This is a genomic window from Rahnella sp. ChDrAdgB13, from assembly GCF_017655185.1.
GTDB lineage: Bacteria > Pseudomonadota > Gammaproteobacteria > Enterobacterales > Enterobacteriaceae > Rahnella > Rahnella contaminans.
On sequence record NZ_JAEMGT010000034.1, the window covers coordinates 1 to 57,671 of the forward strand.

The 57,671-nt window shown below is 53.7% G+C and carries 51 protein-coding genes, 1 tRNA gene and 1 riboswitch; of the genes, 21 read left to right on the forward strand and 31 right to left on the reverse strand.

Features of this window, described 5'->3' with window-relative positions; translation table 11 throughout:
- Positions 1-57: 57 nt before the first annotated feature.
- From ftsP to parC, 3 genes are all read right to left on the reverse strand, one after another.
- On the reverse strand, positions 58-1,473 hold the full coding sequence (ftsP, locus tag J8X26_RS11715; RefSeq protein WP_152324043.1) for a cell division protein FtsP: 1,416 nt from the start codon (positions 1,471-1,473) through the stop codon (positions 58-60).
- Between the two features lie 145 nt (positions 1,474-1,618).
- The gene (locus J8X26_RS11720; RefSeq protein ID WP_165061495.1) at positions 1,619-2,356 is read right to left on the reverse strand and encodes a 1-acylglycerol-3-phosphate O-acyltransferase; all 738 of its coding nucleotides are present in this window, start codon (positions 2,354-2,356) and stop codon (positions 1,619-1,621) included.
- Positions 2,357-2,574: 218 nt separating this feature from the next.
- The gene (parC, locus tag J8X26_RS11725) at positions 2,575-4,848 is read right to left on the reverse strand and encodes a DNA topoisomerase IV subunit A (protein ID WP_208950962.1); all 2,274 of its coding nucleotides are present in this window, start codon (positions 4,846-4,848) and stop codon (positions 2,575-2,577) included.
- Between the two features lie 324 nt (positions 4,849-5,172).
- On the opposite strand from parC, the gene J8X26_RS11730 reads away from it, so the two are divergent.
- Both J8X26_RS11730 and J8X26_RS11735 read left to right on the forward strand, forming a co-directional pair.
- Positions 5,173-5,760, forward strand: coding sequence for an NAD(P)H-dependent oxidoreductase (locus tag J8X26_RS11730; protein WP_152324046.1), 588 nt, complete (start codon positions 5,173-5,175; stop codon positions 5,758-5,760).
- Positions 5,761-5,790: 30 nt separating this feature from the next.
- Positions 5,791-6,096, forward strand: coding sequence for a putative quinol monooxygenase (locus J8X26_RS11735; protein WP_152324047.1), 306 nt, complete (start codon positions 5,791-5,793; stop codon positions 6,094-6,096).
- Between the two features lie 76 nt (positions 6,097-6,172).
- Here the strand turns inward: J8X26_RS11735 and parE are convergent, their stop codons facing one another.
- The 5 genes from parE to nudF all read right to left on the reverse strand — a co-directional run bounded on the left by parE (position 6,173) and on the right by nudF (position 10,677).
- Positions 6,173-8,068 (reverse strand): DNA topoisomerase IV subunit B, encoded by a 1,896-nt coding sequence (gene parE, locus J8X26_RS11740; RefSeq protein WP_152324048.1) that lies wholly within the window; start codon positions 8,066-8,068, stop codon positions 6,173-6,175.
- A gap of 115 nt (positions 8,069-8,183) precedes the next feature.
- A complete protein-coding gene (gene yqiA / locus J8X26_RS11745; RefSeq protein ID WP_152324049.1) occupies positions 8,184-8,765 on the reverse strand; it encodes an esterase YqiA in 582 nt (193 codons plus the stop codon).
- A complete protein-coding gene (cpdA, locus tag J8X26_RS11750) occupies positions 8,762-9,592 on the reverse strand; it encodes a 3',5'-cyclic-AMP phosphodiesterase (protein WP_165061493.1) in 831 nt (276 codons plus the stop codon). The genes yqiA and cpdA overlap by 4 nt, the downstream gene beginning before the upstream one ends.
- Before the next feature lie 27 nt (positions 9,593-9,619).
- Positions 9,620-10,045: a DUF1249 family protein gene (locus J8X26_RS11755; RefSeq protein ID WP_095923552.1), complete on the reverse strand. Its 426-nt coding sequence runs from the start codon at positions 10,043-10,045 to the stop codon at positions 9,620-9,622.
- Positions 10,042-10,677 (reverse strand): ADP-ribose diphosphatase, encoded by a 636-nt coding sequence (gene nudF / locus J8X26_RS11760; protein ID WP_152324051.1) that lies wholly within the window; start codon positions 10,675-10,677, stop codon positions 10,042-10,044. The genes J8X26_RS11755 and nudF overlap by 4 nt, the downstream gene beginning before the upstream one ends.
- A gap of 231 nt (positions 10,678-10,908) precedes the next feature.
- On the opposite strand from nudF, the gene tolC reads away from it, so the two are divergent.
- From tolC to J8X26_RS11775, 3 genes are all read left to right on the forward strand, one after another.
- A complete protein-coding gene (gene tolC, locus J8X26_RS11765; RefSeq protein ID WP_165061491.1) occupies positions 10,909-12,396 on the forward strand; it encodes an outer membrane channel protein TolC in 1,488 nt (495 codons plus the stop codon).
- 191 nt (positions 12,397-12,587) lie between these two features.
- The gene (locus J8X26_RS11770; RefSeq protein ID WP_208950963.1) at positions 12,588-13,256 is read left to right on the forward strand and encodes a DUF1190 family protein; all 669 of its coding nucleotides are present in this window, start codon (positions 12,588-12,590) and stop codon (positions 13,254-13,256) included.
- An 8-nt stretch (positions 13,257-13,264) separates the two neighbouring features.
- Positions 13,265-14,425, forward strand: coding sequence for a glutathionylspermidine synthase family protein (locus J8X26_RS11775; RefSeq protein WP_152324054.1), 1,161 nt, complete (start codon positions 13,265-13,267; stop codon positions 14,423-14,425).
- A 53-nt stretch (positions 14,426-14,478) separates the two neighbouring features.
- Here the strand turns inward: J8X26_RS11775 and ygiD are convergent, their stop codons facing one another.
- Positions 14,479-15,267, reverse strand: a complete 789-nt coding sequence (ygiD, locus tag J8X26_RS11780) for a 4,5-DOPA dioxygenase extradiol (protein WP_152324076.1) — start codon at positions 15,265-15,267, stop codon at positions 14,479-14,481.
- A 239-nt stretch (positions 15,268-15,506) separates the two neighbouring features.
- Positions 15,507-16,160, reverse strand: coding sequence for a 3,4-dihydroxy-2-butanone-4-phosphate synthase (ribB, locus tag J8X26_RS11785; protein ID WP_152324055.1), 654 nt, complete (start codon positions 16,158-16,160; stop codon positions 15,507-15,509).
- Positions 16,161-16,294: 134 nt separating this feature from the next.
- Positions 16,295-16,472: riboswitch (FMN riboswitch) on the reverse strand.
- 132 nt (positions 16,473-16,604) lie between these two features.
- On the opposite strand from ribB, the gene J8X26_RS11790 reads away from it, so the two are divergent.
- Positions 16,605-16,877, forward strand: coding sequence for an accessory factor UbiK family protein (locus tag J8X26_RS11790; RefSeq protein ID WP_152324056.1), 273 nt, complete (start codon positions 16,605-16,607; stop codon positions 16,875-16,877).
- 76 nt (positions 16,878-16,953) lie between these two features.
- Here J8X26_RS11790 and yjeH read toward each other — a convergent pair whose 3' ends face one another.
- The 4 genes from yjeH to J8X26_RS11810 all read right to left on the reverse strand — a co-directional run bounded on the left by yjeH (position 16,954) and on the right by J8X26_RS11810 (position 24,025).
- Positions 16,954-18,204, reverse strand: coding sequence for an L-methionine/branched-chain amino acid transporter (gene yjeH, locus J8X26_RS11795; protein WP_152324057.1), 1,251 nt, complete (start codon positions 18,202-18,204; stop codon positions 16,954-16,956).
- A gap of 104 nt (positions 18,205-18,308) precedes the next feature.
- Complete coding sequence (hldE, locus tag J8X26_RS11800) at positions 18,309-19,736, reverse strand: bifunctional D-glycero-beta-D-manno-heptose-7-phosphate kinase/D-glycero-beta-D-manno-heptose 1-phosphate adenylyltransferase HldE (protein ID WP_152324058.1); 1,428 nt, start codon at positions 19,734-19,736, stop codon at positions 18,309-18,311.
- An 86-nt stretch (positions 19,737-19,822) separates the two neighbouring features.
- On the reverse strand, positions 19,823-22,660 hold the full coding sequence (gene glnE / locus J8X26_RS11805; RefSeq protein ID WP_208950964.1) for a bifunctional [glutamate--ammonia ligase]-adenylyl-L-tyrosine phosphorylase/[glutamate--ammonia-ligase] adenylyltransferase: 2,838 nt from the start codon (positions 22,658-22,660) through the stop codon (positions 19,823-19,825).
- A 57-nt stretch (positions 22,661-22,717) separates the two neighbouring features.
- Positions 22,718-24,025, reverse strand: a complete 1,308-nt coding sequence (locus J8X26_RS11810) for an inorganic triphosphatase (protein WP_208950965.1) — start codon at positions 24,023-24,025, stop codon at positions 22,718-22,720.
- A 307-nt stretch (positions 24,026-24,332) separates the two neighbouring features.
- Here J8X26_RS11810 and J8X26_RS11815 point away from each other — a divergent pair, with 307 nt between their 5' ends.
- Both J8X26_RS11815 and J8X26_RS11820 read left to right on the forward strand, forming a co-directional pair.
- Positions 24,333-24,953: a TIGR04211 family SH3 domain-containing protein gene (locus J8X26_RS11815; RefSeq protein WP_152324061.1), complete on the forward strand. Its 621-nt coding sequence runs from the start codon at positions 24,333-24,335 to the stop codon at positions 24,951-24,953.
- Between the two features lie 170 nt (positions 24,954-25,123).
- Positions 25,124-26,359, forward strand: a complete 1,236-nt coding sequence (locus tag J8X26_RS11820) for a multifunctional CCA addition/repair protein (RefSeq protein ID WP_152324062.1) — start codon at positions 25,124-25,126, stop codon at positions 26,357-26,359.
- 76 nt (positions 26,360-26,435) lie between these two features.
- On the opposite strand, the gene bacA is transcribed toward J8X26_RS11820, so the two are convergent.
- Together bacA and folB are read right to left on the reverse strand one after the other, a co-directional pair.
- Positions 26,436-27,260, reverse strand: a complete 825-nt coding sequence (gene bacA, locus J8X26_RS11825; protein WP_152324077.1) for an undecaprenyl-diphosphate phosphatase — start codon at positions 27,258-27,260, stop codon at positions 26,436-26,438.
- A gap of 185 nt (positions 27,261-27,445) precedes the next feature.
- The gene (gene folB / locus J8X26_RS11830) at positions 27,446-27,802 is read right to left on the reverse strand and encodes a bifunctional dihydroneopterin aldolase/7,8-dihydroneopterin epimerase (RefSeq protein ID WP_208950966.1); all 357 of its coding nucleotides are present in this window, start codon (positions 27,800-27,802) and stop codon (positions 27,446-27,448) included.
- A 107-nt stretch (positions 27,803-27,909) separates the two neighbouring features.
- Here folB and plsY point away from each other — a divergent pair, with 107 nt between their 5' ends.
- Positions 27,910-28,539, forward strand: a complete 630-nt coding sequence (gene plsY, locus J8X26_RS11835) for a glycerol-3-phosphate 1-O-acyltransferase PlsY (protein ID WP_152324064.1) — start codon at positions 27,910-27,912, stop codon at positions 28,537-28,539.
- Positions 28,540-28,714: 175 nt separating this feature from the next.
- Here plsY and tsaD read toward each other — a convergent pair whose 3' ends face one another.
- Positions 28,715-29,728, reverse strand: a complete 1,014-nt coding sequence (gene tsaD, locus J8X26_RS11840; protein ID WP_208950967.1) for a tRNA (adenosine(37)-N6)-threonylcarbamoyltransferase complex transferase subunit TsaD — start codon at positions 29,726-29,728, stop codon at positions 28,715-28,717.
- Positions 29,729-30,043: 315 nt separating this feature from the next.
- Between tsaD and rpsU the strand changes: the two genes are divergently transcribed.
- The 3 genes from rpsU (at position 30,044) to rpoD (ending at position 34,168) form a co-directional block, all read left to right on the forward strand.
- Positions 30,044-30,259 carry a 30S ribosomal protein S21 gene (gene rpsU / locus J8X26_RS11845; RefSeq protein ID WP_001144069.1) on the forward strand — a complete coding sequence of 72 codons (216 nt, stop codon included), beginning with the start codon at positions 30,044-30,046 and terminating at the stop codon, positions 30,257-30,259.
- 135 nt (positions 30,260-30,394) lie between these two features.
- Positions 30,395-32,143, forward strand: coding sequence for a DNA primase (dnaG, locus tag J8X26_RS11850; RefSeq protein ID WP_152324066.1), 1,749 nt, complete (start codon positions 30,395-30,397; stop codon positions 32,141-32,143).
- 192 nt (positions 32,144-32,335) lie between these two features.
- Complete coding sequence (rpoD, locus tag J8X26_RS11855) at positions 32,336-34,168, forward strand: RNA polymerase sigma factor RpoD (RefSeq protein WP_208950968.1); 1,833 nt, start codon at positions 32,336-32,338, stop codon at positions 34,166-34,168.
- A gap of 84 nt (positions 34,169-34,252) precedes the next feature.
- On the opposite strand, the gene mug is transcribed toward rpoD, so the two are convergent.
- Positions 34,253-34,750, reverse strand: a complete 498-nt coding sequence (gene mug, locus J8X26_RS11860) for a G/U mismatch-specific DNA glycosylase (protein WP_152324067.1) — start codon at positions 34,748-34,750, stop codon at positions 34,253-34,255.
- Positions 34,751-34,892: 142 nt separating this feature from the next.
- Between mug and J8X26_RS11865 the strand changes: the two genes are divergently transcribed.
- Positions 34,893-34,969: transfer RNA gene (locus J8X26_RS11865), tRNA-Ile, on the forward strand.
- A gap of 149 nt (positions 34,970-35,118) precedes the next feature.
- Here the strand turns inward: J8X26_RS11865 and J8X26_RS11870 are convergent.
- Genes J8X26_RS11870 through tssD form a run of 3 tightly spaced genes read right to left on the reverse strand, consistent with a single transcriptional unit; the run spans position 35,119 to position 36,507 of the window.
- Positions 35,119-35,637, reverse strand: coding sequence for a hypothetical protein (locus tag J8X26_RS11870; protein ID WP_208950969.1), 519 nt, complete (start codon positions 35,635-35,637; stop codon positions 35,119-35,121).
- A complete protein-coding gene (locus J8X26_RS11875; protein ID WP_208950970.1) occupies positions 35,634-36,014 on the reverse strand; it encodes a tlde1 domain-containing protein in 381 nt (126 codons plus the stop codon). The genes J8X26_RS11870 and J8X26_RS11875 overlap by 4 nt, the downstream gene beginning before the upstream one ends.
- A gap of 1 nt (position 36,015) precedes the next feature.
- On the reverse strand, positions 36,016-36,507 hold the full coding sequence (gene tssD / locus J8X26_RS11880) for a type VI secretion system tube protein TssD (protein WP_208950971.1): 492 nt from the start codon (positions 36,505-36,507) through the stop codon (positions 36,016-36,018).
- 277 nt (positions 36,508-36,784) lie between these two features.
- Here tssD and fepB point away from each other — a divergent pair, with 277 nt between their 5' ends.
- The 4 genes from fepB to J8X26_RS11900 are packed head-to-tail and all read left to right on the forward strand — an operon-like array spanning position 36,785 to position 40,630.
- The gene (gene fepB / locus J8X26_RS11885) at positions 36,785-37,753 is read left to right on the forward strand and encodes a Fe2+-enterobactin ABC transporter substrate-binding protein (RefSeq protein ID WP_208950984.1); all 969 of its coding nucleotides are present in this window, start codon (positions 36,785-36,787) and stop codon (positions 37,751-37,753) included.
- A gap of 11 nt (positions 37,754-37,764) precedes the next feature.
- Complete coding sequence (fepD, locus tag J8X26_RS11890) at positions 37,765-38,799, forward strand: Fe(3+)-siderophore ABC transporter permease (protein WP_244370523.1); 1,035 nt, start codon at positions 37,765-37,767, stop codon at positions 38,797-38,799.
- Positions 38,800-38,801: 2 nt separating this feature from the next.
- Positions 38,802-39,830 (forward strand): iron-enterobactin ABC transporter permease, encoded by a 1,029-nt coding sequence (gene fepG / locus J8X26_RS11895; protein ID WP_152327262.1) that lies wholly within the window; start codon positions 38,802-38,804, stop codon positions 39,828-39,830.
- Entirely contained in the window at positions 39,827-40,630 is an 804-nt protein-coding gene (locus J8X26_RS11900) for an ATP-binding cassette domain-containing protein (protein ID WP_208950973.1), read from the forward strand. Before fepG ends, J8X26_RS11900 begins: the two co-directional genes overlap by 4 nt.
- On the opposite strand, the gene fes is transcribed toward J8X26_RS11900, so the two are convergent.
- Positions 40,619-41,950: an enterochelin esterase gene (fes, locus tag J8X26_RS11905; protein WP_374101279.1), complete on the reverse strand. Its 1,332-nt coding sequence runs from the start codon at positions 41,948-41,950 to the stop codon at positions 40,619-40,621. The genes J8X26_RS11900 and fes overlap by 12 nt on opposite strands.
- Positions 41,951-42,183: 233 nt before the next feature.
- Between fes and J8X26_RS11910 the strand changes: the two genes are divergently transcribed.
- Complete coding sequence (locus J8X26_RS11910; protein ID WP_208950974.1) at positions 42,184-44,454, forward strand: TonB-dependent siderophore receptor; 2,271 nt, start codon at positions 42,184-42,186, stop codon at positions 44,452-44,454.
- A gap of 70 nt (positions 44,455-44,524) precedes the next feature.
- Here J8X26_RS11910 and gdhA read toward each other — a convergent pair whose 3' ends face one another.
- From gdhA to malK, 8 genes are all read right to left on the reverse strand, one after another.
- Complete coding sequence (gene gdhA, locus J8X26_RS11915) at positions 44,525-45,868, reverse strand: NADP-specific glutamate dehydrogenase (protein ID WP_208950975.1); 1,344 nt, start codon at positions 45,866-45,868, stop codon at positions 44,525-44,527.
- A 114-nt stretch (positions 45,869-45,982) separates the two neighbouring features.
- Positions 45,983-46,468 carry a methylated-DNA--[protein]-cysteine S-methyltransferase gene (locus tag J8X26_RS11920; RefSeq protein WP_152327266.1) on the reverse strand — a complete coding sequence of 162 codons (486 nt, stop codon included), beginning with the start codon at positions 46,466-46,468 and terminating at the stop codon, positions 45,983-45,985.
- A gap of 175 nt (positions 46,469-46,643) precedes the next feature.
- The gene (locus J8X26_RS11925) at positions 46,644-47,342 is read right to left on the reverse strand and encodes a phosphatase PAP2 family protein (protein ID WP_208950976.1); all 699 of its coding nucleotides are present in this window, start codon (positions 47,340-47,342) and stop codon (positions 46,644-46,646) included.
- A gap of 68 nt (positions 47,343-47,410) precedes the next feature.
- The gene (locus J8X26_RS11930) at positions 47,411-47,848 is read right to left on the reverse strand and encodes a DUF2000 domain-containing protein (protein WP_208950977.1); all 438 of its coding nucleotides are present in this window, start codon (positions 47,846-47,848) and stop codon (positions 47,411-47,413) included.
- A gap of 51 nt (positions 47,849-47,899) precedes the next feature.
- Positions 47,900-48,739 carry an AraC family transcriptional regulator gene (locus J8X26_RS11935; protein ID WP_208950978.1) on the reverse strand — a complete coding sequence of 280 codons (840 nt, stop codon included), beginning with the start codon at positions 48,737-48,739 and terminating at the stop codon, positions 47,900-47,902.
- A gap of 223 nt (positions 48,740-48,962) precedes the next feature.
- The gene (gene malM, locus J8X26_RS11940; RefSeq protein ID WP_208950979.1) at positions 48,963-49,859 is read right to left on the reverse strand and encodes a maltose operon protein MalM; all 897 of its coding nucleotides are present in this window, start codon (positions 49,857-49,859) and stop codon (positions 48,963-48,965) included.
- A 226-nt stretch (positions 49,860-50,085) separates the two neighbouring features.
- Positions 50,086-51,384 carry a maltoporin gene (locus J8X26_RS11945; RefSeq protein ID WP_165061444.1) on the reverse strand — a complete coding sequence of 433 codons (1,299 nt, stop codon included), beginning with the start codon at positions 51,382-51,384 and terminating at the stop codon, positions 50,086-50,088.
- Positions 51,385-51,410: 26 nt separating this feature from the next.
- Positions 51,411-52,520 (reverse strand): maltose/maltodextrin ABC transporter ATP-binding protein MalK, encoded by a 1,110-nt coding sequence (gene malK / locus J8X26_RS11950; protein WP_120133221.1) that lies wholly within the window; start codon positions 52,518-52,520, stop codon positions 51,411-51,413.
- A gap of 376 nt (positions 52,521-52,896) precedes the next feature.
- On the opposite strand from malK, the gene malE reads away from it, so the two are divergent.
- The 3 genes from malE (at position 52,897) to malG (ending at position 56,615) form a co-directional block, all read left to right on the forward strand.
- Complete coding sequence (gene malE / locus J8X26_RS11955) at positions 52,897-54,096, forward strand: maltose/maltodextrin ABC transporter substrate-binding protein MalE (RefSeq protein ID WP_165061442.1); 1,200 nt, start codon at positions 52,897-52,899, stop codon at positions 54,094-54,096.
- A 70-nt stretch (positions 54,097-54,166) separates the two neighbouring features.
- Positions 54,167-55,711, forward strand: coding sequence for a maltose ABC transporter permease MalF (gene malF, locus J8X26_RS11960; protein WP_208950980.1), 1,545 nt, complete (start codon positions 54,167-54,169; stop codon positions 55,709-55,711).
- 13 nt (positions 55,712-55,724) lie between these two features.
- Entirely contained in the window at positions 55,725-56,615 is an 891-nt protein-coding gene (gene malG, locus J8X26_RS11965; RefSeq protein ID WP_208950981.1) for a maltose ABC transporter permease MalG, read from the forward strand.
- 96 nt (positions 56,616-56,711) lie between these two features.
- Here the strand turns inward: malG and J8X26_RS11970 are convergent, their stop codons facing one another.
- Positions 56,712-57,623 (reverse strand): alpha/beta hydrolase, encoded by a 912-nt coding sequence (locus J8X26_RS11970; RefSeq protein WP_208950982.1) that lies wholly within the window; start codon positions 57,621-57,623, stop codon positions 56,712-56,714.
- Between the last annotated feature and the right edge of the window lie 48 nt (positions 57,624-57,671).

Below are 57,671 nucleotides of genomic sequence, written 5' to 3' on the forward strand. Positions count from 1 at the left end.
AAAAAAAAAAAACCCCGCCAGTGGCGGGTTTTCTTTTGATGCGTAGGCGCTCTGCCATTACATCGACGGCTGAACCAGCATGTTGCCTGCGGAACCGCGATCGGCCAGTTCCAGCGTTCCGCTGCGGTAGGTGAACGGGAAATGGTCATACGAAGGCTGATTAAAAAACACCAGCAATTCCACGTCGCCATCAACCCAGACGGTGTCTTTGAATCCGGCATCTTCCACCAGCGGTGCCGCACCGTTCACGCTTTTCACCAGGAAAGACACGCCTTCGACATGGAAGGTCTGCGGCATATCCGCATGCACGGTCCAGCGTTCCCACGTCCCTTGCTGTGCGGTCAGGTCGAGGCGGTTGATGTCCCACATCGCGCCGTTAATACCCGGCTGGCTGTCGCCAAGACGCAGGTCGCGGCTGCGAACCACATTGCCGGTCATGATTTGATCGGCCAGTAAACGCATCGGCAGATTGTCGGTGACCAGCGGTAAAAGGCCGGTAGGTTTGAGCGTCAGGACGATGGTAGAAACCAGAATGCTCGAGGGCTCAAACAGACCACGCAGTCTGTCCATAACACCCGCCGCATCGCCCGCAGTAATCGAGACTTCTTCGCCCTGCGACATATCCACCAGCACTTCACGGCGCTCACCCGGTCCAAGCGACAGACGTTTCACCGTCAGCGGCGCAGGCAGAAAACCGAGATCGGAAGCCACAACGTGGAACGCACGGTTGTCGGTCATGCTCAGTTCATAACGGCGCGCATTCGACGCATTTAGCAAACGCAAACGTACCCACCCGCGGGACACTTCGACATACGGGCTTTGTACGCCGTTGACCAGCATGGTATCGCCAAAGAATCCACCGGAAGCCGGGGTATCATATTGTGGCACGCCAAAACCATCCAGCCGTTTGTCCTGAATGATCAGCGGGAAATCATCAACGCCGTAATGGTTGGGCAACGGCAGATTTTTACTGACTTCATCCTCAACAATCCACATCCCCGCCAGCCCGTTATAGACGTGCGGCGCCATGCGGTTGGGCGTATTCGCGTGATACCAGCAGGTGGCGGCTGCCTGACGAATGGGCAATACCGGCGACCAGTCAACGCCAGGCTGCATCATGCGCGCCGCGCCGCCGGTCAGCGTTCCCGGCTCCATCAATCCGCTGATGGTCATCGAAACGGGCTCAGCCAGGCGGTTGCTGTAGATAAGTTTTACGTCATCACCGTTATGCACTTTGACTGTCGGGCCAAGATACATGCCATTGATGCCCCACACCGGCGCTTTAGCGCCACCCAGGAATGACCAGTGGGCCGCCTGTAACGTCAGAAACAGCGGTTGCCCGCGGCGGGATTCCAGCAGCGGGGGAACGGGTAATGCCGGTTGCGAACCACTCGCTTCTGCTTTAAATGGCAGAGCACCTGCGGCAAGAGCCACGCCGGAGGCTTGCAGGAACGAGCGACGACTGAGTGACATATCTTCTCCATGAAAACAAAATCAAGAGCTGTGTTAATAACCATCGCCATCAATGGCAACAGAATTTCTGCTCTGACGCCGCCGGGCCGCAGGGATATTAAAAACCTGCAACCCGTCGTCATCAGGGCGTAAATAAAAAACGCTATTATTTTTTTGCTGCGGCTTCGCGCTGTGCGACTTCGGCGTCCAGCTCGGCGATTTTATCCGCCATGATCTGACGGCAGTGTTCGGACAGTTCGCGCAGACGATCTTTGGTGTAACCGGTGGTATCGATAGGTGGCAGCATTTCCACAATCACCAGTCCGTTAGACCAGCGGTTGAGCTTCACCTTGTTGCTGGTGTTCGACACGCAAATCGGCACGATCGGCACACCGGCGGCGATAGCGGCGTGGAATGCCCCTGTTTTAAACGGCATCAGGCCACGACCCCGGCTGCGGGTACCTTCCGGGAACATCCAGATCGACAGATTTTTTTTCTTAATCTGGGTCACCACCTGAGAAATGGTGCCGTGCGCTTTGGCGCGGTTATCACGGTCAATCAGCAGGTTGCCTGTCAGCCAGTAAAGCTGACCAAAGAACGGGATCCAGGCCAGGCTTTTCTTGCCCACAGTCACCGTTCTTGGCATGACAACGGCTGAGGCCGTCACCATGTCGTAATTATTCTGATGGTTGGCAATGTAAATACAGTTGCCGTTATTCACTGCTTCTGCAGGAATACGTTTTTCAACGCGAAGGCCAAATACCGGTGCCAGGCGGCCAAACAGCTTACCGAAAGTCGACACATGTTTCGGGTTACGCGGGCTGAAAAGACAATAAATACAACCAAAAACAGAGACCAGAATCGAGTAAACCACCACGATAATCAGACGCAAAATAAATAACATAACATCCTCTTAAAACTACAGCCGAAGCCGGTAAGAAACCTGTGCAGTTTCGCTCCCTGTGAGGTGAACTATTCTCAAGCCTCCTTCAGCAGGGCACAACGGTTTTATTGATACAAATGTAAAATCTTTGCACTGCACAACAGTCTCAGGCCACTGCATTCCCTTAAAAAGAGTTCAGGGCACAAATGTGCCCTGACTGGATAAGGTCAACAGCCGTTCTATTCTTCGCTGTCACCGCCGGAAGCACGGACAGGCGCGTCGACTTCAACGCGATCAACCCGTTGCAGGCCGCGTGGCAGAAGTGTTCCTTTGCGGCCACGTTCTGCACGGAATTTCTGTAACTCTTCCGGACGGATCACCAGTTTGCGTTTACCAACGTGCAGCGTGATGGACGTTTGCGGTGGCAGAACCAGCAGCCAAGCCAGTTTGTCTTCACCACTCGCCGCCTGTGCCGAAGGAATGGAAACAATTTTGTTACCTTTACCTTTCGACAATTGCGGCAAATCAGCCACCGGGAACAGCAGCATACGGCCTGCGGCGGTGAGCGACAGCAGCATGTCATCGTTACCGTTGATTTCAATTGGCGCGAACGCTTTGGCGTTATCCGGCAAAGTAATCATGGCCTTGCCGGCACGGTTACGCGCCACTAAATCACTGAAGGTACAGACGAAACCGTAACCGGCATCGGAGGCCATCAGCAGTTTCTGATCGTCGGACGCCATCAGAACGTGTTCGATAGTCGCACCCGGCGGTGGCGTGAGTTTACCGGTCAGCGGCTCGCCCTGCCCGCGTGCCGAAGGCAGCGTAGTAGGGTCAAGCGCGTAACTGCGTCCGGTGGAATCCATAAACACCACCGGCTGATTGCTCTTACCTTTCGCTGCGGCGCGGAAGCTGTCACCCGCTTTGTAGCTCAGGCCGGACGCGTCAATATCGTGGCCTTTAGCGCTGCGCACCCAGCCAGATTCGGAAAGTACAATGGTCACCGGCTCAGACGGCACAAAGTCGTGCTCGCTCATGGCTTTCGCTTCTTCACGCTCGGTGATTGGCGAGCGACGTTCGTCACCAAAGGCTTCGGCATCGGCCTGAATTTCTTTGCGGATCAGCGTGCTGAGTTTGCGTTCTGACGCCAGAAGCGCCTGAAGCTGATCGCGCTCTTTCGCCAGTTCATCCTGCTCGCCGCGAATTTTGGTTTCTTCGAGTTTTGCCAAATGGCGTAATTTCAACTCAAGAATAGCTTCTGCCTGAGTATCCGACAGCTCGAAACGCTGCATCAGCACCGGTTTAGGCTCGTCTTCAGTACGGATGATGTGAATAACTTCATCGATATTGAGGAACGCCGTCAGCAAACCTTCGAGGATATGCAGACGTTTCAGCACTTTATCGAGACGGTAATTCAGACGACGGCGTACGGTATCGCGACGATAAACCAGCCATTCGGTCAGAATTTCCAGCAGCCCTTTCACGTGCGGACGGTGATCAAGGCCGATCATGTTCATGTTGATTCGGTAGCTGCGTTCCAGATCGGTGGTCGCAAAAAGGTGATTCATCACCTGATCCAGGTCGATACGGTTAGAACGCGGGACCACCACCAGACGGGTCGGGTTCTCGTGATCGGATTCGTCACGCAGATCTTCGACCATCGGCAGCTTTTTGGCGCGCATCTGGTTAGCGATTTGCTCCAGCACTTTCGCGCCCGAAACCTGATGCGGTAACGCGGTGATCACCGCACTGCCGTCTTCTTTGTGCCAGACCGCACGCATGCGCACCGAGCCTTTGCCCGATTCGTACATTTTGCGGATTTCATTGCGTGGCGTAATGATTTCGGCTTCGGTCGGGAAATCGGGTCCCTGAACGAATTCCAGCAAATCTTCCAGCGAACTGTTCGGTTTTTCCAGCAGCGCAACCGCAGCAGCAGCGATTTCACGGATGTTATGCGGCGGAATATCCGTCGCCATCCCGACCGCAATGCCGGTGGTGCCATTGAGCAGGATATTCGGCAGACGCGCAGGCAGCATTTTCGGCTCCTGCATGGTGCCGTCAAAGTTCGGCACGTAATCGACCGTTCCCTGCCCTAACTCGCGTAACAGAACGTCGGCGTATTTCGACAGCCGCGATTCGGTATAACGCATCGCCGCGAAGGATTTCGGATCATCCGGCGCGCCCCAGTTCCCTTGCCCGTCAACCAGAGGATAACGGTAAGAGAATGGCTGCGCCATCAGCACCATGGCTTCGTAGCAGGCACTGTCGCCGTGAGGATGGTATTTACCCAACACGTCACCGACGGTACGTGCAGATTTTTTGAATTTGGCGTTATTGCTCAGGCCCAGCTCGGACATCGCATAAATAATACGGCGCTGTACCGGCTTCAGCCCGTCGCCGATAAACGGCAGCGCGCGGTCCATGATGACGTACATGGAATAGTTGAGATAGGCGTTCTCGGTAAACGTGTGCAGTGCTAAACGCTCTGTTCCGTCATGAGTCATTTCGCTCATTGATGTTTAATCCTCAGACCCGTGGCGTTATCGTTTTGGAAATTTAGGAAGCTTGCACCCGCTGGCGCACCAAGGCGGCTGCCGCAGGGCAATGATGTTCGCGATAGTACATCATCTGCCGCATGGCTGTCACAGTTGCTGTGTTTGTGCGGGGTTTTTAAGCGATTTTCAGAACGCCAGATGGCAAAATCCAACGTCTTTTCTTGTCATTATTGCATCTGAGTCAATAGTCTTGTGCGCAATATCACATTTTTCCTCCCAGCGGAGTTGGGTACACTACGTGATAACAGCCTGAGAGCCAGAATTCAATTTAAGGAAAAGACCATGAGCAACATCCTGATTATCAATGCAGGCAAGACTTTTGCCCACTCTAAAGGTGCCCTGAACAACAGCCTGACCGACGTCGCCAGCAGTTTCCTGCGTGACGCGGGCCACGACGTGCGCGTGACGGTTCTTGAGGAGGGTTATGACGTACAGACCGAAATCGAAAGTTATCTGTGGGCCGATGCCATCATTTATCAGCAGCCAGGCTGGTGGATGGGCATGCCGTGGACGCTGAAAAAATACGTCGATGAAGTCTTCACCGAAGGTCACGGCAAACTGTACGCCAGCGATGGCCGTACCCGTTCTGATGATTCCAAAAAATACGGTTCCGGTGGCCTGTTGCAGGGCAAAAGCTACATGCTTTCTGTCACCTGGAATGCCCCGCTGGAAGCGTTCGAAGATAAAGAGCAGTTCTTCCACGGCGTTGGCGTTGACGGCGTTTATCTGGCACAGCACAAAGCTAACCAGTTTATTGGCCTCGACACGCTGCCGACCTTTATGTGTAACGACGTGATTAAACAGCCTGACGTGGAAGGGGATTTCGCCCGCTACCGCGCTCACCTTGAAAATGTATTCGGTCAGGCCTAAGGTTGAAGGTCACCCGGGAAAGAGGTTTTTATGATCACTGTTATTGCTGAAATCAAAGTAAAACCAGGCCGTCGCGATTCGGTTATGGAAAAAATTACCGCCCTGCTGCCGGACGTTCTGGCAGAAAAAGGTTGTCACCGTTACGAGCCTTACGTTGATTTCAACGGTCAGATCCCGTGGCGCAAAACGGTTCCTGATTCCATCTTTATGCTGGAAGACTGGGAAAGCCTGGCGCATCTCGAAGCGCATCAGCAGGCTGAACATATGGACAAGCACCGCGAAAACATCAAAGCCGACGTGCTGGATGTGGTGATCCATATTATTGAGAAAGCCTGATTGTCTGACGGGCTTTACTAAAAAAAATGCCGGAGCTGCAAAGCGCCCGGCATTTTTTATGCGGCAATCTGAAGGGTCAGACGTCCAGTTCGGCGGTGTCGCCTTTTTCCTGCAACCAGTTACGGCGATCTTCAGAACGCTTCTTCGCCAGTAACATATCCATCATGCGCAGCGTCTGATCGATATCGTCTTCATCGATGGTCAGCTGCACCAGACGGCGGGTGTTCGGATCCAGCGTGGTTTCGCGTAACTGCAACGGGTTCATTTCACCCAATCCTTTGAATCGCTGTACGTTAGGCTTGCCTTTCTTACGTTTCAGCTGATCCAGCACGCCTTCTTTTTCCTGCTCATCCAGCGCATAGAACACTTCTTTGCCCAGATCGATTCGGTATAAAGGCGGCATCGCCACATACACATGACCGCCGCGCACCAGCGAACGGAAGTGACGGACAAACAGCGCACACAGCAAGGTAGCGATGTGCAAACCGTCGGAGTCCGCATCCGCAAGGATACAGATTTTGCCGTACCGCAACTGGGTCAGATCTTCGCTGTCCGGATCGATACCGATCGCCACGGAAATATCGTGCACTTCCTGAGAGGCCAGCACTTCATCAGAAGAGACTTCCCATGTGTTCAGGATCTTCCCTTTCAGCGGCATGATCGCCTGATATTCGCGGTCACGCGCTTGCTTGGCAGAACCGCCTGCGGAATCCCCTTCCACCAGGAACAGTTCGGTCATGTTCAGATCTTGCGACGTACAGTCCGCCAGTTTGCCCGGCAGCGCCGGGCCGCTGGTCAGTTTCTTACGCACCACTTTTTTGGCGGCACGCAGACGTCGCTGAGCGCTGGAAATACACAACTCGGCCAACTGTTCTGCGGCCTGTACGTTCTGATTCAGCCACAGGCTGAATGCATCTTTCACCACGCCGGAAACAAAAGCGGCGCACTGACGTGAAGACAGGCGTTCTTTGGTCTGGCCGGCGAATTGCGGATCCTGCATTTTCACCGAAAGCACATACGCGCAGCGCTCCCAGATATCTTCGGCCGACAATTTCACACCACGCGGCAGGATATTACGGAATTCGCAGAATTCACGCATGGCATCCAGCAGCCCCTGACGCAGACCGTTAACGTGCGTACCGCCCTGCATGGTCGGGATCAGGTTGACGTAGCTTTCCGTCAGCAGTTCACCACCTTCCGGCAGCCACAGCAGCGCCCAGTCAACCGCTTCGGTGTCACCGGCGAACGTGCCGACGAATGCTTTTTCAGGCAGCGTAATCAGGCCGTTCACCGCTTCCATCAGGTAGTCGGTCAGACCGTCTTCATAACACCAGCGTTGTTCGGTGTTATTCACTTTGTCTTTGAAAATGATTTCAGCGCCAGGGCACAGGACGGCTTTTGCTTTCAGCAAATGGCTGAGGCGGCTGACCGAAAAACGCGGGCTGTCGAAGAAACTGCCGTCAGGCCAGAAATGTACGCTGGTACCCGTAGTGCGTTTACCGCAGGTGCCGGTGACATGTAAATCTTCAACTTTGTCGCCGTTTTCAAACGCCATTTCATACACTTCGCCGCCGCGTTTTACCGCCACCTCGACACGTTTGGATAAGGCATTCACCACCGAAATCCCCACGCCGTGCAGGCCGCCGGAGAACTGGTAGTTTTTATTGGAAAATTTACCGCCTGCGTGCAGACGGCAGAAAATCAGCTCAACGGCAGGCACGCCTTCTTCCGGGTGGATATCTACCGGCATGCCGCGGCCATCATCAATGACTTCGAGAGACTGATCTTCGTGGAGGATCACTTCGATACGCTTTGCGTGACCGGCTAATGCCTCATCGACGCTGTTATCTATGACTTCCTGGCCGAGATGGTTTGGCCGGGTGGTATCGGTATACATGCCCGGACGGCGGCGCACCGGTTCAAGTCCGCTGAGGACCTCTATGGAATCCGCGTTATAAGTTGACTGGCTCATCGTTGATTATTCGTGGCTCATAGGTTTGTGGGCTAACGATACAGTATTTGGGCGGGCGGAAGCACTGGCAGAAAGCAGACGCGAAACATCCGGGGAAAACGTCACCCTGACGATGTTAGTCTGCCGTCAGCTCAAGAAAATCTACAATCGGCGAAAAATAGCGTTCAAAGCCGACAAATGCATGATTTCCTTCAGGTTCGACCGTCTGGCGACAAGCAGTGTAATACGCCACAGCCTGACGGTAATCGAGGATTTCATCGCCCGTTTGTTGCAGTAACCAGAGTAAATCCGGCGACTCCAGCGGTTCAATCTGCATGACTTTCAGATCGTAAACGTGGCGTGACTCTAACACATATTGCTGGCCGGTGTAGGGGTTCTCATTTTGCCCGAGGAAGTCGATCAGCAGTTCATACGGTTTCACGGCGGGGTTAACCACCACCGCGGGCACGGCGAAACATTGCGACAACCAGGTGGCGTAATACCCGCCCAGCGAGGAACCGACAATGCCCAGCTTTTTACCGGCATGACGGATCACTAAGTTTTCTAACTGCTCAGCCGCATCCACCGGATACGGCGGTAATTGCGGAATCACCATATCGATTTCAGGATGGTTCTTCGCCAGCCAGTTTTTGAGCGACGTGGCTTTGGCCGAGTTCGGTGAGCTGTTGAAACCGTGCAGGTAAAGTAAGGTATTCATTCGTACCCGTCCGACTCGGTGTCAGGATGAAACTCGCTGGTTTCCAGACGGAAAACCTGGGTTTCGACACGGCCATCAGGATACAAGTCGAGATAACGCCATCCCGGTGCGACGGTATCAATCGTGAAATTAGTGCAATGCGGTTTGAACTGAACGCAGGTAGACGGCGTGGCGTACAGACGACGTCCGTACCAGTCGAGATCCAGCTCCTGATGAATGTGGCCGCACAAAAGCGTGTTCACTTTCGGGTAATTGACCAGAACATTCGCCAGCATGTGCGCGTTACGCAGGCTGTGCTGATCGAGCCAGGTACAGCCAGAAGGCAGCGGATGGTGATGAAGCATCAGCAGGGTAAAGCGATCGGGATACGCATTCAGGCAACGTTCCATCCATTCCAGCTGATACTCGCTCAACTCTCCGTGCGGCACGCCGAAAACCTGCGTATCGAGCAGGATTATCTGCCAGTCGTCACCGAGGAGGACATGTTTGGAGGGGCTGATCCCGGCTTCCTGCAAGGCATTCACCATTGCAGGCTGGAAATCATGGTTACCGGGCAACCAGACACAGGGTGCCGCCAGTTCGCTGATACCACGGGCAAACTGATGGTAGGCTTCCACCGACTGATCCTGAGCCAGATCACCGGTTGCCGCGATGATATCGACTTCGCGCTGCTGTGCTTTTATAGCGTCCAGCACCGCGCGATAGCTGTTAAACGTATTCACGCCCAGCAATGTCTCATCTTCACCGGCAAAAAGATGGGTATCTGTAATCTGTAGAATTCTGACTTTGGCCCCATTCACCAAAGGCAGTTTAAACAGGCTTTCCAAATCGTTTCCTTTGTTGTTGAAGTCTGTCTAACACACCGGAATTGCCATCGCTCCGTGCGCAAGGCAATAACGCAGCCAGTCCGCCAGGAACTGGTTAATTTGATGCTTTTCATCACGCTGATGCAACTTTTTATTAGGGTAATCATAGCGTGCTTTGAAGCGAAAGATCTGCTGACTCGCACACACTTCGGCCACCATGGCGTCGTGATACAGGCGAACCGTCAGTGAAGGCAGGCTCCAGTAACTGACGGCCGGTGCGGTCTGTTTGATTTCCACCAGCGACGTATAGCGCGTCGATTCGAGGATCGTCAGGCAATATGTGGCGCTACTCACCTGATATGTCACTGTTTCACCGGGCTCATCGGTGCGCGGCATCAAACGGCGCAATTGTGCGAAATTGGTTTCGCACAATCTCATCATTTCAGGGAAATCAGGGGTATAGCGCTTAATCATTCGTTGGCCCACTCTTTTCTCAGGGATTCATGGTGTAGCTGCAGCCATTGCAGGGCAATCACTGACGCCGCATTATCTATCGCTCCCTCTTCCACCCAGCGGTAAGCCTGTTCGCGGCTGACCACATGCACCCGGATGTCTTCATTCTCTGCTTCCAGACCGTGAATTCCTTCTGCCGTTGTCGCATCAACTTCGCCGACCATAATAGAAAGACGCTCGCTGGTTCCGCCCGGGCTGGCCAGGTAATTCAGAGCCGGTTTACAGCGTTTTACCACAATGTTCGCTTCTTCAAGTGCTTCACGGCGGGCGACGTCTTCGACTGTCTCGCCCTCTTCAATGATACCGGCGACCATCTCCAGAAGCCATGGGGTATCACTGGAATCAATACATGGGATGCGGATCTGTTCAATCAGCACGACTTCATCGCGCTGCGGATCATAAGGCAGCAGCACCGCTGCATGGCCCCTTTCGAAAACTTCACGCACAACTTCGCCGCTCATTTCCCCATTAAACAGCCGGTGACGAAACCGATATGCAATAATAGAAAAAAAACCTTTATATCGCGTCTCACGTGCAATAATTTCTACATCATCTTTACCGAAACTAACCGGTGAACTTTTGAATGCACACATGGATTGTTTTCCTCTTCCCTCATAAAGGCAATTTATCGTCCTTTGAGGTCAGTTTGATGAAAATGCGTTAATAATAATCAAGGTTGTTTGTGATAGATTTAGGCACATCCAGCGGGGAAGGCACGTTAAGCCAACCTCCCCGCTAGCCTGACTCTGCTAGAATCCGCGTCTATTGGTTTATTTGACTGCGCCACCATACATAACAACATTGCTGCACAACAAGGAATGCAAATGAAGAAACTGCTCCCCCTTCTCATCGGACTCAGCCTGGGCGGCTTCAGTACGATAAGCCAGGCCGAAAACCTGATGCAGGTCTATCAGCAAGCCAGGACGAGTAACCCGGACCTGCGCAAATCCGCTGCTGACCGGGATGCTGCATTCGAAAAAATCAACGAAAGCCGCAGTCCTTTATTACCGCAACTCGGTTTGGGTGCGGATTATGGTTATACCAATGGCTACCGCGATGCGAATGGCGTTAATAGTGATGTTGGCAGCGCCAGCCTGCAATTAACGCAGACCCTTTTTGATATGTCAAAATGGCGCGCACTGACCTTGCAGGAAAAAACTGCCGGTATTCAGGATGTGTCTTACCAGACTGACCAGCAATCTTTAATCCTGAATTCTGCGACGGCTTATTTCAACGTATTGAGTGCGATCGATTCACTCTCTTATACCGAAGCGCAGAAACAGGCTATTTATCGTCAGCTGGATCAAACCACGCAGCGTTTTAATGTTGGCCTGGTGGCTATCACTGACGTGCAAAACGCCCGTTCACAATACGACACCGTATTGGCTAACGAAGTGACTGCCCGCAATAACCTGGATAACGCACTGGAATCTCTGCGTCAGGTGACCGGCATGTACTATCCGCAACTCTCTTCCCTGAACGTGGATAACTTCAACACCACGCGTCCGCAGCCGGTAGCCACCCTGTTGAAAGAAGCAGAAAGCCGCAACCTGAGCTTGCTGTCTGCACGTCTGTCACAGGATCTGGCTCGTGAGCAAATCCGTTATGCGGAAACCGGCCACATGCCTACGGTTGATCTGACCGCATCTACCGGTATCAGCAATACCAAATACCACGGCGACAAAACTGGCGGTTCTTCCAGCTACCAGGATGCCGATGCAGGGCAGAACAAAATTGGTCTGAGCTTCTCTCTGCCACTGTACAGCGGCGGTTCTGTAACCTCTCAGGTCAAACAAGCTCAGTACAATTTTGTTGGCGCCAGCGAACAACTGGAAAGCGCGCACCGCAGCGTTGTTCAGACCGTACGTTCTTCCTTCAACAACATCTCTGCCTCTATCAGCAGCATCAACGCCTATAAACAAGCCGTTGTTTCTGCTCAGAGTTCTTTAGATGCGATGGAAGCCGGCTATCAGGTGGGGACACGTACTATCGTTGATGTGCTGGATGCGACCACCACGCTGTATAACGCCAAACAACAGCTTTCCAGCGCCCGTTACACGTATCTGATCAACCAGCTGAACATCAAGTCAGCACTGGGTACGCTGAACGAAAGCGATCTGCTGGCACTGAACGGTGCTCTGGGTAAACCTGTGCCAACGGCACCGGATCAGGTTGCACCTGAAACCCCGCAGCAGGACGCCACGGCGGACGGTTATGGCAACAGCACGGCGGCTGCACCGCGTACTGAAAAAGCCAGCGCAACCACCCAAACGCGTACGACGAAGAAAAGCGGCAACCCTTTCCAGAACTAAATCTGGCAGGTTTCTTTTTTCATCGTAAAGACCAGGGCAGCCTGAAAAGGCTGCTTTTTTTTGCCTGTATCACGTCGCTCTGTAAAGTCTCGTAACAATTGCCTGTCGCTGCTTTAACATTAACCAACTTTCCCCTATTCTTAGGCCCTACTGGGAAAGGGCAAAAAAGCCCTACACATGGGATAAGAACGATGAAACGGACACAACACGTTAACCTGGCTACCTTCCGTAAATCATGGCGTAGCTCTCGGATCACACCTGTCGCACTGGCGGTAAGCGCCGTCTTTATGTTGTCTGCCTGTGAGAAAACCGATGAAACGGTTTCCTTGTATCAGAATGCTGACGACTGTACGAAAGCCAATCCGTCCGGCAGCACGCAGTGCGTCGATGCCTACAACGCAGCCAAAACAGAAGCGGCAAAAACGGCACCTAAATACGCCAGCCGTGAAGACTGTATTGCTGAGTTCGGCGAAGGCCAGTGTACTCAGGCTCCCGCGCAGGCTGGTGTCGCTTCAGCCGAAGGCCAGAGCAGTGGCAGCATGTGGATGCCTTTGATGGCAGGTTACATGATGGGCCGGATGATGAGCGGCGGCGCTTACGCGCAGCAGCCTCTTTTCAGCTCTAAAAACCCGGCCAGCCCGGCAAACGGCAAATTCGTCGATGCCACCGGCAAAAACTATGGCCCGGCAACCGCAGGTGGCCGCACCATGAATGTGCCGAGAACCGCCATGGCACCGAAACCGGCAGTCACAAACACTATTACACGCGGTGGCTTCGGCGACAGCGTAGCCAAACAAACCTCAATGCAACGCAGCTCCTCTGCGGCACCTCGCAGCCCTGGCCGCAGCATGGGTGGCTAAGAGATAAAATGAAACGTTTAGCGATTAATGAGCGCCCGGACTGGCGCGAAAAAGCCACGGAGTTTGGCTTCAATTTTCACACCATGTATGGCGAACCCTACTGGTGTGAAGATGCTTATTATCAGTTCACGCTGGCGCAGATTGAAGAGATTGAAGACGCCACTGCCGACATCCATCAGATGTGCTTAAAAGTGGTTGAGCGTGTGGTGAATGACGACAAACTGATGGCGAAATTCCAGATCCCAAAACACGTCTGGGAATTTGTCCGCAGTTCATGGCGCACGCAACAACCTTCGCTGTATTCGCGCCTGGATCTGGCCTATGACGGTGTGAATCCACCCAAGCTGCTGGAAAATAACGCCGATACACCGACCTCTCTCTATGAAGCGGCTTTCTTCCAGTGGCTGTGGCTCGAAGATCAAATCGCTGCGGGTAACTTGCCGCCAGATGCCGATCAGTACAACAGTTTGCAGGAAAAGCTGATCGAGCGTTTCAGCGAACTGAAGAACGAGCACGGTTTTTCGTTACTGCACATCGCCTGCTGTCAGGACACCGAAGAAGATCGCGGCACCGTTCAGTATTTACAGGACTGCGCGCTGGAGGCTGAACTGGCCAGCGAATTCCTGTTTATCGAAGAAATCGGTCTGGGCGAGCGCGGGCAGTTTACCGATACGCAGGATCAGGTGATTTCCAACCTGTTCAAGCTGTATCCGTGGGAATTTATGTTCCGCGAAGTGTTCGCCACCAAGCTGGAAGACGCCGGTGTTCGCTGGCTTGAACCTGCCTGGAAGGCCATTTTGTCGAACAAAGCCCTGCTGCCGTTGCTGTGGGAAATGTTCCCGGATCACCCGAATCTGTTACCGGCGTATTTTGCTGAAGATGCTCACCCGCAACTGGATCACTACGTCGTGAAGCCACTGTTTTCACGCGAAGGCGCTAACATCAAAGTCATCGAGAAAGGCCATGAAGTGGCCAGTGTTGACGGCCCGTATGGTGCAGAAGGCATGATCGTGCAACAGTTCCATCCGTTGCCGGTATTCGAAGGCAGTTACACGCTGATCGGCAGCTGGCTGGTCAACGATCAGCCTTGCGGGATTGGCATCCGCGAAGATAAAGCGCTGATCACGCAGGATCTGTCACGTTTCTATCCACATACCATTGTCGGATAAAACGCGTAAAAAAGGATAATGAAGGAATTCATTATCCTTTTTGTTTTTGAGCGTTATCCCACCTGAACAGAAAGCATGGAAAGCGATCCCATCACGATCCCGTCCGTTGGCAGTGTGATCGGCTCCGACCCCTCCCACGCACCTAAAACATACAGCAATGGCAGATAGTGATCCGGAGACGGATTCGATAACGCGCCGCCTTCATGTTCCATAAACTTCACCAGAGGATGATCTTTCGCCTCGCCCTTCCAGCTCAGGTTATCTTTCACATACTTTTCGAACGCAATCGCCCACGGATACGGCTCGCCGTTGCCGTCCCATTTCACCATCCGCAGGTTATGTACCACGTTACCGCTGGCGACAATCATCACGCCTTCGTCACGCAGCGCGGCCAGCTTTTTGCCCAGTTCATAGTGATATTCCGGCGGCTGCGTGCCATCGACGCTCAGCTGGATCACCGGAATATCGGCGTCCGGATACATCTTGATCAATACGCCCCAGGTGCCGTGGTCAAACCCCCACTCGCTGGTATCGGCCATCACATTTACCGGGCTGAGCAATTCCTGAACCCGTTTCGCCAGCGCCGGTGAACCCGGTGCCGGATAACGTTTATCAAACAGCGCCTGCGGGAAACCACCAAAATCATGGATGGTGCGCGGGTTTTCCATCGCCGTCACCGCCGTGCCGCGGGTAAACCAGTGGGCAGATACGGCCAGGATCGCTTTTGGACGTGGCAAAGATTCGCCCAGCGCATGCCAGGCACGGGTATAAACGTTATCTTCCAGCACATTCATCGGGCTGCCGTGGCCTAAGAAGAGTGCGGGCATACGTTGAGTCGTCATCATTAATTCCTTACCGCAGACTGAAAAAGAGCGGAGCGGCGGAGCGCCTTCCGCGTGATGAAAATACGGTACTCTTTTTCAGTGGCGGTTACAGCCGGATAACCATGAAGGAGATGTTCAATAAATTTGAAGAGGCAAATCAAAGGCAATGAGCGGGAATTTTCGGTTCAGACAAAATGCAGGAATACATAGCAAAAAGGCCGCATAAGCGGCCTTTCTTAATGCGCACAACCGGTTATTCAGCTTGCCTGACGGGTTTGCGCCTGGCGGTAAGCCACCAGATCGGCAATCGTCACCACGGGCATATTGTGCGCGCGGGCAAAGACGATGACTTCCGGCGCATGTGCCATGCTGCCGTCATCGTTGGTCAGTTCACACAGCACGCCGAACGGCTTAAGCCCGGCAAGTGTGGCCAGATCCACTGACGCTTCGGTGTGACCACCGCGGGTCAGCACGCCGCCTGCCTGTGCGCGCAGCGGGAAGATATGCCCCGGGCGGTTCAGGTCAGAAGGTTTCGCTCCGTCTTTGATGGCCGCACGAATGGTGGTAATGCGGTCAGCCGCAGAAACACCGGTCGTCACGCCTTCAACCGCTTCAATTGTCACGGTGAAAGGTGTCTGGAACGGGCTGGAGTTGTTCTCAACCATCATCGGCAAATCGAGCTTTTTACGGCTGTCTTCGTTCATGGTCAGGCAGACGATGCCGCTGCCGTGGCGAATAGTCAGCGCCATTTGTTCAACGGTCATGTTTTCGGCGGCAAAGATTAAATCGCCTTCGTTTTCACGATCTTCGTCATCCAGTACCAACACACCCACGCCATTACGCATCGCGTCGAGAGCACGTTCAACACGTTCAGTGGATGTACCGAATTCGGAAAGTAGGGTCTGATTCATGGTAAAAATAACCTCATGTTCTGTATGTGGATTACCAGAATCAGGGCGTCTTGAGGAGGCTAGCTGAAGCAGCCAGAAGGCGTGCTACAGTTATAAAAAATAACGCAGCGGGCAAAAATTTGCCCGGCTTGAATCGTTACTCTCTCCCATCCGGACTTTAACCGTCGGCCCCGGAATTACACCGGATCTGCTGACCTCTAACCCCGAAGGATTGAGCGCTCGCGGGCTTCCACTTGGAAGGGATTATGATCACCTTCCGGTATTCTGTGGTTTACCGCCGGTGGGGACTTTCACCCCGCCCTGAGAATAAGCAAGGCAACTATAACGCCAATAAATGAGCAGAGCAATCCTGTGGTTTGGCCATTTAGTGCCTCTGAAGGTTTATAGAAACAGCTTCAGCGATTACACTAAAGAAAAGCACCGCCTTCGAGAAAAGGAAATAACATGATTGACCCGAAAAAAATTGAACAAATTGCCCGCCAGGTTCACGAATCGATGCCGAAAGGGATCCGTGAGTTTGGTGAAGATGCCGAGAAGAAAATCCGTCAGGTATTGCAGGCGCAGTTCAGCCGTATGGATTTAGTCAATCGCGAAGAGTTTGACGTGCAGACCCAGGTTTTGCTGCGTACCCGCGAAAAACTGGCCGTGCTGGAACAACGTCTGGCCGCGCTGGAAGGCAAACTGAACGAAGCGGAAAAACCGCAAAATCCTGCCTGAATTTCCGCAACCATAAGTCCGCCGGAAACAGAAAAGGCCTGCTGCGCAGGCCTTTTTCATCTATTTTGCTCAGGCTTTATTGCGGACGAAGCACCGTTTTTACCCGTGGCAGCAATCCCCATAGCGCCGCGAACACCACCAGCGCATACAGCGATTTCCAGCCAACCATCGCCAGCAGCCCGCAGCACAAAATCGCCCCGAGCGTTGCCATCCATTTTGACCGGCCCGTCAGGATTTTTGCTCCGGAAATCATGCACAACAGATAGATCAGAATGAAAATCCCGTTGGCGTAGGTAATCAGCGCCCCGAGCGGCAAATGCAGCCAGTAAATCAGTAACGTGAACAACATACAGCAGCCCACCACCAGATTAAGCGCCGCTACCGGCACCTGCTGGGCAGAAAGTTGTGCCAGTTTGCTTTCAGGTTTCAGCTGAGCCTGCGACCACACCAGCCGGGCGAAGCTTTGCGTGTAAATATTCACGCTGGCAAAGCAGGCCAGATAACCAATAATGCAGGCCACCCAAAGCGCTTTTTGCCCGAAAAGCTGTACCACAATCCCCGGTAATGACGCGCCCGCTTCCCGCCCTTCGCCCCACGCATGGAATTTCAATACCGCGACCGTACAGCCCCAGTACACGGCGCCAGCTACCAGCATGCCGATCAGCAGCGCGCGCGGAAAATCACGTTCCGGATGACGAAATTCTGTCGCCAGATGCGCAAACGCCTCCAGCCCGACAAAGCACCAGAACATCACGGCCAGCGCATCAAAAAGACTGGAGGGCGAAACATCACGTACCGCAGGCAGCGGGATTTCCGGCAACGTGATATCTCCTTTCCACCAGATTGCCACGACCAGGGCGACGACCAAAAGCGCGATCAGCGTCTGGATATTCGCACTGGATCCTGCGCTGCGTGTGCCCAAAAACCAGATAACGAGCAGCGTTCCCAGCTGAACCAGCAGCAGATTTTCGCTGCTCCAGCCAAAAGCCGCCTGCCAGAAACCGGCAGCAATATGCAGCGCGGCGGGCAATCCGACCGGAATAACGGACAAAAACAGCCAGCCTGTCACGCGCGCCATGTGCGGCCCGAACGCTTTTCCCACGAAATGCGCGGCACCGCCTGCACTCGGGAAATGCCGGCCCAGCGCGGCAAAGCCAATCGCAATCGGGAACACCAGCAGGATCAGCACCGGCCATGCCCACAGACTGTCGTTTTGCGCCAGCTGTGCGGCAAGCGCAGGCACCGCGAAAACGCCGGTTCCCAATAATGAAGTGGAGAGCAGTCCGACGCCCTGCGCCAGACTTAATTCCTGTTTTAATCCGCTCACAACAGAGTCACTTCCGTTTGGTTTTTTTGAGTGAAAAATCAAAAAGAAAAGGGCTTATCAGATAAGCCCTTCGGTGCGAACATCAGAAATTCAACCGCAGAAAATCAGTCCTGCGCTTTGATCTGATTGATGATTTTGGTGGTAGATAAACCATCTTCAAAATTCAGCACGCGCACTTCGCCGCCGTTCGCCCAGACTTCAACACTACCGGCAATTTGCTCCGGTTTGTAGTCGCCGCCTTTCACCAGCAGATCCGGTAAGATCCCGGCGATCAGACGCTGTGGCGTATCTTCTTCAAACGACACAACCCAGTCAACCGCGCCGAGCGCACCCAGCACGATCATACGATTTTGCAACGTATTCACCGGACGGGTTTCGCCTTTCAAACGTTTTGTAGAAGCATCGCTGTTCACCGCGACAATCAGACGATCGCCGAGCTTACGGGCATTCGCCAGATAAGACACATGGCCTGCATGCAGGATGTCAAAAATGCCGTTGGTCATGACGACTTTCTCGCCACGCTGACGCGCCATTGCGACCGCGGCTTTCAGCTGTTCTTCAGTCATCACGCCGAAGCCCACGTCTGAACGCCCGCCGATGGCATTTTCCAGCTCGACCGGAGAAACGGTCGATGTCCCGAGTTTCCCGACCACAACACCCGCCGCAGCGTTTGCCAGGAAGCACGATTCTTCCAGCGTATTCCCGGCCGCCAGCGCCGCAGCCAGCGTACCGATCACCGTGTCACCGGCACCGGTCACGTCATACACTTCCTGCGCCTGCGTTGGCATATGGAAAGGGGCTTTGCCCGGCTGCAACAAGGTCATACCGTTTTCTGAACGGGTCACCAGCAGCGCAGAAAGCTCGAAGTTTTCAATCAGCTGCATGCCACGAACCACAATTTCGTCTTCGTTTTTACAACAGCCCACCACCGCTTCAAACTCGGAAAGATTCGGTGTCAGCAACGTCGCGCCACGGTAGCGTTCAAAGTCAGAACCTTTAGGATCCACCAGCACCGGCACACCGGCTTTTCTCGCCAGCTGTATCATCTTCTGCACTTCGGTCAGCGCACCTTTAGCGTAATCCGACAGCACCAGCGCACCGCTTTGCGGCAACGCCTGTTCAATTTTGGTCAGCATCGGTTGCAGATCAACGCCTTCAAAACCCTCTTCAAAGTCGAGTCGAATCAGCTGCTGGTTTCGGGAAAGAATACGCAGTTTGGTGATGGTCGGGTGAGAAGGCAGCGCCACGAAATCGCAGTTTACCTTCACTTCCGCCAGACGCTCGCTCAGCGCGCGCGCCGCATCGTCCACACCGGTCAGACCGATCAGACGGGAAGAGGCACCGAGGGACGAAATGTTCATCGCCACGTTAGCCGCGCCGCCAGGGCGTTCTTCGATGGTATTCACCTTCACGACCGGTACCGGAGCTTCCGGTGAAATACGGTTGGTCGGGCCATACCAGTAGCGGTCTAACATTACGTCACCGACCACCAGCACACCCGCGCGGTGAAAATCAGGCAAAGTCACTTTCATCCCAAGACTCCAAAACAGGCAAAACTCAACATAGAAATAGTGCGCCGGATAATATCACAAGCGCCTGTCCCTCGAATAAAAAACCCTCAGCCCAGCCATTTTTCCCAGCTGATGCGGATTTGCGCACGTTCACCGGCAAAACTGTCAGCGGCAACTTTTCCGCTGTGCTCCTGTAACGCCAGATGATGAATTTCATCGCGCAGCGTCACGTAAGCATGGGTCAGATTACGGGCCTCGTCTTCCGGCATGATGTCGTATTGCGCCATCAGCTCAAAAATCCTGACGTTATCAGACCAGCGCGTCAGCTTTGGCTGATCGTGGGCGAAACGTAAGACCAGATATTGTGCAATGAATTCAATATCCGTGATGCCGCCGGGATCGGCTTTCAGATCAAACTCACCGGCTTTTTTACTGCCGAGATGCTGGTACATTTTCTCACGCATTTCGCGGACTTCTTTGCGCAACTCCGCATCGTCGCGCTGACGGCAGAGTATTCCACGCCGTGTGGCATCAAACTGCTGCGTGAGAATCGGGTCGCCGTAAACGACGCGCGCGCGCACCAGCGCCTGATGTTCCCACGTCCAGGCTTCGTTGGCCTGATAATCGGCAAACGCTTCGATGGTGCTGACCAGCATGCCGGAAGCGCCGGAAGGCCGCAGACGCGGATCCACTTCATACAAAATGCCCGACGACGTCCGCGTGCTGAAGAGGTGCATAATTCGCTGTGCCAGACGCAGATAGAACTGACGCCCGTCGATCACGCGTTCGCCGTCAGTCATCACCTCCGGCGCGCAATCAAGCAGGAAAACCAGATCCAGATCTGAACTGTAACCCAGTTCCCACCCGCCTAATTTCCCATAACCGATAACTGCAAAACCCCGCCCTTCACGGTGCTGAAGGTGCGCTGGCTGACCGTATTTTACGACCATCTGATCCCACGCCTGCTGCACAACGACTTCAAGAATCGCTTCGGCCAGATAGGTTAAATGGTCGCTGACTTTCATGACCGGCAGCGCACCGGAAATATCTCCGGCGGCAATGCGCAGATGCTGCGCCTGCTTGAACTGGCGCACGGCTTCCAGCTGCTGCTCTTCATCTTCCGTCGGCACGCGCATCAGATACTGGCGCAGTTCATCACGGTAAGCGCCCAGCTCAATCGGCTGATAAAGGGTGCGCGGGTCGAGCAGTTCGTCGAGCAACAAAGGATGACGTGCCAACTGATTCGCGACCATCGGCGAGGCCGCGCACAGGCGAATCAGTTGCTTGAGCGCGCCGGGATATTCGACCAGCAGCTCAATGTAGGTCGTGCGGGTGACGATGTTGAGCAGCAACTGCATCAGGCGTTGCAACGTGACGTCCGCATTTTTATAGGTGCAAACCTGCGCAAGCAAACGCGGCATCAGCAAATCCAGCTGATCGCGACCACGCGGCCCAATGGTGCGTTTATCCACATCACGGCGGAATTCCGCAATCTGTTGCAGAATATGGCGCAGGGCGTTTTCCTCAAGCTGAGGCACCAGCGGCGCAAGTTCGGAAGGCTCAAGCGCATCAATCCATAAACTGCTGAACTGCGCCTGCTGCTGGTCATCTTCCGCGTCCGGCGTGTCATCACCAATCAGATCGTTAAACACCACACGCACGGCCTGCATGTGAGCATTTACTGCATCCAGAAGCTGCGGCCAGTCGGCGTAATCCATGCCCCACGCCAGACGCGCCTGATTGAGTTCATCGGAAGGTAAGGTCTGTGTTTGTTCATCGGCTATCGCCTGCAAGAGATTTTCCAGACGACGCAGGAACAGATAACTGGTGCGCAGTTGCAAAACCTGTTCAACCGGCAATAAGCCCAGATTTTCCAGCGCCTGCAACGTCGGTAAAAGTGCCCGTTGCTGCAATGCCGGTTCACGGCCACCGCGGATCAGCTGGAAGACCTGCACGATAAATTCAATTTCGCGGATACCGCCTGCGCCAAGTTTGATGTTGTCTTTCAGACCCCGGCGGCGGACTTCGCGGGCGATCATTCCTTTCATATTACGTAATGACTGGATCACGCTGAAATCGATGTAACGGCGGAACACAAATGGCATCAGCATTTTGCGCAGTTCCTGACTGCTGGCGTCATCCGCACCGCCCATCAGGCGCGCTTTCACCATCGCGTAGCGTTCCCAGTCACGCCCCTGCTCCTGATAATAATCTTCGAGCGCCGGGAAGCTCATCACCAGCGGCCCGCTGTCGCCAAACGGACGCAGACGCATATCGACACGGTAAACAAAACCGTCGATGGTCGGCTGATCCAGCGCTTTGATCAGCCGCTGTCCCAGGCGGGTGAAGAATTGGGCATTATCCAGTTCGCGGCGTCCGCCCCGGGTCTGACCGTTTTCCGGATAGGCAAAAATCAGGTCGATATCGGATGAAAAATTCAGTTCGCCGCCGCCGAGTTTTCCCATCCCCAGGATTAGCATTCTTTGCGGATCGCCCGCCGCGTTGACCGGCGTACCAAACTCACGACAGCAGGCGTCGTACAGCCAGTCGCGGGCGCTGACGATCAGCAATTCCGCCAGTTCACTCAGCTGATGCAGCGTATCTTTTGTTTCGCTTGTTTGTGCCGCTTGCGACCAGGCGATGCGGGTCAGAATACGGCGGCGGAACAGACGCAGCGCTTTCATCAACCCGTTTTCGTCCGTCACACCGGTCAGTGTTCCTTCCAGCCACGGACGATAAAGCTGCCACTCCTGAGACTGAGGGGGGTTCTCATTGATTTCATGCCACCACTGTGGAAACGCCAGCAAACTGTCCGTGACGAATTCACTGCTGGTTAACACGGCCAGCTGTTGATCATCGGGGAGCGGGAGGTTTTCAGGATGTTCACGCCAGCGCTCTAGCAGACTCTGCGCATGGCTTTGCAAAACAGATGAAAGTGGCAACATGAAGTCAGATTCCTTGCAAAAAAAAGCCCGGGCAATTAGCCCAGGCTTATCAGTCAATTAACGAGGTTGTCCGTTTAACCAGAACGCATCCATCATCACTGCATGGGAACGGGCTGAATCTTCCCAGGCATGCTGCTGCTGAACGATGGCCTGCTGCAGGTCCGCCCAGCCAGCAATGTAGGCAGCGACATCTTTTTCAGGATAAGCCCCGCCCAGCAAATGGAAGGTAATAATCTGACGTTTCAGACGCGCCAGCTGATCGCGATACCCTTCTTCGGTCAGCGGCTGCGCGAACGCCTCTTTCAGATCTGCGGCGGTACGGCCCAGCATAATATCTGCGAAACGCTTGAAGGAGCCTTCCAGTTTTTTCGCTGATTTATCATCGATGAATGGTGTCCAGCCTGAAGTGGCCAGCCAGGAAGTGAGCACTAACTTGCATTTCAGGTAGCTGGCACTGTAACAAATTTCCTGCGCATCAGCAGATTTCTGTTCCAGAACAGGCACCAGATCGGTCAGCAACGTACGCAATTCCGATGACGCTTTACGCGGTACCAGTCCGCCAAACAGCACCAGAATCTGACGCACGGTTTCGACGGCCTGCAGAACGGTCAGACGCGCGGTTTTGTCGCCACGAACCCACAATTCTTCATGATATTGCCAGTGATCCAGCGCCAGTTCGAACATGGCGGACATTGCCTGTTCCACCGTCGCTTTCGGCTGAGCTTTAAACACCGGCAACGGTTTGATCTCACGCGCAGGATTGCCCTTCGCCAGATGATAACCGCGAGCCGCTTTGCTGAAACCGCCCTGACGTAAACCGCCGTGCGCCCCTATTTCTGCCGCCAGTTTCAGTAAATCCCCGGTATTACCTTTTTTCAGCTCAAGCTCAATTTCGGCCAGCGCCTCAGACAACTCACCGGCGATCACTACACCCTGATCCAGGCCCAGCTCAATCTCACTTTCGCCGTAAGTGATCACCCACTTCTCGCGGGTGAAATCGGTGCGGAACACCGGTGTCAGTTCTTTTTGCAGCGCAGCAGGCTTACACCCTTCCGGCCAGATATCTTTCGGAAACGCGCTGAGTTTCAGCACCGGCTTTTTAAGCTCAACATTATATTCCGGGCGCTGATGCAGGCCGCCCACCACTTTTCCGCCGGTTTTGATGGTCATTTCATACTGATCGTCAAAGCCACGGATACGCAGACCAATATCATGCGAACGTAAATAGTTATCCGCGGTCTCAAAATAGATGTTGGTCAGTTTCGATGGCGCGGTGTGCTCAGCGTTGAAAACCGCGAGCTGCGAAGGAAGTTCGGCGATTGCGGCCGGGGTGGCGATAAATTTTAATTCTATTTCTACGGTCATAGGAGTCTTCACACCGATTCTTTGCTGCCAATAAGGGATTAACGCGTCGCTCCAATTCTACCATAAGCACAGCGCGCAAGCCGCATGTTGCGGGATTGTAAGATAGTTCTCATTCCGGTTTATACATTGCGTCGTCACACTGTTGCCCTTAATATCGGTTTCCAAAGTTTCGCAATAACCAAACTTTTATTGCACTGACCGAATAATTTGCCGCAATGGCCTGAAAATGGCGGTTGCCAGAAGACGTATCCCGATAAAACGGATCCGCACTTCACGTTCCCTAAATTCACAAAGAAACGATGAAATAATGCAGAAATTACGCCTAATTGGTTTCGCTTTGCTTGGTTTAAGCATCACATGGACTGCCCACGCCGACGAGAAGCGCTATATCTCCGACGATTTGATCACCTATATCCACAGCGGTCCGGGTAATCAGTATCGTATTGTTGGCACGCTGAATGCCGGTGATGAAGTCACCCTGCGCAGCGTCAACGACAGCACTAAATATGGCGAAATCGTTGACTCGAAAGGGAAAACCGCGTGGATCCCTCTCGACCAGTTAAGTAATGTCCCAAGCCTGCGAACCCGCGTTCCGGATCTGGAACAACAGGTTAAAACGCTAACCGATAAGCTGACGAATATTGATTCCAGCTGGAACCAGCGTACCGCGGAAATGCAGACGAAAGTCGGCTCCAGCGACAGCATCATCAACAACCTGAAGAAAGAAAATCAGGATCTGAAAAATCAGCTGATCGTTGCGCAGAAGAAAGTAGACGCGGTGAATGTTCAGCTAGACGACAAGCAACGTACCATTATTTTACAATGGTTTATGTACGGCGGTGGTGTTGCCGGTGTCGGTCTGGTGCTGGGTCTGGTATTGCCGCACCTGGTTCCACGTCGCAGGAAAAAAGATCGCTGGATGAGCTGATCGCTTAACCCGCTCCAACTTTCGTTCAACGTGAAGGCACTCCGGTGCCTTTTCGTGTTTGCATCAATCTGCAAATCAACCACACAACTTTGCTATGATAAAGGCAGAGCGCCCTGCTCGGCTTTCAGCAGCATAATGCGTTGGAATTGACTTATTTCAGGAGTTATTGCGTGGAGATTTACCTGGTCGGCGGCGCAGTCCGAGACAGTTTATTAAACCTGCCTGTGTCTGAACACGATTGGGTGGTGGTCGGCGCAACGCCTGAATACATGCTGGAAAATGGCTACCAGCAGGTCGGCAAAGACTTCCCGGTGTTCCTGCATCCCAAAACTCATGATGAATACGCGCTGGCGCGGACGGAAAGAAAATCGGGTTCAGGCTACAACGGTTTTACCTGTTATGCCGCACCGGATGTCACGCTCGAGCAGGATCTGATGCGGCGTGACCTGACTATTAACGCTATCGCCAAAAGTGACAGCGGTGAACTTTTCGACCCTTATCACGGCCAGCGTGATATCGAATTGCGCCTGCTGCGCCACGTTTCAGATGCGTTTGGAGAAGATCCGTTACGCGTTCTACGCGTAGCCCGTTTCGCGGCGCGATTTGCTCATTTAGGTTTTACCGTTGCCCCTGAAACGCAGACGCTGATGCAGCAGATGGCCGAAAGTGGTGAGCTGGAAGCCCTGACGGCAGAACGCGTTTGGAAAGAAACCGAAAAGGCGCTGCAAACACAGGATCCGCAGGTGTATTTCCAGGTGCTTCGGGATTGCGGCGCGCTGAAAGTGTTATTCCCTGAAATCGATGCGTTGTTTGGCGTGCCCGCGCCGGAGAAATGGCATCCGGAAATTGATACCGGCATTCATACGCTGATGACACTGAAAATCGCCAGCACACTGACGCCGGAAGTGGATGTACGTTTTTCAGCGCTTTGCCATGATGTGGGCAAAGCGCTGACCCCGCCGCAATTCTGGCCGGCTCATCACGGCCACGGTCCGGCGGGTGTGAAACTGGTGGAGAATATCTGTCAGCGCCTGAAAGTGCCGACACATATCCGCGATCTGGCAAAACTGGTGGCCGAGTTCCATGACCTCATCCACACCGTGAATAAGCTGCGCCCGGAAACCTTGCTGAAACTGTTCGATACCATCGACGTTTGGCGTAAACCGCAGCGTCTGGAACAGATGATCATGACCAGCGAAGCTGACGCACGGGGGCGTACAACGTTCGAAAATAACCCTTATCCGCAGGGTGATTACCTGCGCGAAGCCTTCAAAGTGGCGAGCAGCATTAGCAATAAAGAGGTGCTGGATGCCGGTTTTCAGGGAATAGAAATCCGCGATGAGCTTAAAAAGCGCCGGACACAAGCACTGGCAGACTGGAAACAAAAGCAGGAAGTGGCGAGTTAACCCGTATCATCTGTCAAAAAAAGCCCCGCAGGGTGAATATCCTGCGGGGCTTTTTTATGGTTGCGCTAAGCAATTATCAGGCGATAAAGACATAGTACACGGCGATCGCAACAAAGAAGCGATAGATAGCAAACGGGATAAACGAAATACGCTTAATCACTGCCAGGAAGGTTTTAATGGCAATCAGCGCGATGATAAATGCGCTGATAAAACCGGTCGCGAACATCGGCAAATCGGCCATGGTCAGGAAGCTGTAGCTCTTATACAAATCCAGCGCCGTCGCGCCCATCATCATTGGCACCGCCAACAGGAAGGAGAACTCAGACGCCGCAAAACGACTGATGCCCATTAACATCCCGCCGCTGATGGTTGCACCCGAACGGGAAAATCCCGGCCAGAGCGCCAGACACTGGAAAACGCCAATCATAAACGCCTGCACGTAGGTAATGTCATCGAGCCCTTCCGCGCGCGGTTTTTTGGGTTTTAGCAATTCAGCGGCAATCAGTAAAACACCGCCGACAACCAGCGAGTACATGACGTATTTAGGCTCGAAAAGAGATTTAATTTGTGAATGCAAAAGCAAACCTAGTACGGTCGCCGGGATCATCCCCAAAATAATATGCCCGAGATTCAGACGGCGCGTCCCCGTGCCTTCATGAGCTGGTGGCTTGCCAAAATGCAGGCCAATCATGCCAAACAATCGACGCCAGAACATCACAACCACAGCCAGAATCGATCCCAGCTGAATAACCACCTCAAAGGACTTCGACGTATCTCCCGTAAAGCCCAGTAGATTACCCACAATAATCAGGTGACCAGTCGAGGAGACAGGCAGGAACTCCGTCAGCCCTTCAACAACACCCAAAATAGCCGCTACAAGCAATGAATGACTTTCAGCAATCATTATCGACCCAACCCTATTAAGTATCCGCTAATCGGAAAAAACAGCTAAAACAACAAACAATAAAAAAGCGGCTCATCTGCGCCGCTTCTGCAAAGGGTGCCCCGTAGCCCCGAGTGCTCTTTTAACGCTTTTTTATGACAATTAAAATACGACCGGATTCTGAATTTTATTCAGGGCAGGATTTAACTGCGTTTTCCGCGCTCAATCACCACGCCAACGTTCGCCGCCTGCGCGACCGCGCCGGGTTTGCTGAGCTTAATGCGTACCCACGGCGAGTTAAAACGCGCCAGCAGCAGCGCCGCCACTTCTTCGGCAACACGTTCAACCAGGGCAAAATTCTGTGAGGAGACATGTTGTATGACGGCGTCACTGACATCGGCGTAGCTTAAACAGTCATTAACATCGTCACTGACGGCGGATTTTCGGTTGTCCCACGCCATTTCGATATCGAACACCAGTTTCTGTTTAATGGTCTGTTCCCAGTCGTAAGCGCCAATAGTGGTGATTACATTTAGTTGCTCAATAAATACGATATCCATCACGCGATTCTCTGTTTTTGGCCCAGCCGGATACCACTTCCAGCAGAAAATGCGTATTATCCATGGATGTTGCGATTAAAACGACCCTTATTAGACGGAACGGCTTTATGAGTGCTACCGCGCTTGGAATGATTATTTTCGCCTACCTTTGCGGCTCAATTTCGAGTGCGATTCTGGTCTGCCGGGTCGCCCGCTTACCGGATCCGCGCACGGCAGGTTCTGGCAATCCCGGTGCTACGAACGTTTTGCGCCTGGGTGGACGTGTGGCCGCAGCGGCCGTTCTGATTTTCGATGTCCTCAAAGGCATGCTGCCCGTCTGGCTGGCGTACCGTCTGAACATTCCTCCGATGTATCTCGGTCTGACCGCCATTGCGGCGTGCGTCGGCCATATCTACCCGGTTTTCTTCCGTTTTAAAGGCGGCAAAGGCGTGGCCACCGCTTTCGGTGCCATTGCACCTATCGGCTGGGACTTAACCGGCCTGATGACCGGCACATGGCTTCTGACCGTACTGCTCAGCGGATACTCTTCGCTGGGCGCGATTGTCAGTGCGCTCATCGCACCTTTCTACGTCTGGTGGTTTAAACCTGAATTCACATTCCCGGTCGCCATGCTTTCCTGCCTGATTTTATTGCGTCATCACGACAATATTCAGCGTTTGTGGCGCGGTCAGGAAGGGAAAATCTGGGATAAGCTGAAGAAAAAGCGTAAAGCCGCGAAAGAAGATAAGTCCGAATAACCGCTACATTCCAGACATAAAAAACGACCTCATGAGGGTCGTTTTTTTATTATTTTTTTAGCTCATCCAGCCTGACAGAGCGGGAGCGAGACAAGACGTCAGGAGACCTGAAAGCGCAGCATACTCAAGTATGTGAGCATTTCGGGTCGACGCAGCAACGCAGTCGCAGCCCCGCTCAGACTGGCGGCAACTCAGCCAGCGGCCAGCGCGGGCGTACGGTCACCCCTAAGTCCGGCGTTGCACCCGTTTTCAGGCGCACCATACCCGCATAAGCGATCATCGCACCGTTATCGGTACAAAATTCAGGGCGAGCATAGAATACTTCGCCTCCACGCTTAGTCATCATTTCGGCTAATTTCACGCGCAACGTACGGTTTGCGCTGACACCACCGGCCATGACCAGGCGTTTAAAACCGGTCTGATCCAGTGCGCGTTTACACTTAATGGCCAGCGTATCCACCACGGCATCTTCAAATGCGCGGGCAATATCGGCATGGGTTTGGGCATCGCCGTCATTACCGCGGATCGTATTGGCGGCAAATGTTTTCAGGCCGGAAAAACTGAAATCCAGCCCCGGACGGTCGGTCATCGGACGCGGGAACGTAAATCGCCCGGCAACACCTTGCGCCGCCATTTTCGACAGCAACGGGCCGCCAGGATAATCCAGCCCTAATAATTTGGCTGTTTTATCAAATGCTTCGCCTGCGGCGTCGTCGATGGACTCACCGAGCAGGGTATATTCACCGATGCCCGTCACGCTGATTAACTGCGTGTGGCCACCAGAAACCAGCAAGGCGACAAACGGAAAATCAGGCGGATTATCTTCCAGCATTGGGGCCAGCAAATGGCCTTCCATATGATGAACAGGCACCGCCGGCACATTCCAGGCAAACGCCAGAGAACGCCCGATGGTTGCGCCGACCAGCAACGCACCGACAAGCCCCGGACCGGCGGTATACGCCACGCCATCGATATCCTGAGCGGTCAGCCCGGCCTCTTTCAGCGCAGCCTGAATAAGCGGTACTGTTTTACGTACATGGTCACGCGAGGCCAGTTCAGGCACAACACCGCCGTAATCTGCATGCAGTTTTACCTGACTATACAGTTGGTTGGCTAACAGACCGGCTTCGCTGTCATAAACTGCAATTCCGGTTTCATCGCAGGACGTTTCTATACCCAGTACTCGCATCACTCTTTCCGTCATAGTTTCGCGCTAACTCGCGGCGCGCAGTTTAGCACACAAGCCCCGACCAGTGCTGCACTGGTGTAGGAATTCCTCACGCGGCCGGCAATTAATGTCGAGCAATTTGGATTGATTGGTATATAATCGCCGCCCGACGCAAAAGCGAGCGCACTATGTTGCAGAAGGGTTGCAAAAGGCGCCCGCTTCAATTTGCCGTTGTGCTTTACAAGACGACGCGAATTGGAGTAAAATTCCGCACCATTTTGAAATGTGCTGGTACAACATCAGCAAACAAACCGATTTTATCGAGGTGAGAGGCACATGCCTGTAATTAAAGTACGTGAAAACGAGCCGTTCGACGTAGCTCTGCGTCGCTTCAAGCGTTCCTGCGAAAAAGCAGGTGTTCTGGCAGAAGTTCGTCGTCGTGAATTCTATGAAAAACCGACTACCGAACGTAAACGCGCTAAAGCATCTGCAGTAAAACGCCACGCCAAGAAACTGGCTCGCGAAAACGCACGCCGCACTCGTCTGTATTAATCTTCGGGGGCAACCCCAAATCGCGTGATTTGCAATATTAAGAACGCGCAGACTGCGTAGTAGCATACGAAGGCCGTGCTTTCCGAAAGGAATGCGCGGCTTGTTCTCGTTTATAGGCTAGTGAGTAAGGGGCTTATGGCTGGGAGAATTCCGCGCGTATTTATCAATGACTTGCTGGCTCGTATCGATATCGTCGATTTGATCGACGCTCGTGTAAAGCTCAAGAAACAGGGTAAAAATTATCACGCGTGCTGCCCTTTCCACCATGAGAAAACACCCTCATTTACCGTAAATGGCGATAAGCAGTTTTATCACTGTTTCGGCTGTGGTGCCCACGGCAATGCCGTCGATTTCCTGATGAACTATGACAGACTTGAGTTTGTCGAAAGCATTGAGGAACTGGCGACAATGCAAGGTTTGGAAGTGCCGTATGAAGCAGGCACTGGCCCGACTCAGATGGAGCGTCATCAGCGTCAAAGCCTCTACCAGCTGATGGCACCGCTTAGCGAGTTCTATCAGCAATCACTTAAACAACCGGCGGGTGCACCGGCCAGAGACTATCTTGCCCGGCGCGGTTTAAGTGAAGACGTCATCAATCATTTTGCCATCGGTTTCGCCCCACCGGGCTGGGACAACGTGTTAAAGCGTTTCGGTAAGAATGCCGATGATAAAGCGTCTCTGATCGACGCCGGTATGTTGGTCACCAATGACAACGGACGCAGCTATGATCGTTTTCGTGAACGGGTGATGTTCCCGATACGCGACAAACGTGGCCGTGTGATTGCATTTGGTGGCAGGGTTTTGGGCAACGATACGCCGAAATACCTGAACTCACCGGAAACCGAGATTTTCCATAAAGGCCGCCAGTTGTACGGCCTGTATGAAGCACAGCTGAAAGCCCCTTCTCCGGCACGTTTGCTGGTCGTTGAAGGGTATATGGACGTCGTCGCACTGGCGCAGTTCGGCATCGATTATGCCGTTGCGTCTCTGGGAACCTCCACGACGGCGGACCACATTCAGCTGATGTTCCGCAGCACGGATAACATCGTTTGTTGTTATGACGGTGACCGCGCGGGGCGTGAAGCCGCGTGGCGCGCACTGGAAACGGCATTGCCGTATCTCAACGATGGCCGTCAGCTGCGTTTTATGTTTTTACCCGACGGCGAAGATCCGGACACGCTGGTGCGTAAAGAAGGCAAAGATGCGTTTGAACAAAGGATGGAACAGGCAATGCCGCTTTCCACTTTCCTGTTTGATTCGCTGATGCCGCAGGTTGATTTGAGCAGCCCTGACGGGCGGACCAAATTGAGCATGCTGGCATTGCCGCTGATCCGCCAGGTTCCCGGTGAAACGTTACGGATGTATTTGCGTCAGCAGTTAGGGAATAAGCTCGGCATTTTAGATGACAGCCAGTTAGAAAAGCTGATGCCTAAACAGGCAGAAGGGAGCAATGTCTACCAGGCGCCCCAGCTAAAACGCACAACCATGCGTATACTTATAGGGTTACTGGTACAAAACCCACAACTGGCTACACTTATACCCTCGCTGCAAGGTTTGGAGCAAGCGAAGCAACCAGGATTAGATCTGTTCAGCGAGTTAGTGACTACTTGCTTAGCCCAGCCAGGGCTCACAACAGGCCAATTACTGGAACTGTATCGTGACAATAAGTTCTACCAGCAACTTGAAACTCTGGCGACATGGAACCACATGATCGTAGAGGAGATGGTCGAAGAGGAATTTCGTGCCACGCTGGCCAGCCTGTATGACTCTATTTTAGAGCAGCGGCTTGAAACCCTGATAGCAAAAGCCAGGACGCATGGCCTGAGTCCAGAGGAACGTACAGAAGTCAGTTCCCTGAATCAGGTGTTAGCGAGAAAGAGTTAACAAAAACATATAAAGGTAAGGCTTCAGGCGTTACCACAGAAAACACGGCTTAAGTGCCGATATATAGCGGGGCATGGCCCTGCGCAGAGCCGCCCTGGTGGGCCGCGGCACAATAAACGCCCCTAACGTTATTGTTGGCGATGTTACCCGACCGACACCAACCCAAATACTCTGAAGTGTGGATACCGTCTTATGGAGCAAAACCCGCAGTCACAGCTTAAGCTACTTGTCACCCGTGGTAAGGAGCAAGGCTATCTGACCTATGCTGAGGTCAATGACCATCTGCCGGAAGATATCGTCGATTCCGACCAGATCGAAGACATCATCCAGATGATTAACGACATGGGCATCCAGGTACTTGAAGAAGCACCGGACGCCGATGATTTGATGCTGGCCGAAAACCGCCCTGATACCGACGAAGACGCTGCAGAAGCGGCGGCGCAGGTACTTTCCAGCGTTGAATCTGAAATTGGCCGTACCACCGACCCTGTGCGTATGTATATGCGCGAGATGGGTACCGTTGAACTTCTGACCCGTGAAGGCGAAATCGACATCGCCAAACGTATCGAAGACGGTATCAATCAGGTCCAGTGCTCCGTTGCTGAATATCCTGAAGCTATCACTTATTTGTTAGAGCAATATGACCGTGTTGAAGCAGGTGAAGTTCGTCTGTCTGACCTGATCACGGGTTTTGTTGACCCCAACGCCGAAGAAGAAATCGCGCCAACTGCAACTCACGTGGGTTCTGAACTGACCACAGAAGAGCAGAATGATGACGACGAAGATGAAGACGACGATGCTGAAGACGACAACAGCATCGATCCGGAACTGGCTCGCCAGAAGTTCACCGAACTGCGTGAACAGCATGAAGCGACGCGTCTGGTCATCAAGAAAAATGGCCGTAGTCACAAGAGCGCAGCAGAAGAAATCCTGAAACTTTCTGATGTGTTCAAGCAGTTCCGTCTGGTGCCAAAACAGTTTGATTTCCTGGTCAACAGCATGCGTTCCATGATGGATCGCGTTCGTGCTCAGGAACGTCTGATCATGAAAGTGTGCGTTGAACAGTGCAAAATGCCGAAGAAAAACTTCGTCAATCTGTTCGCCGGTAACGAAACCAGTGATACCTGGTTCGATGCAGCTCTGGCGATGGGTAAACCGTGGTCTGAGAAGCTGAAAGAAGTCACCGAAGATGTACAGCGCGGCCTGATGAAACTGCGTCAGATCGAAGAAGAAACTGGCCTGACTATCGAGCAGGTTAAAGATATCAACCGTCGCATGTCGATCGGCGAAGCGAAAGCCCGTCGCGCGAAGAAAGAGATGGTTGAAGCAAACTTACGTCTGGTTATTTCTATCGCCAAAAAATACACCAACCGTGGTCTGCAGTTCCTCGACCTGATCCAGGAAGGTAACATCGGCCTGATGAAAGCCGTTGATAAGTTTGAATATCGCCGTGGTTATAAGTTCTCAACTTATGCGACCTGGTGGATCCGTCAGGCTATCACCCGCTCCATCGCCGACCAGGCGCGTACCATCCGTATCCCGGTACATATGATTGAGACGATTAACAAACTCAACCGTATTTCCCGTCAGATGCTGCAAGAGATGGGCCGCGAACCTACGCCGGAAGAGCTGGCTGAGCGTATGCTGATGCCGGAAGACAAAATCCGTAAAGTGCTGAAAATCGCGAAAGAGCCAATCTCCATGGAAACGCCAATCGGCGACGATGAAGATTCGCATCTGGGTGATTTCATCGAGGACACTACCCTCGAGCTGCCACTGGATTCTGCAACGTCTGAAAGCTTGCGTTCTGCGACGCATGACGTTCTGGCTGGCCTGACCGCACGTGAAGCGAAAGTTCTGCGTATGCGTTTCGGTATCGACATGAACACTGACCACACTCTGGAAGAAGTGGGCAAACAGTTCGACGTTACCCGTGAACGTATCCGTCAGATCGAAGCGAAAGCGTTGCGTAAACTGCGCCACCCAAGCCGCTCCGAAGTGCTGCGCAGCTTCCTGGACGATTAATCGTCCTCAGGCTGTCAGCCATTAAAAAGCCCCGCCTTTCTCTGGAAATGGCGGGGCTTTTTTTTATCCGGATTCACCAGAAATTCAGGGATTCAGCGACGTATACAGCTCACGATATGAAGCGACCAGCTCATCGAGCGTCGCACGGTTCAGCCCGCTGGGATTTGGCAAAACCCAGACCTCTGTCCGGCCAATTTTCAGCGCCTGATGCCCCCAGTTCACTTTGCTGATGCCAAACGCCTTGCTGAAGGCCTGCTTACCCAGAATGGCTAATGCACGCGGCTGATAGCGCAAGATTTTCTCTTTTAGCATCTCACCGCCATCACGCAATTCATCACGGTTTAGCTCGCTGGCTTCAACCGTCGGACGCGCTACAAGCGCCGTGATGCCGCAGCCGAAATCCTGCAACTGCTGCCACTCCTCGGGTGCTAACTGACGCCCGGTAAATCCCGCCTGATGAATGACTTTCCAGAAACGGTTACTGCCATTCGCAAAAGGATAACCCTTGTGGGCGGACGAAAGACCGGGATTAATGCCGCAGAACACAACCTGAAGATCCTCCACGAGGATATCTGTAAGCATATTGTTTTCCTGAGACGTATTTGCTCGAGTTATGGGTAAAAAAGTCTGCGAACACAACATACTAGAACTGTGCACAAAACGCGCATACAAACCGAACACATATAGACCTGTAAGCAAGGTTTACCGTATAATCCCGCACCTCGGCCCTTTAGCTCAGTTGGTTAGAGCACGCGACTCATAATCGCTTGGTCGCTGGTTCAAGTCCAGCAAGGGCCACCAAATTAAACAAGGACTTGCGTCAAAAACGTGAGTCCTTTGTTTTTTTAAAGTATAAACCGGAGATTTTTTGCACGGATAATCAGAGTGCTTACCGGTTGTTGACTGCAATAAAACCTATCCACTCTTCTGACCGATTACAGTGAGAGTGATCAGTACTCATCTTCTCCCCATTCCATTTTTCCAGCTTTATCCGCTGCTTTGATATCTTTCATCTGACCTTCGAGAATATCGAGACACGCTGCTCCGCTCTTTCCTGTTCCTGCTAACTGCGCGTGTGCGCTGGTGTAATAGCGCTCAATCATTTTTTCCGTGGGTTCTATAAATGGCATTCCACAGACAAAGTTAATATTATGCGGCGTAACCTGCTTTAAAGTTGCTGGCGTATTAACTGTCAGCGCCAGCGCCAATGCTGTATCGATGCCTTCCTGAAATGCAGCGGCACCTAAAAACGGTTCCTGAGTTAATTCAGGATAAAGAGATATGTATTCGGTATCTCCGCGTGTAATTTTATTCTGAATCTCCTCATAGTCACGACTCGTTAAGGCGGCAGCGTCATTATGAGCAATAGCAAATATGACTCGTTCATGCAGACTATCCGACGACGTCTGGCAATATCCAATCTGTGGCAAAAGACTGGCAATTAACGTTAGCGTTATTTTCCTCATCATTTAACCTTCAACGTACGATCACCACTTGCCCAGATTTCTCGACGGACGGATGGCGCGATCACAACACAGCCTTCCGATGCCTCGCCCGGATGTTGACGACTATCTCCGTGCATTTCAAAGTCACCCCGCCCGAACATGGAATTCGAACTATTTGGATTCAGGCGCATAGCATAAGCGCCGGTGACATGTGAATTAAACGGCGCCGAGATGGTGTAACTGCCGGAGGGAAGTGGAGCGGCATCAGGACTTCCATGCGGGGCGTGTATAGCTTCCGTTTCAGGATGATTTTTGTAGCGCCCCTTGCCAGAATAACCGGTCGTTTTCACCGTGCCGTTATGCGTTAACGTTCTGCTTGCGCGGTCATATTCCCATGCCATCTTAAGCTCCTTTCCTTTCATTCCACGAATCAGAGTGAATGATATTACCGTCAACGTACCGCCACGTTATTCTTTCATATACGAATTCTACACACTCCATATGGCCTTTTTTTTCAAAGAGAGGGGCTTTGATATCCAACATTACTGGCATAATGGAAGTCACGCGCACACCTTCTAAAAGCGTATTAAAATATTCGACTTCCTGACCGGAATCGTTAATCGAATAGAACTTGAATTCGGCATTTTTCAATCGCAGCCCGGTGGTTAATGCCTTATATAAATACGGGCTGGAATCGTCAATTTCCTTCTCAAAATAATAACTAGTATGAATTCGTGTACCGGTTATTTTTCCTGTTTGGCGATCCGTCGGTAACACAACATTATGCTGAATTTCCGTTACTTCAATACTCCCTTCCCGCCCCCTGACGTCTACGCCACCACGAATCACAGCACCACCATCATCTTTGAGCCATAAATAAATGGGTATAGCCATTCTTAACACCTGCTGTGAGTTATTGAGTTGTGCAAACATACGCCTGCTGAAATGTTCATCAGCATGCAAGTTCAAAAAATTGAAATTTTCAGATGTTTGTTAGCGAATTAAGCATCTTGCATAGGAACAAAAATCAGATTCAAAGAAGCTAAGCGAGAAACCATAACTCCCTTCTTAACCAGACCTTTACCCTCATTCTCCCCTCCCGCGATTGACCCGGCCTCGCTCAAATATAATAATGAGAACCATTAACATTAAAGATTAGGGAATGGATCCAATGACTAGCGCTGGTTTTCGCATTTTTGCAGGGATTGCCGGGCTGTTTTTATCACTGATTTTCACCACTCACGCCTTTGCGGAAGGCTGGCCTCGCGAGATAAAAACTTCTCATGGCATCCTCACATTGCAGCAACCTCCGCAGCGAATTGTGTCCACCAGCGTGACGGTCACAGGGACATTGCTGGCCATCAACGCGCCCGTAATTGCCAGCGGGGCTTCCGGGCCAAACAGCCGATTTGCCGATCAGCAGGGCTTCTTCCGCCAGTGGGGAGATATCGCGAAACAGCGCGGAGTTGAACGTCTGTACATCGGCGAACCGAATGCCGAAGCCATTGCCGGTCAGGCTCCGGACTTAATTATTATTGCGGCCACCGGCGGTGATTCCGCCCTGAAGCTTTATGATCAGCTCTCCGCGATTGCGCCGGTCATGGTGGTTAATTATGACGACAAAAGCTGGCAGGATCTGGCCAAGGAATTAGGTCAGGCAACCGGCAAGGAAGCCGATGCTGCTGCCGTTATTGCCCGGTTTGAGGCCCGCGAAGCTGCATTAAAAAAAGACATAAAACTGCCACCGCAGCCTGTTTCTGCGCTGGTTTACAGCGCCGATGGCAAAACAGCAAATCTCTGGACCCCCGCCTCACCGCAGGGACAGTTGCTGCAAGAGTTAGGGTTTAAATTAGCCTTGGTGCCTTTGAACATTGCCGCCAGCCTGAGTCAGGGCAAACGTCATGACATCATTCAGCTTTCCGGCGAGAAAATGCCTGACGCGCTAAACGGTCAGACCCTGCTGCTGTTCTCTGCCAGTCAAACCGACGCTGAGCGTCTGCTGACCAATCCGTTCCTCGCGAAATTACCCGCAGTAGAAGGTAAGCGCGTTTATGCGATGGGCGATGATACTTTCAGGCTGGATTATTACAGCGCCAGCAATATGCTGACGCAGCTTGAAACCCTGTTCACCGCCCGCTGATGCCTCGTCGTATGCACGCAACTCCTGCGCCTCGCGTTTCATCGCCGGGGCAATTTCCGCGACAGGTCACCGGAATACTGTTTGCCGTGCTGCTGCTTGTTCTGATGATGGCGCTGAGTCTGTTGCTGGGCGGGAAATCCCTTTCTTTCAGCACCGTGATTTCAGCACTCAACGGGCACTGCACCGGTGCTGACTGCGTGATCGTGACCGACGCCCGGCTGCCGAGAACGCTGGCAGGTTTACTGGCGGGAATGGCGCTCGGATTATCAGGCGCGCTGATGCAAATCCTGACCCGCAATCCGCTGGCCGACCCCGGTATTCTTGGCGTTAACGCCGGTGCCGGGTTTGCGGTCGTTCTCGGAATTGCCTTCTTTGGTGTCACCGATGTCAGCGGTTATCTGTGGTTCTCGTTTGCCGGAGCTTTATCAGCGACGTTGCTGGTCGCCATGATTGGTGCACTCGGGCGCGGAAGGCTTGACCCTGTTCGTCTCACACTGGCAGGCGTTGCGCTGGCGGCCGTTCTGGAAGGATTCTCGTCGGGGATTTCCCTGCTGAATCCGCAGGTTTACGATCAGCTTCGCTTCTGGCAGGCCGGTTCGCTGGATATCCGCAACATGGCGGTGATCCGCACCGTCACACCGCCGATCCTTTTCGCCATTTTCCTCAGCTTGCTGATGACCCGTTCCCTGAATAATCTGACAATGGGCAGTGAACTGGCGACCGCGCTGGGCACTAAAATCATCACGACCCAGCTGCTGGGATTACTGGCCATCACGCTGTTATGCGGTAGCGCGACAGCAGCCGTCGGCCCTGTCGCATTTGTGGGGCTGATGGTGCCGCATATGGCGCGCTGGATTTGCCGTGCGGATCCCCGCTGGCTGTTGCCGTGGACGCTGATCCTCACGCCGACGCTGTTGCTTGCGGCAGATATCGCCGGACGGCTACTGGTCGCCGGTGAGTTGCGGGTTTCAGTCGTCGTCGCCTTTATCGGCGCGCCGGTGCTTATTTTTCTGGTTCGCCGCCCCGGCGGATTGCGCAGAGGTTAGCCATGAGCCAGATATTATCTGAATCCCGCACGCTGAAAAAAAACACGCTAATTTCGCGGCCATTTCTGACAGCGCTGGGGTTAGCTTTATGCACACTCTTACTGGCGATATTTGCGCTGGGCAGCGGCACGCTGGCGCTGAAACCGGCTCAGGTTGTCAGCGCCCTTCTGGGCGATGGCCCAAAAAATCTGCATATTATTGTGACTCAGTGGCGTCTGCCGCGCGTGGTGATGGCACTGATCACCGGCGCGGCACTGGGCGTCAGCGGCGCGATTTTCCAGTCGCTGCTGCGAAATCCGCTGGGCAGCCCGGACGTCATCGGTTTTAACACCGGCGCCTACAGCGGCGTTCTGCTGGCCATCGTGCTATTCAACGCCAGCGAGGCTGAAACCATGATCGGCGCCATGGCCGGAGGCATCGTCAGTGCGCTGCTGGTTTATGCGCTGGCATGGCGTCAGGGCGTCGAAACCTTCCGCCTGATTATCGTCGGTATCGGTGTGCGTGCACTGCTGATTGCGGGCAATACCTGGCTGATTATCAACGCCTCGCTTGAGTCTGCGCTCACCGCCGGGTTATGGCATGCGGGTTCGCTCAACGGAATTACATGGGAAAAAAGCCTGCCGGTGATCGCCCTGATTGTCTTGGCTCTGTTCCTCGCCCGGCTGCTTTCCTCGCGAATGCGTTTGCTGGAAATGGGTGACGATACCGCGTGCGCGCTGGGTGTCCCGGTGGAACGTTCACGCCTGCTGCTGATGCTGGCGGGTGTGGCATTAACCGCCGCCGCGACGGCGCTGGCCGGACCCATTTCCTTTATCGCGCTGGTGGCACCACAGATTTCCCGACGCCTGTGCGCCAGCCAGCAGCACGCGTTATTTTTTGCCGCGCTGACCGGCGCACTGCTGCTGCTCGCCGCAGACGTCGCGGCGCAACGTCTCTTCCTCCCTTATCAACTGCCCGTCGGCGTGCTCACCGTCAGTCTCGGCGGTATTTATCTGATTGGTTTGCTCATCCGGGAGTCCCGCCGCTCATGAAGACTGAATATTTTTCACCGCTGTATGCGCAGAACCTGACGCTCGGTTACGACAAAAAAGTCATTGCGCGGGATTTATCGGTGTCGATCCCGGAAGGAAAACTAACGGTGATTATCGGGCCTAACGCCTGCGGAAAATCGACGTTATTACGTACGCTGAGCCGCCTGATGCAGCCGCAGTCCGGCACGGTTTTTCTCGACGGAAAACTGATTGGCGATTACGGCACGAAAGACGTGGCAAAAAGGCTGGGCTTATTACCGCAAAGTTCGACCGCGCCGGGTGATATCACGGTGGCCGATCTGGTCGGTCGCGGGCGCTATCCGCACCAGAATCTGTTCAGCCGCTGGAATGCGCTGGACACGCAGGCAGTCGATGACGCGATGCGGGCAACCGGAGTTTATGAACTGGCGGAAAGCACAGTAAATTCACTGTCCGGCGGGCAGCGGCAGCGGGTGTGGATTGCCATGGTGCTGGCGCAGCAAACGCCGCTATTGCTTTTGGACGAGCCGACGACCTGGCTGGATATCGCTCATCAGATTGATTTGATGGAATTGATGTGTCGCCTGAATCAGGAAAATGGCCGGACGCTGGTCGTCGTGCTGCACGATCTGAATCAGGCCTGCCGCTACGCCGGGCATCTTATCGCCATGCGCGACGGAAAAATCCTCGCAGAAGGCGCGCCTGCCGATATCGTGACGCCGGAACTGATTGAGCAGGTTTTCGGATTGCGTTGCTCAATCATCGACTGCCCGGTGTCACATACGCCGTTAATTATTCCGCTCGGCAATTTAGCCGTTTGACGGAGGATCTCCGGCGGCCCACCGCGTCTCATCCCACAGACTGCACAGGCCGTCGAGCAAACCGCCGCGCCACCACAGCGCGTCGTGCCCGCCTTCCAGCACCCGGTAACGCACCTGATTGGGGGTCGGTTTGAGCAGCGCCTCCATCTGATTATTCACGTCATAAATCAGCTTTTCGTTTCTGCCGGCTTCCATAAAGATTTTCAAATGGCTGCGTTCCCCCAGCCCTTTTTCAACCTGCGACAGGATGCTTTCCGCTTCTTGCTGATCATCACGGGCTTGCTGACGATGGCGGCGCGGCCACCAGAAAGACCCCGACTGACTCAGCACGCACCCGAAACGTTCAGGCCAGTGCAAACCGGCATACAGCGACGAAAGGCCACCAAAACTCTGCCCCGCGACCACCGTTTTTTGCGCGTTATCGCTGTGCGCGGCCCGTTTTTTCACCTGCGGCAATAACTCGTCCTGCACCGCCAGCCAGAACTCCGGATTGCAGGTCAGCTCGCGGCTGCGGGTTTGAATATCAATAACATCGATCAGCACATACACCGCGTCGGGCAGCGCCCCTTCGCGCGTGAGCTGCGTCAGTGGCTGCCAGACGGGCATCTGTTTCGCCCAAAACTGGCCGTCGAGCAGGATCGCCAGCGGGCGCAAGGCAGGCTCCTGGCTTTCGCCGGTGGTAAACACCCAGACGTTTCGCATATTCCCCAGACGCGCACTTTTCCAGCGGAATGTTTGTAACGCCGCCGGAGCTTGCGGCGCTTTCGGGCCATCAAGATCAAACTTTTCCCAGGCGGGCTGTGGCAACGCTTCCGGCATATGCAGGCCGGACAACGCATGGGATTTTGCACCGGGCCACGGGCGATGCGGATTCAGCGGATCGTGCGTCGCGTGGCGGAAGAGGTTTTTCCACCATTCACGCGCGGCAAGCATGCTCTGATAATCATCGTTATTTTGCGGAAATTCAGCGCCGGATTCGGTACGTGGGATCAGGCTGTAGCTTCCGCGCCAGTCCGCACGCAATTCGGTCTGCCAGTGCCAGACATCCGTTCCGGCCAGCCGCTGCAAACTCTGCGGCGGCGACGACTGATGGTGATCGGTGATGCCGTTGATGTTGATCCAGACACGCTGGGTCTCCGACGTCGTTTCGTTGCCCTGCGGATCCCGCCAGAAGAACGTCACACGATAAAAACCTTCGCGCGAAGGTTCCGTCCACGGCGTTCCCCGCGCAGCAATTTCATTCCACCACGCGGCACTTCCAGCCAGAGGTTCCAACAACATGGCCTGAGCCGCAGGTTTTTGCGGATGCTGATATTTCATCATTTTTTACGCTTTACAGCCTTCTGGCAGACAAGAAAAAACATTCCCGGTATGGCGCTTTACACTTTCCCTACAAATTAGGAATGGGAATCTAATTGATAATTGTTTTTATTTGCAATAGTGTGTTACCGCCCGTAACGCGGGTCAACAAAAACTACACACACAACAGGCCATCCTCCTGTTCAATCTCGCTATTTTTCAGGAAAGGATGGAATTTCAGGGCAGAATCCGACATGAAAAGCAGGCTACCACACTATTCGCTGGCAACCTTAATCGGGCTGGGATCAGCGCTTACTTTCCCCGTCAGCGCAGCAGAAACCTCCGCAACAACCGCAACAGAAACCGGGACTACGGCCGCTGAAACGCCGAAAAAAACCGAAGACACGCTGGTCGTCACCGCTGCACAGCAAAATCTTCAGGCTCCGGGTGTTTCCACCATTACGTCTGATGAAATCCAAAAACGCCCACCGGCACGCGACATCAACGAACTGATCCGCACCATGCCCGGCGTAAACCTGACCGGTAACTCCACCAGCGGACAGCGCGGGAACAACCGCCAGATTGATATCCGCGGCATGGGCCCGGAAAACACCCTGATCCTGATCGACGGTTTACCGGTGAACAGCCGTAACTCCGTGCGTCAGGGCTGGCGCGGCGAGCGTGATACCCGCGGCGATACCAGCTGGGTTCCGCCAGATATGATTGATCGCATCGAAGTGATCCGCGGCCCGGCGGCCGCGCGTTATGGCAACGGTGCGGCGGGCGGCGTGGTGAATATCATCACCAAAAAAGACACCAGCGAATGGCACGGCTCATGGAATACCTACATGAACGCGCCACAGCATAAAGAAGAAGGTTCAACGAAACGCACCGATTTCAGCCTGTCCGGCCCGCTCAGCGACCAGTTCAGTTTCCGTCTGTTTGGCGGCTACAGCAAAACACAGGCTGATTCGCAGTATATCAACGACGGCCATCAGTCCGAACGCACCGGCACCTATGCCGACACCGTTCCGGCCGGTCGCGAAGGCGTCATCAATAAAAATATCGACGCCATGCTGCACTGGGATTTCGCCCGCATGCAGTCACTTGAGTTTGAGGTGTCCAACAGCCGTCAGGGCAACCTGTACGCCGGTGACACGCAAAACACCAATACCAGTGCGCTGGTTAAAAGTATGTACGGCAAAGAGACCAACCGTATTTACCGCCAGTCCTACGCCCTGACGTACAAAGGCGCATGGGACAACGGCGTTTCCACCACCAACTATGTGCAGTACGAAAAAACCCGTAACTCACGCATGGATGAAGGTCTGGCGGGCGGCACGGAGGGGATCTTCTCTGACGACAGCTTCAACACCATCGCGCTGGGCGACATTCTTGCGCACAGCGAAGTCAGCATTCCGTTTGATTTAGGCGTGCCGCAAACCGCCACGTTGGGCACTGAATGGAACCAGCAAAAGATGAAAGACCCGTCTTCCAACGTTCAGTCTATGCTCGGCGGAGCCATTGACGGTATCGACAGCACCGGTCGCAGCCCGTATTCGCAGGCGGAAATCTTCTCGCTGTTTGCGGAAGATAACATCGAACTGACCGACAGCACGATGCTGGTTCCGGGCCTTCGTTTCGATCATCATTCTATTGTCGGCAATAACTGGAGTCCTTCCCTGAACCTGTCTCAGGAACTGGGCGATGACTTCACGCTGAAAATGGGGATCGCGCGTGCCTACAAAGCGCCAAGCCTGTATCAGACCAACCCGAACTACGTGCTTTACAGTAAAGGCCAGGGTTGTGCCGCCAGCGGCGGTGGCTGTTATCTGGTAGGGAATAAAGATCTCGATGCAGAAACCAGCATCAACAAAGAGATCGGTCTTGAGTTCCACCGCAACGGCTATCAGGCAGGCGTGACGTACTTCCGTAACGATTACCGCAACAAAATCGAGGCGGGTTATCTGCCAACCGGCACATCAACGACGGGCACCACCGACGTTTATAAATGGCAAAACGTTCCTAAAGCCGTCGTTCAGGGTCTGGAAGGGACGTTGAATATTCCGGTCACCAGTACCATTTCCTGGAATAACAACGGGACTTACATGATTGAAAGTAAAAACAAAGAGACCGGCGATTATCTGTCGATCATCCCTGAATTTACGATCAACTCCACGCTGAGCTGGCAGGCAACGGAAGATTTCTCCGTGCAGTCCACCCTGACCTGGTATGGCCGTCAGAAGCCGAAAAAATACAACTACAAAGGTGAAGCCGTAACCGGAAGTGAGAAGAATGAAGTCAGCCCGTATTCAGTGGTCGGCCTGAGCGGCACCTACGTTGCGACTAAAAATGTCAGCATAACCGCCGGTATTGATAACGTGTTCGACAAGCGTCAGTTCCGCGCGGGTAATGCCCAGACCGTGGGTAACGCCACCACTAACGCCTATATGTACGGCGCGGGTGCAGCAACCTACAACGAACCGGGCCGGACTTTCTACATGAGCCTGAACACGCACTTCTAAGCTCAGCCTCTGACCTGTAAAAAAGCCACCTGCAAAGGTGGCTATATTGTTTCTGCAACGGACTTTCAGGTTACAGCACGCCCTGCGCCTGCATGGCATCCGCGACTTTCACGAAACCGGCGATATTGGCGCCGCGCACATACTGCGTCTGCTTGCCTTCACCGCCATACTCCACGCATGAATGATGAATATCGAGCATGATGTGACGTAAGCGTGCGTCCACTTCTTCAGCTTTCCAGCTCAGACGCGCGGCGTTTTGTGCCATCTCCAGCCCGGACGTCGCCACGCCACCAGCATTGGCCGCTTTACCCGGCGCGAACAACACGCCCGCTTCAACGAACAGGTCAGTGGCTTCAATGGTCGTCGGCATATTTGCGCCTTCCGCCACGGCTTTTACGCCGTTGCCGATCAGCACCCGGGCCGCTTCCACGCCCAGCTCATTTTGGGTAGCGCACGGCAGCGCGATGTCTACCGGCACATTCCACGGCTGCTGGCCTTCCAGGTATTTCAGTCCCAGTTTTTTCGCATAGTCAGCGACACGTCCGTCACGGCTGGCTTTAATTTCCGCCAGCAGCGCCAGTTTTTCCGGCGTGAAACCGGCTTCATCGACCACGATGCCGTTTGAATCTGACGCCGTAATCACGCGCGCGCCCAGCGACATGGCTTTTTCAATTGCATATTGCGCCACGTTACCCGAGCCGGACACCGCCACGCGCATGCCTTCAAAATCCAGACCGTGACGTTTAAGCATGGATTCGGTGAAATAAATCAGGCCATAACCGGTGGCTTCCGGGCGGATCAGACTGCCGCCAAACGACAGGCCTTTACCGGTGAACACGCTCGCAGTGTTGTTGGAGAGTTTTTTCATCATCCCCGCCATATAACCGACTTCACGCCCACCGACGCCGATATCGCCCGCCGGTACGTCAGTGTCCGGGCCCAGATGGCGATAAAGTTCCAGCATCAGCGCCTGACAGAAGCGCATGATTTCGCCTTCGCTTTTACCTTTCGGATTGAAATCACTGCCGCCTTTCCCGCCGCCCATTGGCAGCGTGGTCAGCGCATTTTTAAACGTCTGTTCAAAACCGAGGAATTTCAGAATTGATAAATTGACCGACGGGTGGAAACGCATGCCACCTTTATACGGGCCGATGGCCGAGCTGAACTGCACGCGCCAGCCGCGATTTACCTGTACCTGATTTTTGTCATCAACCCACGCAATGCGGAACTGAATCACGCGCTCCGGTTCCACCAGACGTTCTAATAAAGAAGAACGCCGGTATTGAGGATTTTGTTCGAGGAACGGCCAGAGCGTGGTCATGACTTCACGAACGGCCTGAGAAAACTCGACCTGATGCGGGTCGCGTTGCTGAACTGAGGATAAGAACTGTTCGAGGGAATGAATTTGATCCATGAGGGTAAAACTCCGTTTCGTAAGTGATGTTGTCTTTGTTATTTGCTGCTTATTTTTTGACTATGCATCGACTGACAAGCGGACATCAAGTGATTTATTTACCCGATAAAAACCCTAGGATTTACGGCCTTCCAGCTTAAGTAATAATGCTTTGTTATCCAGACCACCCGCAAAACCGGTGAGTTTTCCGGACGCACCAATCACGCGATGGCACGGCGCGACAATGGAAATCGGGTTGCGGCCATTGGCGGCACCCACAGCACGAACGGCTTTCGGGCGGCCAATACGTCGGGCGATATCGCTGTAGCTACGCGTTTCACCAAAGGGAATTTCCAGCAGCGCCGCCCAGACTTCTTTCTGAAACTCGGTGCCGGTGAAATCAAGATCCAGCTCAAAGCGCGTGCGTTTACCGGCAAAATATTCATTCAGCTGTTGTTCGGTTTTCAGCAAAATGGGAAACGTCGGGTCTTCCATCATTTCGCCCAGTTTCACCCGGCCATCGATTTCGCATTCCCACAAGATAGCTGTCAGCTTGTCGCCTTTTGCCGCCAGTGTGAGTAATCCGACCGGTGATTCTACCCGCTTAAATCTGTATTCCATTTGTGCTTTCCTCAGCCTGTTATACGCTGTCCACTTTACCGGAAAGCCGCGAAACAGACCAAGAGGCAAAACAGGGATTTGCGGGATGTCTTCCAGAGAATCTTCGAAAAATGAAAGCGTTACATTGTTGAATGTAACGCTTCAGGGGTAGGGATATTGCCGGAGAGAAATGCGGTTATTTCAGGCCCATTTGTTCGCGCAGCTCGGCTTTTGCGGCGTCAAATTCAGCTTTGAATTCAGGCTCTTCAGAAATTCTCTGCGCAATCAGCGCGGCACCGGTACGGCTCATCACGGTATCAGAACGGTAGTGGAAACCTGCCACCAGGCGATTTTCGGCATAACCGGCGGCGCGGGTGAACAGCGCATTACGTTTTTCCGGCACCATTTCGCCCAGCACGGTCGCCATCAGGTAACCAATAGTGGAGTGCCCGGACGGCCATGAACCGGATTTGGATTTTTTAAGCAGCGGATGAATCTGCTCATCCAGCATATACGGGCGCGGGCGGTTAAACGCTTTCTTGGCGTGATCGTCCACCACGTCTTCCGTCGCGACGACGCGGTCAAACAGCGCGGCGGTTTTCGGCAGTTTTTCGGCTGTAAAATCAGGGCCCATCACATCGGCATAACGCCAGACGTTTTCTTCTGCATCGGCAATCGCCGCTTTTTCCTGTTCCGGCGTACGGGTCGCCTGAATTTCCAGTAATTCTTTCAGCTCGGCTTTGGTCTGAGCGGAATCATCAGCCGGTGGCGCAGGCAAATACTTCGTCAGATCAAGCTGTTCAGAAGTGATGAACGGCTTTGCTTCGTCAGCAGCCTGAACAACAAACGTCGAACCCAGAGTGAAAAGCAGTAAAGCGACAAGTGACTTACGCACGGTGAAACTCCTGATATTTTTTGAATATCAGGAGAATAGAGAAGGAATATGACGGTTAAATGACAAATTCAGCCCAGCAGGCCGAGTTTTCCGGTCAGCTTTCTGACGACTTTCTTTTTCCCCGCCAGCGCGATCCCCAGCAGCACTAAATCACCGGTTGGCACGATGGCGACCGCTTCACGAAACGCCGCATAGTCAGTGGTCTGCTGACCTTCGACTGGGAAAATAATGCCGTCCATATCATCGTCATTAAGCAGATGCTGATGCAGTTGCGTCAGTTGCTCCGCATCGGCCACTAACACGCTGATACCGATCGGGATCAGCCCCGGATGTTCACGGTTATCGGCATCAATCAGCGGCGCGCCCACCAGCGCCGGATGGCGTTGTCCGAGCGTCAGCGCCAGTACAGCGACGGCATTAGCGGCATGTCCGGCGGTGAGTTGCTGGTTGATGACAATCACGCAGCGCTCTGGCGGCAAAGGTAAAATAGTGGCAGGCGTATTCATTATGACAGGCTCCGTTTCAGTTGAAATCTGAGCTTAACCTGTCACTTTTTCTCAATCTGGAAGATTTGTGCACAGACGCCGGTAATGTGCTGGCGTGAGCTGATAAGCACGGCGGAACCAGCGCCCGAGATGGCTCTGATCGGCAAACCCTAAATCTGCTGCGACGGTGGCCGGCGTGTGTCCGAGCGCCAGCCCCTCCCGCGCACGGGTGAGTTTCAGCTGAATAAGATACGCATGCGGCGGCAATCCGAATTCGGCTTTAAACGCACGGCTGACCACAAAACGGCTTTCACCGGTCGCCGCCGCCAGTTGCTCAAGGCCGATATCCTCGTGCAAATGCGCGTGCAGATATTCCCGCGCCTGATGCGCCACACGTGACCACGGCGCTTCGCCCTCCGGACGCGGTGGCTGCCAGGTGAGATGCCCGCCCAGCGCACTGAGCAATCCGTCGAGCGCAGTCTGGCGGACGATACGCAAGTCTTTGCAATGCAGCGCCTGAAACGCCAGTGACGTCGCCTGTGCCAGTTGCGGATCCTCCGCTAAGGTATTTTCGAAACTCGGGTCACCTGCAGAAGAAAGGGAATCGCGTCGTGCTGCCAGTTCGCGGCCCAGCCATTGCGGGTCGAGATACAACATGTGGTACGTAAAACCACCGGGCTGCACCGCATCGCCGTCGTGAATTTCGCCCGGCTCGAGCATAAACACTTTACCCGGCAGGCTCTGATGTTTCTGACGACGGCAGCTGAATTGCTGTAATCCGTATTGGGTAACGCCGACTAAATAGCTGTCGTGCCAGTGAGGATCGTACGCATGGCCTTCGAAATGGGCGTGGATCGTCTCGATCCCGCTGTCTTTATCTTTCGATAAATCGACCCAGTTTGCAGACGCCATAGATCCCCCGCCGAATGAATTAACAACAGGGTAACAAATAGAAGGGAGAAAAAGAAATGAGGATAGTGTGGTATGGCACGGTGTGCTCCCTCCCCTGCGAAGGAGAGGGTTGGGGTAGAGTATTAAGTTCAAAATCAAGAATTTAAAATGTCTTTAAACAAAGTGTTAGCCCTTAAACCTCACTCCCAACCTCCCCCTTCGCAGGAGGAGGAGCTAAGAAAACTTAGTGTTTCACGCTTTCGATAAAGGTTTTACGGGCAGTTTTCGAACCCAGACGTTCGGCTTCATCGAGCAGTTTCAGGGCTTTATCAACGTCTCCGGCTTTCACTGCTTTCTTAATCGCGTCGTTAAAGTAGGTTTCTGAATCGCTGAGCATCGGCTCAGTGGGTTTTGCCGGAGCAGCCGCAGGTGCCGGAGCTTGTGTGCTGCCGACCACCACTGGCGCAGCGGCCGCCGGTGCGGATGACGGGAGGAACTGACCAATCATCACGTTACCGGTTTTCTGTTCAGCGGTGACTTTCAGGCTCAGCGTACCGGTTGGGGTGTGACGGGCAATCGGATCCGGGATATCCGGTACGGCGTTACCTACGCCAGCGGCGAAGGCTTTCGCCGGGTTCACCATCTGCGTAGTTTCAGCCAGATCCTGACGGGTGGTGTAAACCAGCAGATAAATTTGTTTCTGGCCCAGTGCAGGCGTCAGTTTCAGCGTGCCTTCCAGACGGTCGCTGGAGACGATGCCTGGTTTCTGATACGGGAAATAGCTGGAAGGATAAAAAGCTGCCGGACGCATCTGCTCATCCAGCACCAGAACATTTGGCGCATACACGGTTTTACCGGTCGCGATACTGGTCAGCGTAATTTCAAGTGAACCCCGGTCGGCAGGCAATGCAAATGCCCCGACGGCACCCTGAATTTGCCCCTGATTAATCTGTGCGCTTGAGGTTCCAAGCGTCACATCCTGCGTCACTGGCGGAACCAGCGGCGTCCATGAAAGGTTGCGTAAGGTCTGGCTGGAAATCGCCGGAGCGGTATTCGCATCATTCTGCGCAGCATTCACGACCGCAGGTGCAGCAGCCAGCAGGCTCAGCGACAGACACAGTGACAGCAGATTCTTTTTCATTATTGTTTCCTTTGAAATCACCATGAAGGCTGGCGGTCATCAGCGGACAACTGCCAGCCAGCACATCTTCTTTACTGCTTGTACTTTTGAAAACTGGCAAAGATTCTCGACGTCATTTGAGTTGCAGGAAGGCGGCAACTGAACTCATCCCCGGGAGCATACACAAGTATGTGACCGGGGTGAGTGAGGGCAGCTAACGCACCTGCGGCTCAAAGGACAAAGAGAATTACCACCAGATTTCCATCTGGGCACCAAATGTCACTTCATCGTCATTACCACGGCTGAAGGTTCTTGTGCTGGTGTCGTTCATCGCTAAGCCATTGTTTGCGCCGCTGTCAGTGTCATAGCCCCATTTTTCATCCCAGTTTGCGTAGGTTGCAAACACGCGGATGGCCGGACGTGACCAGATGCTGTCGCCAGCCTGCCATTGCTGCGCCAGGGTGACTTTGTACTGGCCGTTGCGATCGCCGGTACGCTGCGATTTCACATTGTCGTAACCGACTTCCAGCAAGGTGCTCATGATCGGGGTCCATTTGTACATCGGACGGACACCGACGGTATACCAGGTTGTCCCGTTATTGTTATCGCGGTCAACGTCCTGATACATCGCCACGTACATCAGGCTCCAGGTATCGTTGAAGTCGATGGCACCGTGGTCGAGAACGCGGATCATGCTGCCGTTGTTATCGATAGCGGCACCGTTGGAGTGGCCGTTTGCCGCGCCCTGACCCGGATCGGTCATGGAGTCAGAGGCGTATTGCAGTACGAATTTGTTATAGCCGTTGTAGATGCTTTGCGTGTGTTCCGCAGTTACCAGGAAACCGTCTTTGGTCGCATTGTCTGCGAAGGAATACCCGTCACGCGCATTGGCACGACCGTAATCCACGCCTAACTCCAGCACGCCGCCCGGGTTAGTTTGCAGGCCTGCCAGACGAACGTCGAACACGTCGTTAGACGTTGGCACTTCGTTACGCTGGTCGGCGATATACCCGTAGGAACCGCCGCTTTCGGTGTTACGGGTCGCTGCCAGAGACAATTTACCAAAGCCCAGATCCACATCTTCCAGACCGGCACCAGGACCTGAAATATCCCAGTAGTAGAAGTCGATCATGTGAACGTCATGACGTTGGTAGAAACGCTTACCGGCCCAGATGGTGGAGCCCGGCAGCCATTCGATCAGGTTCTTACCCTTCACGTTTGCTTCGCGGAAAGCCGGATCGGTTGACTCCCAGTCGTTCTGCTGTGATACGGAATACGCTACGTTGGTGTCGAAGTAGAAGCTCTTATCCCCTTCTTTCCACACTTCCTGACCGAGTTTTAACTCCGCATAGGTTTCACACTCGTTACCCAGACGGTATTTACTGTCAGCGCCTGTCGCTTTGAAACATTGCTGTTCTCCGCCGCTGCCCGTCCAGCCAATGCCCGAACGGGCATAACCGGTAAAATCTACTGCCATTGCTTGTGTAGAAAGGATTCCGGCAGCCACTGCCAGCGCCAGGGAAGAACTACGCATTGTAATCATCATTTTCTCCTGTAGGGGATCGCGTGCTTTCAAACACCAGATTCGGGATGTAACCGGCGACATGCAGTTCCGTCCTCGCGGAACAGATGGCAGCGGTGTGGTGGCAACCCGATGGCGAATGTTGCACCTTCTTCTACCAGCACCACGTCGTTCTGGCGGTAAACCAGGTTCTGACGAATTGCCGGAATTTGGATGTGGATCTGTGTTTCATTACCCAGTTGCTCGACGACCTGGACTTCACCGGAAAGCGTCACTTCCGCGACGTCGCTTGGCAGAAGATGTTCAGGACGGATACCCAGTGAAAGGTTGCTGCCGACTTTCACGTCGGTGCCTTCGACAGGCAACCAGACCTGCTGACGGTTTGGCAACTCGACCTGCACGCGTGCAGGTTCAGCGCCGGTGACTTTCACCGGCAGGAAATTCATTTTCGGAGAGCCGATAAAACCGGCGACAAAACGGTTGGCGGGATAGTGATAGAGTTCGAGCGGCTTACCGACCTGCGCGATATGTCCGGCGTCGAGCACCACGATTTTATCGGCCAGCGTCATCGCCTCGACCTGATCGTGCGTCACGTAAATCATGGTGCGTTTCAGGCGTTTATGAAGACGGGAAATCTCGATACGCATCTGCACACGCAGCGCGGCATCGAGGTTGGAAAGCGGCTCATCGAGCAGGAATACCGTCGGTTCAGCGACCAGCGTACGGCCAATCGCCACGCGCTGACGTTGTCCACCGGAAAGCGCTTTCGGGCGACGGTCGAGCAGATGCGCCAGCTGCAATACTTCGGAGACCTGATTCACCCGCTGGTTGATTTCAGCTTTTTTCGCGCCCGCCAGTTTCAGGCCGAAAGACATGTTTTCAGCGACGGACAAATGCGGATACAACGCATAAGACTGGAACACCATGCCGATCCCACGTTCCGCAGGTGGCACTTCGTTCATACGTTTATCACCAATCTTTAACTCACCTGAAGTGATGTCTTCCAGGCCGGCAATCATGCGCAGCAACGTCGATTTGCCGCAGCCCGATGGCCCGACAAACACTACAAATTCGCCCTCTTCGATTTCCAGATTGATGTCGCTGGAAATCACGGTTTCGCCAAAGGCTTTGTACACGCTGTTAAGGGAAACGCTCGCCATCCTGAACTCCTGTACTTGCTGCCAGCGGGAAATCTCAATGCAACGAAGAGTGAAGGATTAGCGGTTAAGCGTAATCATCCGTAACAAATTTTTTCATGGGGGAGGAGCAGGGAGGATGACCTATTCATGCAACCGGATGAAAGTTCACGTCAAAAATCAAATTCGTGATCTGAATGGCAAAAAACGAACCATTTTTTTGAGTGATAAGCCACATAACGCCTGAGAGTGTCGGCGGGATCACATTCTGAGGGACGGGGGCGTAGAGGGGGGGATGATGAAGCCCTGACGGGTTAAATCCACACTGGCGTCGTACCTTGCCTTTTCCGTCTAAGACGGGAAGAAAACCGACTCCTAACAGGAATAAAAGGACTGGATTATGAGCCTCAGCATTAAGAAGATCATGAAAAATACACTGGCACTTTCGGCGCTGGCTACCCTGGTGCTGTCATCTTCCGCGTTTGCCAAAATAGAAGAAGGAAAGCTGGTCATCTGGATCAACGGTGACAAGGGCTATAACGGTCTGGCGGAAGTCGGTAAGAAGTTTGAGAAAGACACCGGCATTAAAGTCACGGTAGAACATCCGGACAAACTGGAAGAAAAATATCCGCAAGTGGCAGCCACCGGCGACGGCCCTGACATTATCTTCTGGGCGCACGACCGTTTTGGCGGTTACGCACAATCCGGCCTGCTGGCTGAAATCAGCCCGGATCAGGCCTTCAAAGACAAACTGTTCCCGTTCACCTGGGACGCCGTGACCTTTAACGGCAAGCTGATCGGCTACCCGGTTGCGGTCGAAGCGCTGTCGCTGATTTACAACAAAGACATCATTAAAGAAGCGCCAAAAACCTGGGAAGAAATCCCGGCGCTGGACAAAGAACTGCGCGCCAAAGGCAAGAGCGCCATCATGTGGAACTTGCAGGAACCGTATTTCACCTGGCCAATCATTGCCGCTGACGGGGGTTACGCGTTCAAGTATGAAAACGGCAAATACAACATCAAAGACACCGGCGTAAATAACGCAGGTTCTCAGGCTGGCCTGCAATTCATCATCGATCTGGTGAAAAACAAACACATCAACGCCGACACCGACTATTCCATTGCCGAAGCCGCGTTCAACAAAGGCCAGACCGCGATGACTATCGACGGCCCGTGGGCATGGTCAAACCTCGACAAGAGTAAAATCAACTACGGCGTGACGCTGCTGCCGAGCTTCCACGGCAAACCGTCTAAACCGTTCGTCGGTGTACTGACTGCCGGGATCAACGCCGCCAGCCCGAACAAAGAACTCGCGAAAGAGTTCCTGGAAAACTATCTGATCACCGACGACGGTCTGGCTCTGGTCAACAAAGACAAACCACTGGGCGCCGTGGCGCTGAAAACGTATCAGGAACAGCTGGAAAAAGATCCGCGCATCGCCGCTACCATGGCTAACTCCAAGAATGGCGAAATCATGCCAAACATTCCGCAGATGAGCGCCTTCTGGTACGCAGAACGCAGCGCCATCATCAACGCAGTAAATGGCCGTCAGACTGTTCCTCAAGCCCTGAAAGACGTCGAAACACGCATTACCAAGTAATGCCGAAGCATTAGCTCAATGAACGGTGCGGGACTCACGGGTTCCGCACCGTGAATAAAAGGATTTCCCTATGAATGCTCGAAAAAAACGGCCGTTCAGCACTGCGTTAAAATGGCTGGTGATCAGCCTGCTCGCCTGCTTTACCGGTTATCTGATCGTGCTGATGTATGCGCAGGGTGAAACCCTTTTTGCCGTTCTGACGCTGATACTGTCCAGCCTCGGCTTATACATTTACGGTAACCGTCACGCGTATTCATGGCGCTACGTTTACCCTGGACTTGCAGGAATGGGGCTGTTTGTCCTGTTCCCGCTGATTTGTACCATCGCGATCGCTTTCACCAACTACAGCAGCACCAACCAACTGACGTTCGAACGTGCGCAGTCCGTTCTGATGGGACGTGAGTTTCAGGGCGGAAAAGCGCTGAACTTTGCCCTCTATCCGGCAGGTGATAAATGGCAGCTGGCGCTGACGTCGGCCGATGACAGCGAAACGCTGGTTTCGCCACCTTTCGCCTTTAACGCTTCTGCGCCACAAACGCTGGAGATGCTTCCGCAAACTGCCCCTTCTGCTGAAAAAGCCGGGCTGCGCGTAGTAACTCAAAACCGGGCGGCGCTGGGCCAGCTTTCGGCTCACTTACCCGACGGCGAAACGCTGCGCATGAGTTCCCTGCGCCAGTTCTCCGGCACGCAGCCGCTGTACAAGCTGGGCGAAGACCATAAGCAGCTGACCAACGTACAGACTGGCACGATTTATCGCCCGAACATGAAAACCGGTTTCTATCAGGCAGTGAATTCGCAGGGTGAATGGCAGGCCGAACAACTCAGCCCCGGTTTTACCGTCGGGATCGGCTGGGGAAATTTCCTGCGTGTACTGCATGACGAAGGGATCCAAAAACCCTTCCTGTCTATTTTCGTCTGGACGATTGTTTTCGCGCTGCTGACCGTGGTGCTGACCGTCGCCGTCGGCATGGTGCTGGCCTGCGTCGTGCAGTGGGAAGAGCTGAAAGGCAAAGCAGCGTACCGAATCCTGCTGATCCTGCCCTATGCGGTTCCGGCTTTTATTTCGATACTGATTTTCAAAGGGTTATTCAACCAGAGCTTCGGGGAAATCAACCTGATGCTGAGCGCCCTGTTTGGCATCAAACCGGCGTGGTTCAGCGATCCGTGGACCGCCAAAAGCATGATCATTATCGTCAACACCTGGCTCGGTTATCCGTACATGATGATCCTGTGCATGGGTCTGCTGAAAGCCATTCCTGACGACCTTTATGAGGCGTCGGCAATGGACGGTGCCACGCCGATGCAGAATTTTTTCCGCATCACGCTGCCGCTGTTAATCAAGCCGCTGACGCCGCTGATGATCGCCAGTTTTGCCTTTAACTTTAATAACTTCGTGCTGATCCAGCTGCTGACCAACGGCGGCCCGGACATGCTCGGTACCACCACACCGGCCGGTCATACCGATTTGCTGGTCAGTTATACCTACCGCATCGCTTTCGAAGGCGGCGGTGGGCAGGACTTCGGGCTGGCGGCGGCGATTGCCACGCTGATCTTCCTGCTGGTGGGCGCGCTGGCTATCGTGAACCTGAAAGCTTCACGCATGAAATTCGACTGAGGAGAAACAGAAAATGCCAATGGTTAAACCTAAGTCGCAAAAAGTCAGATTACTGGTGACGCATCTTTTGCTGCTGTGCTTTCTGGCGCTGATCCTGTTCCCGCTGCTGATGGTGTTCGCCATCTCGCTGCGGCCGGGTAACTTCGCCACCGGCAGCCTGATCCCCGATCAGGTCTCATGGGATCACTGGAAACTGGCGCTAGGAATTGCAGTGACCAACGGTGACGGCAGCATTACGCCGCCACCCTTCCCGGTCATGTTGTGGTTGTGGAACTCGATCAAGATCGCCGGGATCACCGCCGTGGGGATCGTGGCGCTTTCCACTACCTGCGCCTACGCCTTTGCCCGTATGAAATTCCGCGGTAAAAGCTCGCTGCTTAAAGGAATGCTGATCTTCCAGATGTTCCCGGCGGTCCTTTCTCTGGTGGCGTTATACGCCATCTTCGACCGCCTCGGCATGTACGTGCCGTTCCTCGGGCTGAACACCCACGGCGGCGTGATCTTCGCGTATATGGGCGGCATCGCATTGCACGTCTGGACCATCAAAGGGTATTTCGAAACCATCGACGGCTCGCTGGAAGAAGCCGCCTCACTCGACGGTGCCACTCCGTGGCAGGCCTTCCGCCTGGTGCTGCTGCCGCTGTCGGTGCCGATTCTGGCAGTGGTCTTTATTCTGTCATTCATCGCAGCGATTACCGAAGTGCCGGTAGCATCGCTGTTACTGCGCGACGTGAACAGCTACACCCTGGCGGTGGGTATGCAGCAGTATCTCAACCCCCAAAACTACTTGTGGGGCGACTTCGCGGCTGCCGCAATTCTGTCTGCCATCCCGATTACGGCAGTGTTCCTGATAGCCCAACGCTGGCTGGTCGGCGGCCTGACGGCAGGCGGGGTGAAAGGTTAACTGTTTTAAAATCTAATGCGCTTGTTCCATTTGTTTGATTCCCTGTGTCTTCAGCGGCCTGACAGGCCGCTTTTTTTTTGTCTGAAAATTCATGGCTTACAGAGTGCTGAGGCGGGCTGCGATATCGCGCATGGCATTTCGCGCCGTCTGGCTGATTCCGCCAAGCTGGAAAAAACCGTGGATAACGCCCGGATAACGCTGCGCTGTGCAGCTGACGCCCTGTTCCGTCAGTCGGGTAAACAACATTTCACCTTCATCGCATAACGGATCGTATTCGGCTGTAATGATATGCACCGGCGGCAGCCCGGAGAAATCATCACGCCATAGCGGGCTGACTTCGGGATGCATAAAATCCGTGTCAGGATAATAAGCTTCAAAACCGCTGAGCAACGTGTCGCTGGTGAGGACGTAATCAAAACCATTACGCTGATGGCTGGCAGATGACGCAGTGGCGTCAATCATCGGGTAAATCAGAACCAATTGCTGAGGCAACCACTGCCCCGCATCGCGCAGACGAAGCGCTGTTATAAGGGCAATATGTGCGCCCGCGCTGTCTCCCGCAAAGGCAAGGCGGCGGCGATCAACACCCAGCCTCCCGGCATGTTCCCGGATCAGATTTGCAGCACGTTCTGCATCATCGTGCGCTGCCGGATAAACATGCTTAGGTGCCAAACGGTATTGAACCGCAATCACCCGACAGCCGCTGAAAAAGGCTAGCTGACGCAACTGATTATCATGCGTCGCAAAACCGCCACTCACAAAACAGCCGCCATGAAAATAGATCACCGCAGGCAGTATTTCATCCGCATTTGAAGGCGACACAACGCGCAATGAAATGCCATCGATAACCACATCTTCAACATTTACGCGCTGCTCAATGTCCCCTGCTAAAACCGTGCTATCAATATACCCGGCACGACGTGCCTCATAAGTCTGACTGCGTGATGACGGACGACCTGCGGCGATAAAATCACTAACGAGGGAGGCGATTTCGGGTTCCAGAGGCATGGGGGCTTCCTGAGTGTGGGGGGAATTTAGGATTGTAATGCGGCTATC

What these genes read in the sequence shown, in the direction of transcription:
- yqiA (WP_152324049.1), bottom strand. Translation starts at nt 8,765, where the DNA reads ATGAATACCTTACTTTACCTGCACGGTTTCAACAGCTCACCGAACTCG.
- nudF (WP_152324051.1), bottom strand. Translation starts at nt 10,677, where the DNA reads ATGTGTGCATTCAAAAGTTCACCGGTTAGTTTCGGTAAAGATGATGTA.
- malG (WP_208950981.1), top strand. Translation starts at nt 55,725, where the DNA reads ATGCCAATGGTTAAACCTAAGTCGCAAAAAGTCAGATTACTGGTGACG.
- fepD (WP_244370523.1), top strand. Translation starts at nt 37,765, where the DNA reads ATGCACGCAACTCCTGCGCCTCGCGTTTCATCGCCGGGGCAATTTCCG.
- ribB (WP_152324055.1), bottom strand. Translation starts at nt 16,160, where the DNA reads ATGAATCAGACCCTACTTTCCGAATTCGGTACATCCACTGAACGTGTT.
- tssD (WP_208950971.1), bottom strand. Translation starts at nt 36,507, where the DNA reads ATGGCTATACCCATTTATTTATGGCTCAAAGATGATGGTGGTGCTGTG.
- fepB (WP_208950984.1), top strand. Translation starts at nt 36,785, where the DNA reads ATGACTAGCGCTGGTTTTCGCATTTTTGCAGGGATTGCCGGGCTGTTT.
- rpsU (WP_001144069.1), top strand. Translation starts at nt 30,044, where the DNA reads ATGCCTGTAATTAAAGTACGTGAAAACGAGCCGTTCGACGTAGCTCTG.
- malM (WP_208950979.1), bottom strand. Translation starts at nt 49,859, where the DNA reads ATGAAAAAGAATCTGCTGTCACTGTGTCTGTCGCTGAGCCTGCTGGCT.
- malF (WP_208950980.1), top strand. Translation starts at nt 54,167, where the DNA reads ATGAATGCTCGAAAAAAACGGCCGTTCAGCACTGCGTTAAAATGGCTG.
- rpoD (WP_208950968.1), top strand. Translation starts at nt 32,336, where the DNA reads ATGGAGCAAAACCCGCAGTCACAGCTTAAGCTACTTGTCACCCGTGGT.
- J8X26_RS11730 (WP_152324046.1), top strand. Translation starts at nt 5,173, where the DNA reads ATGAGCAACATCCTGATTATCAATGCAGGCAAGACTTTTGCCCACTCT.
- J8X26_RS11810 (WP_208950965.1), bottom strand. Translation starts at nt 24,025, where the DNA reads ATGACCGTAGAAATAGAATTAAAATTTATCGCCACCCCGGCCGCAATC.
- plsY (WP_152324064.1), top strand. Translation starts at nt 27,910, where the DNA reads ATGAGTGCTACCGCGCTTGGAATGATTATTTTCGCCTACCTTTGCGGC.
- fepG (WP_152327262.1), top strand. Translation starts at nt 38,802, where the DNA reads ATGAGCCAGATATTATCTGAATCCCGCACGCTGAAAAAAAACACGCTA.
- mug (WP_152324067.1), bottom strand. Translation starts at nt 34,750, where the DNA reads ATGCTTACAGATATCCTCGTGGAGGATCTTCAGGTTGTGTTCTGCGGC.
- J8X26_RS11755 (WP_095923552.1), bottom strand. Translation starts at nt 10,045, where the DNA reads ATGATTAAGCGCTATACCCCTGATTTCCCTGAAATGATGAGATTGTGC.
- parE (WP_152324048.1), bottom strand. Translation starts at nt 8,068, where the DNA reads ATGAGCCAGTCAACTTATAACGCGGATTCCATAGAGGTCCTCAGCGGA.
- J8X26_RS11875 (WP_208950970.1), bottom strand. Translation starts at nt 36,014, where the DNA reads ATGGCATGGGAATATGACCGCGCAAGCAGAACGTTAACGCATAACGGC.
- tolC (WP_165061491.1), top strand. Translation starts at nt 10,909, where the DNA reads ATGAAGAAACTGCTCCCCCTTCTCATCGGACTCAGCCTGGGCGGCTTC.
- glnE (WP_208950964.1), bottom strand. Translation starts at nt 22,660, where the DNA reads ATGTTGCCACTTTCATCTGTTTTGCAAAGCCATGCGCAGAGTCTGCTA.
- fes (WP_374101279.1), bottom strand. Translation starts at nt 41,950, where the DNA reads ATGAAATATCAGCATCCGCAAAAACCTGCGGCTCAGGCCATGTTGTTG.
- J8X26_RS11720 (WP_165061495.1), bottom strand. Translation starts at nt 2,356, where the DNA reads ATGTTATTTATTTTGCGTCTGATTATCGTGGTGGTTTACTCGATTCTG.
- ygiD (WP_152324076.1), bottom strand. Translation starts at nt 15,267, where the DNA reads ATGACGACTCAACGTATGCCCGCACTCTTCTTAGGCCACGGCAGCCCG.
- J8X26_RS11970 (WP_208950982.1), bottom strand. Translation starts at nt 57,623, where the DNA reads ATGCCTCTGGAACCCGAAATCGCCTCCCTCGTTAGTGATTTTATCGCC.
- malE (WP_165061442.1), top strand. Translation starts at nt 52,897, where the DNA reads ATGAGCCTCAGCATTAAGAAGATCATGAAAAATACACTGGCACTTTCG.
- folB (WP_208950966.1), bottom strand. Translation starts at nt 27,802, where the DNA reads ATGGATATCGTATTTATTGAGCAACTAAATGTAATCACCACTATTGGC.
- J8X26_RS11870 (WP_208950969.1), bottom strand. Translation starts at nt 35,637, where the DNA reads ATGATGAGGAAAATAACGCTAACGTTAATTGCCAGTCTTTTGCCACAG.
- J8X26_RS11735 (WP_152324047.1), top strand. Translation starts at nt 5,791, where the DNA reads ATGATCACTGTTATTGCTGAAATCAAAGTAAAACCAGGCCGTCGCGAT.
- ftsP (WP_152324043.1), bottom strand. Translation starts at nt 1,473, where the DNA reads ATGTCACTCAGTCGTCGCTCGTTCCTGCAAGCCTCCGGCGTGGCTCTT.
- parC (WP_208950962.1), bottom strand. Translation starts at nt 4,848, where the DNA reads ATGAGCGAAATGACTCATGACGGAACAGAGCGTTTAGCACTGCACACG.
- malK (WP_120133221.1), bottom strand. Translation starts at nt 52,520, where the DNA reads ATGGCGAGCGTTTCCCTTAACAGCGTGTACAAAGCCTTTGGCGAAACC.
- J8X26_RS11935 (WP_208950978.1), bottom strand. Translation starts at nt 48,739, where the DNA reads ATGGCGTCTGCAAACTGGGTCGATTTATCGAAAGATAAAGACAGCGGG.
- J8X26_RS11930 (WP_208950977.1), bottom strand. Translation starts at nt 47,848, where the DNA reads ATGAATACGCCTGCCACTATTTTACCTTTGCCGCCAGAGCGCTGCGTG.
- tsaD (WP_208950967.1), bottom strand. Translation starts at nt 29,728, where the DNA reads ATGCGAGTACTGGGTATAGAAACGTCCTGCGATGAAACCGGAATTGCA.
- gdhA (WP_208950975.1), bottom strand. Translation starts at nt 45,868, where the DNA reads ATGGATCAAATTCATTCCCTCGAACAGTTCTTATCCTCAGTTCAGCAA.
- J8X26_RS11815 (WP_152324061.1), top strand. Translation starts at nt 24,333, where the DNA reads ATGCAGAAATTACGCCTAATTGGTTTCGCTTTGCTTGGTTTAAGCATC.
- J8X26_RS11775 (WP_152324054.1), top strand. Translation starts at nt 13,265, where the DNA reads ATGAAACGTTTAGCGATTAATGAGCGCCCGGACTGGCGCGAAAAAGCC.
- hldE (WP_152324058.1), bottom strand. Translation starts at nt 19,736, where the DNA reads ATGAAAGTGACTTTGCCTGATTTTCACCGCGCGGGTGTGCTGGTGGTC.
- J8X26_RS11790 (WP_152324056.1), top strand. Translation starts at nt 16,605, where the DNA reads ATGATTGACCCGAAAAAAATTGAACAAATTGCCCGCCAGGTTCACGAA.
- J8X26_RS11945 (WP_165061444.1), bottom strand. Translation starts at nt 51,384, where the DNA reads ATGATGATTACAATGCGTAGTTCTTCCCTGGCGCTGGCAGTGGCTGCC.
- J8X26_RS11900 (WP_208950973.1), top strand. Translation starts at nt 39,827, where the DNA reads ATGAAGACTGAATATTTTTCACCGCTGTATGCGCAGAACCTGACGCTC.
- J8X26_RS11910 (WP_208950974.1), top strand. Translation starts at nt 42,184, where the DNA reads ATGAAAAGCAGGCTACCACACTATTCGCTGGCAACCTTAATCGGGCTG.
- J8X26_RS11770 (WP_208950963.1), top strand. Translation starts at nt 12,588, where the DNA reads ATGAAACGGACACAACACGTTAACCTGGCTACCTTCCGTAAATCATGG.
- J8X26_RS11920 (WP_152327266.1), bottom strand. Translation starts at nt 46,468, where the DNA reads ATGGAATACAGATTTAAGCGGGTAGAATCACCGGTCGGATTACTCACA.
- dnaG (WP_152324066.1), top strand. Translation starts at nt 30,395, where the DNA reads ATGGCTGGGAGAATTCCGCGCGTATTTATCAATGACTTGCTGGCTCGT.